The organism is Paenibacillus sp. FSL H8-0261 (assembly GCF_045040645.1).
Classification (GTDB): Bacteria; Bacillota; Bacilli; order Paenibacillales; family Paenibacillaceae; genus Paenibacillus_AQ.
Genome location: NZ_CP150297.1, coordinates 5824812 through 5882482, shown reverse-complemented (window position 1 = coordinate 5882482; position 57671 = coordinate 5824812). Strand labels below are relative to the sequence as shown.

The 57671-nt window shown below is 44.6% G+C and carries 55 protein-coding genes, 1 riboswitch and 1 other annotated feature (2 of these 57 cut by a window edge); of the genes, 33 read left to right on the top strand and 22 right to left on the bottom strand.

Annotated features, from left to right (window positions below; all coding sequences use genetic code 11):
* Nucleotides 1-505, top strand: the 3' portion of a protein-coding gene (locus MHI27_RS26165) for a hypothetical protein (RefSeq protein WP_405175003.1). Its footprint begins 698 nt before the window's first position; the window shows 505 of its 1203 coding nt (coding positions 699-1203); its start codon lies off the left edge, out of view; its stop codon occupies nt 503-505.
* Nucleotides 502-1233 (top strand): glycosyltransferase, encoded by a 732-nt coding sequence (locus tag MHI27_RS26160; RefSeq protein WP_076285275.1) that lies wholly within the window; start codon nt 502-504, stop codon nt 1231-1233. The genes MHI27_RS26165 and MHI27_RS26160 overlap by 4 nt, the downstream gene beginning before the upstream one ends.
* Nucleotides 1234-1259: 26 nt before the next feature.
* Here the strand turns inward: MHI27_RS26160 and MHI27_RS26155 are convergent, their stop codons facing one another.
* The 4 genes from MHI27_RS26155 to MHI27_RS26140 form a co-directional block, all read right to left on the bottom strand.
* The gene (locus MHI27_RS26155) at nt 1260-3209 is read right to left on the bottom strand and encodes a glycosyltransferase (protein ID WP_405175002.1); all 1950 of its coding nucleotides are present in this window, start codon (nt 3207-3209) and stop codon (nt 1260-1262) included.
* Between the two features lie 14 nt (nt 3210-3223).
* Nucleotides 3224-4645 carry a glycosyltransferase gene (locus MHI27_RS26150; RefSeq protein WP_405175001.1) on the bottom strand — a complete coding sequence of 474 codons (1422 nt, stop codon included), beginning with the start codon at nt 4643-4645 and terminating at the stop codon, nt 3224-3226.
* Entirely contained in the window at nt 4642-6684 is a 2043-nt protein-coding gene (locus MHI27_RS26145) for a glycosyltransferase (RefSeq protein ID WP_405175000.1), read from the bottom strand. The genes MHI27_RS26150 and MHI27_RS26145 overlap by 4 nt, the downstream gene beginning before the upstream one ends.
* A 153-nt stretch (nt 6685-6837) precedes the next feature.
* Nucleotides 6838-8295, bottom strand: coding sequence for a DUF6385 domain-containing protein (locus tag MHI27_RS26140; protein WP_405174999.1), 1458 nt, complete (start codon nt 8293-8295; stop codon nt 6838-6840).
* 481 nt (nt 8296-8776) lie between these two features.
* On the opposite strand from MHI27_RS26140, the gene MHI27_RS26135 reads away from it, so the two are divergent.
* The 4 genes from MHI27_RS26135 to MHI27_RS26120 all read left to right on the top strand — a co-directional run bounded on the left by MHI27_RS26135 (nt 8777) and on the right by MHI27_RS26120 (nt 13969).
* A complete protein-coding gene (locus MHI27_RS26135) occupies nt 8777-9313 on the top strand; it encodes a hypothetical protein (RefSeq protein ID WP_042191654.1) in 537 nt (178 codons plus the stop codon).
* Nucleotides 9314-9331: 18 nt separating this feature from the next.
* Nucleotides 9332-9913, top strand: a complete 582-nt coding sequence (locus tag MHI27_RS26130; protein WP_405174998.1) for a hypothetical protein — start codon at nt 9332-9334, stop codon at nt 9911-9913.
* Nucleotides 9914-10064: 151 nt separating this feature from the next.
* Entirely contained in the window at nt 10065-10730 is a 666-nt protein-coding gene (locus MHI27_RS26125; RefSeq protein WP_042191649.1) for a carboxylesterase, read from the top strand.
* A gap of 263 nt (nt 10731-10993) precedes the next feature.
* Entirely contained in the window at nt 10994-13969 is a 2976-nt protein-coding gene (locus MHI27_RS26120; RefSeq protein ID WP_405174997.1) for a carbohydrate binding domain-containing protein, read from the top strand.
* Nucleotides 13970-14093: 124 nt separating this feature from the next.
* On the opposite strand, the gene MHI27_RS26115 is transcribed toward MHI27_RS26120, so the two are convergent.
* Complete coding sequence (locus tag MHI27_RS26115) at nt 14094-15125, bottom strand: LacI family DNA-binding transcriptional regulator (RefSeq protein WP_076285269.1); 1032 nt, start codon at nt 15123-15125, stop codon at nt 14094-14096.
* Nucleotides 15126-15246: 121 nt separating this feature from the next.
* Here MHI27_RS26115 and MHI27_RS26110 point away from each other — a divergent pair, with 121 nt between their 5' ends.
* Entirely contained in the window at nt 15247-16947 is a 1701-nt protein-coding gene (locus MHI27_RS26110; RefSeq protein WP_405174996.1) for an alpha amylase N-terminal ig-like domain-containing protein, read from the top strand.
* Nucleotides 16948-17117: 170 nt separating this feature from the next.
* Here MHI27_RS26110 and MHI27_RS26105 read toward each other — a convergent pair whose 3' ends face one another.
* Nucleotides 17118-18191 (bottom strand): M23 family metallopeptidase, encoded by a 1074-nt coding sequence (locus tag MHI27_RS26105; protein ID WP_081383020.1) that lies wholly within the window; start codon nt 18189-18191, stop codon nt 17118-17120.
* 294 nt (nt 18192-18485) lie between these two features.
* Here MHI27_RS26105 and lipA point away from each other — a divergent pair, with 294 nt between their 5' ends.
* Both lipA and MHI27_RS26095 read left to right on the top strand, forming a co-directional pair.
* The gene (gene lipA / locus MHI27_RS26100) at nt 18486-19391 is read left to right on the top strand and encodes a lipoyl synthase (protein ID WP_042191639.1); all 906 of its coding nucleotides are present in this window, start codon (nt 18486-18488) and stop codon (nt 19389-19391) included.
* Nucleotides 19392-19701: 310 nt separating this feature from the next.
* Complete coding sequence (locus MHI27_RS26095) at nt 19702-20319, top strand: YutD family protein (RefSeq protein WP_081951311.1); 618 nt, start codon at nt 19702-19704, stop codon at nt 20317-20319.
* A gap of 126 nt (nt 20320-20445) precedes the next feature.
* Here MHI27_RS26095 and MHI27_RS26090 read toward each other — a convergent pair whose 3' ends face one another.
* The 4 genes from MHI27_RS26090 to ylbJ all read right to left on the bottom strand — a co-directional run bounded on the left by MHI27_RS26090 (nt 20446) and on the right by ylbJ (nt 25390).
* Nucleotides 20446-21885, bottom strand: a complete 1440-nt coding sequence (locus tag MHI27_RS26090) for a S41 family peptidase (RefSeq protein ID WP_405174995.1) — start codon at nt 21883-21885, stop codon at nt 20446-20448.
* A 20-nt stretch (nt 21886-21905) separates the two neighbouring features.
* Nucleotides 21906-23090, bottom strand: coding sequence for a stalk domain-containing protein (locus MHI27_RS26085; protein WP_339267067.1), 1185 nt, complete (start codon nt 23088-23090; stop codon nt 21906-21908).
* A gap of 157 nt (nt 23091-23247) precedes the next feature.
* Entirely contained in the window at nt 23248-24051 is an 804-nt protein-coding gene (locus MHI27_RS26080) for an NAD kinase (RefSeq protein WP_042191633.1), read from the bottom strand.
* A 76-nt stretch (nt 24052-24127) separates the two neighbouring features.
* Nucleotides 24128-25390, bottom strand: coding sequence for a sporulation integral membrane protein YlbJ (ylbJ, locus tag MHI27_RS26075; protein ID WP_341129136.1), 1263 nt, complete (start codon nt 25388-25390; stop codon nt 24128-24130).
* Between the two features lie 412 nt (nt 25391-25802).
* On the opposite strand from ylbJ, the gene MHI27_RS26070 reads away from it, so the two are divergent.
* A complete protein-coding gene (locus tag MHI27_RS26070) occupies nt 25803-26186 on the top strand; it encodes a globin (protein WP_042191628.1) in 384 nt (127 codons plus the stop codon).
* A 36-nt stretch (nt 26187-26222) separates the two neighbouring features.
* Nucleotides 26223-26933 carry a DUF2225 domain-containing protein gene (locus MHI27_RS26065; protein ID WP_341051791.1) on the top strand — a complete coding sequence of 237 codons (711 nt, stop codon included), beginning with the start codon at nt 26223-26225 and terminating at the stop codon, nt 26931-26933.
* A gap of 92 nt (nt 26934-27025) precedes the next feature.
* Here MHI27_RS26065 and MHI27_RS26060 read toward each other — a convergent pair whose 3' ends face one another.
* Nucleotides 27026-27256 carry a hypothetical protein gene (locus tag MHI27_RS26060; RefSeq protein ID WP_042130921.1) on the bottom strand — a complete coding sequence of 77 codons (231 nt, stop codon included), beginning with the start codon at nt 27254-27256 and terminating at the stop codon, nt 27026-27028.
* A complete protein-coding gene (locus tag MHI27_RS26055) occupies nt 27253-27444 on the bottom strand; it encodes a YycC family protein (RefSeq protein WP_149645011.1) in 192 nt (63 codons plus the stop codon). Before MHI27_RS26055 ends, MHI27_RS26060 begins: the two co-directional genes overlap by 4 nt.
* A 118-nt stretch (nt 27445-27562) precedes the next feature.
* Here MHI27_RS26055 and MHI27_RS26050 point away from each other — a divergent pair, with 118 nt between their 5' ends.
* Both MHI27_RS26050 and MHI27_RS26045 read left to right on the top strand, forming a co-directional pair.
* Entirely contained in the window at nt 27563-29362 is a 1800-nt protein-coding gene (locus MHI27_RS26050) for a M3 family oligoendopeptidase (RefSeq protein WP_405174994.1), read from the top strand.
* A 361-nt stretch (nt 29363-29723) separates the two neighbouring features.
* A complete protein-coding gene (locus MHI27_RS26045; protein WP_076285261.1) occupies nt 29724-30134 on the top strand; it encodes an O-methyltransferase in 411 nt (136 codons plus the stop codon).
* 149 nt (nt 30135-30283) lie between these two features.
* Here the strand turns inward: MHI27_RS26045 and MHI27_RS26040 are convergent, their stop codons facing one another.
* Nucleotides 30284-30514: an alpha/beta-type small acid-soluble spore protein gene (locus MHI27_RS26040; protein ID WP_042130917.1), complete on the bottom strand. Its 231-nt coding sequence runs from the start codon at nt 30512-30514 to the stop codon at nt 30284-30286.
* 203 nt (nt 30515-30717) lie between these two features.
* On the bottom strand, nt 30718-31692 hold the full coding sequence (locus MHI27_RS26035) for an aldose 1-epimerase (RefSeq protein WP_405174993.1): 975 nt from the start codon (nt 31690-31692) through the stop codon (nt 30718-30720).
* 134 nt (nt 31693-31826) lie between these two features.
* Nucleotides 31827-32066: a binding site (T-box leader), on the top strand.
* 62 nt (nt 32067-32128) lie between these two features.
* Between MHI27_RS26035 and trpS the strand changes: the two genes are divergently transcribed.
* Nucleotides 32129-33115: a tryptophan--tRNA ligase gene (gene trpS / locus MHI27_RS26030; protein ID WP_076285259.1), complete on the top strand. Its 987-nt coding sequence runs from the start codon at nt 32129-32131 to the stop codon at nt 33113-33115.
* 1 nt (nt 33116) lies between these two features.
* Here trpS and MHI27_RS26025 read toward each other — a convergent pair whose 3' ends face one another.
* Together MHI27_RS26025 and MHI27_RS26020 are read right to left on the bottom strand one after the other, a co-directional pair.
* Entirely contained in the window at nt 33117-33305 is a 189-nt protein-coding gene (locus MHI27_RS26025; protein WP_042130914.1) for a hypothetical protein, read from the bottom strand.
* Nucleotides 33306-33414: 109 nt separating this feature from the next.
* On the bottom strand, nt 33415-34416 hold the full coding sequence (locus tag MHI27_RS26020) for a metal-dependent hydrolase (protein WP_405174992.1): 1002 nt from the start codon (nt 34414-34416) through the stop codon (nt 33415-33417).
* 241 nt (nt 34417-34657) lie between these two features.
* Between MHI27_RS26020 and cyoE the strand changes: the two genes are divergently transcribed.
* Complete coding sequence (gene cyoE, locus MHI27_RS26015; protein WP_042191612.1) at nt 34658-35590, top strand: heme o synthase; 933 nt, start codon at nt 34658-34660, stop codon at nt 35588-35590.
* 17 nt (nt 35591-35607) lie between these two features.
* On the top strand, nt 35608-36231 hold the full coding sequence (locus tag MHI27_RS26010) for an SCO family protein (protein ID WP_305953490.1): 624 nt from the start codon (nt 35608-35610) through the stop codon (nt 36229-36231).
* Between the two features lie 124 nt (nt 36232-36355).
* Here the strand turns inward: MHI27_RS26010 and MHI27_RS26005 are convergent, their stop codons facing one another.
* A complete protein-coding gene (locus MHI27_RS26005) occupies nt 36356-36703 on the bottom strand; it encodes a DNA primase (protein WP_405174991.1) in 348 nt (115 codons plus the stop codon).
* A gap of 131 nt (nt 36704-36834) precedes the next feature.
* Entirely contained in the window at nt 36835-38022 is a 1188-nt protein-coding gene (locus MHI27_RS26000; RefSeq protein WP_076285256.1) for an MFS transporter, read from the bottom strand.
* Between the two features lie 270 nt (nt 38023-38292).
* Here MHI27_RS26000 and MHI27_RS25995 point away from each other — a divergent pair, with 270 nt between their 5' ends.
* The 13 genes from MHI27_RS25995 to MHI27_RS25935 all read left to right on the top strand — a co-directional run bounded on the left by MHI27_RS25995 (nt 38293) and on the right by MHI27_RS25935 (nt 52688).
* A complete protein-coding gene (locus tag MHI27_RS25995) occupies nt 38293-38730 on the top strand; it encodes a hypothetical protein (RefSeq protein ID WP_042191604.1) in 438 nt (145 codons plus the stop codon).
* A 61-nt stretch (nt 38731-38791) separates the two neighbouring features.
* On the top strand, nt 38792-39937 hold the full coding sequence (locus MHI27_RS25990) for a transglutaminase domain-containing protein (RefSeq protein WP_405174990.1): 1146 nt from the start codon (nt 38792-38794) through the stop codon (nt 39935-39937).
* Nucleotides 39938-40203: 266 nt separating this feature from the next.
* Nucleotides 40204-42279, top strand: coding sequence for a peptidoglycan D,D-transpeptidase FtsI family protein (locus MHI27_RS25985; RefSeq protein ID WP_405174989.1), 2076 nt, complete (start codon nt 40204-40206; stop codon nt 42277-42279).
* Nucleotides 42280-42305: 26 nt separating this feature from the next.
* A complete protein-coding gene (locus tag MHI27_RS25980) occupies nt 42306-44411 on the top strand; it encodes a peptidoglycan D,D-transpeptidase FtsI family protein (protein WP_405174988.1) in 2106 nt (701 codons plus the stop codon).
* Nucleotides 44412-44488: 77 nt separating this feature from the next.
* Nucleotides 44489-45244 carry a Cof-type HAD-IIB family hydrolase gene (locus MHI27_RS25975; protein ID WP_076285252.1) on the top strand — a complete coding sequence of 252 codons (756 nt, stop codon included), beginning with the start codon at nt 44489-44491 and terminating at the stop codon, nt 45242-45244.
* 36 nt (nt 45245-45280) lie between these two features.
* Nucleotides 45281-45766, top strand: a complete 486-nt coding sequence (locus tag MHI27_RS25970) for a DUF456 domain-containing protein (protein ID WP_076285251.1) — start codon at nt 45281-45283, stop codon at nt 45764-45766.
* Nucleotides 45767-45793: 27 nt separating this feature from the next.
* Nucleotides 45794-47422, top strand: coding sequence for a polysaccharide biosynthesis protein (locus MHI27_RS25965; RefSeq protein ID WP_042191597.1), 1629 nt, complete (start codon nt 45794-45796; stop codon nt 47420-47422).
* A 78-nt stretch (nt 47423-47500) separates the two neighbouring features.
* Entirely contained in the window at nt 47501-47845 is a 345-nt protein-coding gene (locus MHI27_RS25960; protein WP_042194485.1) for a thioredoxin family protein, read from the top strand.
* A gap of 89 nt (nt 47846-47934) precedes the next feature.
* Entirely contained in the window at nt 47935-48912 is a 978-nt protein-coding gene (locus tag MHI27_RS25955) for a heme A synthase (RefSeq protein WP_076285250.1), read from the top strand.
* 109 nt (nt 48913-49021) lie between these two features.
* Entirely contained in the window at nt 49022-49756 is a 735-nt protein-coding gene (locus tag MHI27_RS25950) for a Cthe_2314 family HEPN domain-containing protein (RefSeq protein WP_042191592.1), read from the top strand.
* Nucleotides 49757-49856: 100 nt separating this feature from the next.
* Nucleotides 49857-49996: riboswitch (SAM riboswitch) on the top strand.
* Nucleotides 49997-50096: 100 nt separating this feature from the next.
* The gene (locus MHI27_RS25945) at nt 50097-51113 is read left to right on the top strand and encodes a methionine ABC transporter ATP-binding protein (protein ID WP_339267032.1); all 1017 of its coding nucleotides are present in this window, start codon (nt 50097-50099) and stop codon (nt 51111-51113) included.
* A complete protein-coding gene (locus MHI27_RS25940; RefSeq protein ID WP_042191587.1) occupies nt 51113-51772 on the top strand; it encodes a methionine ABC transporter permease in 660 nt (219 codons plus the stop codon). The genes MHI27_RS25945 and MHI27_RS25940 overlap by 1 nt, the downstream gene beginning before the upstream one ends.
* Before the next feature lie 58 nt (nt 51773-51830).
* Nucleotides 51831-52688: a MetQ/NlpA family ABC transporter substrate-binding protein gene (locus MHI27_RS25935; RefSeq protein WP_341124094.1), complete on the top strand. Its 858-nt coding sequence runs from the start codon at nt 51831-51833 to the stop codon at nt 52686-52688.
* A 155-nt stretch (nt 52689-52843) separates the two neighbouring features.
* Here the strand turns inward: MHI27_RS25935 and MHI27_RS25930 are convergent, their stop codons facing one another.
* Nucleotides 52844-53092 carry a NifU family protein gene (locus MHI27_RS25930; protein ID WP_042130899.1) on the bottom strand — a complete coding sequence of 83 codons (249 nt, stop codon included), beginning with the start codon at nt 53090-53092 and terminating at the stop codon, nt 52844-52846.
* A gap of 81 nt (nt 53093-53173) precedes the next feature.
* On the opposite strand from MHI27_RS25930, the gene MHI27_RS25925 reads away from it, so the two are divergent.
* Nucleotides 53174-53428: a YuzB family protein gene (locus MHI27_RS25925; RefSeq protein WP_149645001.1), complete on the top strand. Its 255-nt coding sequence runs from the start codon at nt 53174-53176 to the stop codon at nt 53426-53428.
* Nucleotides 53429-53496: 68 nt separating this feature from the next.
* On the opposite strand, the gene MHI27_RS25920 is transcribed toward MHI27_RS25925, so the two are convergent.
* Nucleotides 53497-54558: an NAD(P)/FAD-dependent oxidoreductase gene (locus tag MHI27_RS25920; protein ID WP_405174987.1), complete on the bottom strand. Its 1062-nt coding sequence runs from the start codon at nt 54556-54558 to the stop codon at nt 53497-53499.
* 49 nt (nt 54559-54607) lie between these two features.
* Complete coding sequence (gene mqnE, locus MHI27_RS25915) at nt 54608-55714, bottom strand: aminofutalosine synthase MqnE (RefSeq protein ID WP_076285245.1); 1107 nt, start codon at nt 55712-55714, stop codon at nt 54608-54610.
* Between the two features lie 371 nt (nt 55715-56085).
* On the opposite strand from mqnE, the gene MHI27_RS25910 reads away from it, so the two are divergent.
* Nucleotides 56086-56445 (top strand): iron-sulfur cluster assembly accessory protein, encoded by a 360-nt coding sequence (locus MHI27_RS25910; protein ID WP_042191575.1) that lies wholly within the window; start codon nt 56086-56088, stop codon nt 56443-56445.
* 100 nt (nt 56446-56545) lie between these two features.
* On the top strand, nt 56546-56998 hold the full coding sequence (locus MHI27_RS25905; protein ID WP_076285244.1) for a GNAT family N-acetyltransferase: 453 nt from the start codon (nt 56546-56548) through the stop codon (nt 56996-56998).
* Between the two features lie 67 nt (nt 56999-57065).
* On the opposite strand, the gene MHI27_RS25900 is transcribed toward MHI27_RS25905, so the two are convergent.
* Nucleotides 57066-57275, bottom strand: a complete 210-nt coding sequence (locus tag MHI27_RS25900) for a hypothetical protein (protein WP_042191571.1) — start codon at nt 57273-57275, stop codon at nt 57066-57068.
* A gap of 330 nt (nt 57276-57605) precedes the next feature.
* On the opposite strand from MHI27_RS25900, the gene MHI27_RS25895 reads away from it, so the two are divergent.
* Nucleotides 57606-57671: the beginning of a YheC/YheD family protein gene (locus tag MHI27_RS25895; RefSeq protein WP_042191569.1), read on the top strand. Its footprint extends 597 nt past the window's final position; 66 of the gene's 663 nt are visible here — the first part of the coding sequence; it begins with the start codon at nt 57606-57608; its stop codon lies beyond the right edge, outside the window.

The window sequence follows — 57671 nt, the reverse complement described above, 5'->3', positions numbered from 1 at the left end:
TGAATATTTAGATTGCCTTCATTCACATTTTCGCTTTTTTTCGGCTATAGAGGGTAAGACTGGGGATTTGGAAACTGCTGTTCAACAATATACGATTACGGCATTTACAGCTGAGGAGAAGCGGGATGCGGAAATACAGCGGGGCTGGCTTCACTCCGGGCAGTACGAACTTGTCCGGGCAGAGCTGTTTCGTTTGAATGAGGATGAAGCTGCGGCAGTACGGATTCTGAGTTCGCTCACTACCTCAGAGGCAAAGATGTTATTGATTCAGAATTATATTCGGACCTTCCTATGGGAGAAAGCGCTAGAGCTTCAGCAAGATTTGGAGGGAAGTGTTGATGGGGTTATAGAAGGCACAATACACTTGCTACATGGCAGACGGCATGAGGCTATACGCAGCTTCTTGAATGCGGCAGGGCAAGACAATCAGGCGTGGCCGCTTTTATCAGAGATGGCAGATCTAGAAGAGGCGGTAAAACGATTGAAAAGGAGAGTGGAGGGATGAGTAGTCATAGATGGCCTCTCCGCAAAACAGCAGGTAACCGCTTGACCGCTATGATGCAGGTTCGAAACGAAGCTGGAAGGTATCTGGAGCAGGTACTTGAAGAACTGAGTGAGTTCGTGGATGACATTGTAGTTGTTGATGATGGAAGTACAGATCACACGGCACAGTTATGTCGTTCTTTTGCCAAGGTTACGAAGCTTGTGACACTAGAGACCTCCTTGTTTAATCGGGAGTGGGAGCTAAGGCGGATATTATGGGATTTGGCGGTATCTACGAATCCGGATTGGCTCCTGTCTGTAGACGCTGATGAGTTCTATGAAGAGGCAGCTAAACGGGAGATGAGACGGCTGATTGATCAGGATGTTTATGACTGGGTATCTTTCCGGCTATTTGATTTCTGGGGGGGCACCACCCATTATCGTGAAGATGAACATTGGAATATCCATACGAAGCATACTCGTACACTTGTCCGATATTTGCCGAATTTTCATTATTTCTTCCCGAAAATGGATCATCATGTTCCTAGGCTGCCGCTTTCTTACTCTGTATTGCCGGGTTTTCTTGCCGAACTGCGGGTGAAGCATTATGGATGGGCGGTTCCGCCGGAAGAGCTTCGACTTAAATATTCGCGTTATATGGAGCTTGATCCAGAGGGGCGCTGGGGGAGTCTGGAGCAGTACCAGTCCATTCTAGATGAGCGGCCCCATTTGATCGAATGGAAAGAATAGTTCTCAAATCCGAATCTGCCAGTCGGTTAGGTCTGACTGGCAGATCTAACGAGCAGCCCCCATAGGATTTGACCTGTGGAAATCCCATGGGGATAAGCTTTTGCCGCGAGTATGAGCTTGTAGTATGAGAGACCGACTGCAGCGGTAGTTCCCCCGATTCTGCCCAAAGCCATTTCATCTGATTGAGTGATCTTTGGAGTTTCCCCACAGGAGCAAGCTATTGCCACATATAATAGCCATTCGGCGCAGTCCGACGAGGCATTATAATGAGGGGTTTGACTGAGATAGATGGAACACCACTGTTTCTTTACGGGGGTAGGAGCCTCAAGCAATCCATAGTATAAGGGCTGCGGCAGCTTGCACCACTGGAATAAAGAGCCCTCTGATTGTCGATAAAGCGATAATACACTATCCCAAGCACCGACCTGAAGCAGTAATTGCATAGCGTAGCTCAGATCAGGAAGAACAGGCTTAATGTCAGAACGGCTTGTTATGATATGATGAATTGTTAGCATCCCCGGTCTGTATGGCGATATGGAGATAAGCCACTTCATGGCTGATTCAGTATCTCCAGCACGGCAAGACAAAGCCCAGAGATAACCGAGTATAGATGAACGTTCGGAAAGAACAGATGGATTATGAAGCAGCTGCTCAAGCGGTGCGAGAGTGTGTGCCCCCTCTTGCTGCTGAGTACAAGCAAGGAAAGCCTGCACAATGGTTTGAACGGCTAGCGGTAGCTGCGAAGCAAAAGAGAGAGTGACCAGCCATTCAAAGTCACGAGCATTGAGCGCCGCAGGCACAAGATAGCCTAAGGTAATTGGTGAAAGAGCGTGGATATGGCAGCGGGTCAATGCGATCAGACTTAACCTCTCTCCGGATAGCAGGCTTAGTGGGACAAGCTGTTTCCACGCATCCGTATAATCTGGTTTGAATTGTATAGCAGCCTCGTAGTGTTTCCGCGCGTTTGGATATAGAAATAACTTCTCGCATACTCTGCCCGCTAGTAGTTCTGTTCGATACGTTCCACTTCCCGAAGAAGATGGATATGGATGTGCTGTATCTCCGCTCTTCAGTGCTTGCTGCAAGAAGTGTCTAGCTTGTCTAAGCTGTCCTTGTTCGAGCAACAAAGCAGCATAGCCCTCTAATAAATCAGTGAAATCAGGAAACAATAAGCTCCCCGCATGAAAGACTTCCTCAGATTCCTGCTGCCTGTTACATCGTTGTAAGGCATAGGCAGTCTTTAGATAAATATCGGAGGCATACCCGGATTGGGTTGGAACATCAGCGAGTAATGGAAGAAGTACATCTGCCGCTGCATGATATTGTTCCTGTTGATAATGCTCTACCCCTAGTGCATAACGAAGGATTAGATGGTTCGGTTGAAGCTGCAGACCACTATTGATGAGAGCTAAATTGCGCTGGTATTTATTTTTGTGCTGTAGTTCATCCTCTAAATAACCGTAGTGATAAATACGCAATTCAGCGTAAGCAATTTCCCCCGCAGGAAGCTCCCAAATGCTGCTAGCCGTCTCCTCATGAATGATTCCACGAAAGATGATTCTTTCATCGTTTCTGAACAAGCGGCAGACATGATCGGTAACAAAATCCGCTTTAGGGGCGTCACCGATATAGTGGATAATGGGTAGCCAATATCCGTGAATATGCGATGCGTCCAGCAGGTGCTGGAGCTGCTCCCTCCTCCAATGATCTACAGCCTCATCGGCATCAAGTACTAGAATCCAAGAGGAAGTTGCATGCTTCAGACTTAGGTTTCGTGCTTTCGAGAAATCATTCTCCCAAGTCATATCGATGATCTTTGCACCGAACTTAGTTGCTATGTCTATGCTATTATCCTCAGACCCGGTATCCACAATGATGATTTCTGATACGATTCCTTGCACAGAGGACAGACATTTCTCCAAGTGTTTCGCCTCATTCTTAACGATCATACAAAGTGTGATATCGGGTGTGGTCATAGGAAACGTCCCTCCTATTCTGAAACTTTGGGAAGCGGAAGAGCTAGGCGTACTCTTTTGACCGCTGGTGAATAGGTAGCAGAAGAGGATAGTGAAGCAAGCAGACGATCCGCTAACACAATCTGTGAACGCCCCTGCTCAGATGCTTGATTAAATGCCACTTCTATAGAAATGGGCTGCTCTGTGGCATTTATCAGCTGTGCGGCTGCTTCATTACATCCCTCAGTCTGTAATAATTCTAGGAGAATCCTGTTATTAGTCACTGTGTAGTCTGGCAGATGAGCGTGGAACCAACCGTAAATCTCACTCTCACGACCTGCACATTTCAGGGCTCGTAGTAGCCGGGCAATGACGGGAGTAGGTTCGGGATGAAGCTGTGCGGTTTTGGTGTAACAAGCAATGGCTTCGGTCTCATCACCCATCTCTTCACATAATTGACCCAGCATATAATAGGTTAAAAATGAACCGAATCCAGCCTCAGTATGGTAGCCGGGAGGAGCAGCTCCGATGATCAGCGCTTGTAGCAACGCTACTTTGGCTTCTGCAAAGGCACCTAATTGTAAGAGTAGAGCCCCTTTGATATGAGCTAAGTCTGGGTAATCCGGATGTGAGCTAATCCCACGGTCACAAGCTGCAAGCGCCCCAGGGTAATCTTTTAATTCTGCAAGCGAGCGAATTTCATATTTATGCAGCAGGTGGATGTAGCTTGTATCAGGCGGTGCCTCTTCTAGTGATTGTTGGATATGTTTTAGAGCAGGTTGATACTCCCCCAAACGCATATACTCAACAGCCATATTAAAATGGTGGAAAGGATCTTTAGGATTTAACCTTAGCTGCTCTTTCAGCAGCTCGACATTTCGTTTGATTTTATCTTTCTTGACCACTACCCCTTCTGCGTAACCATAATGATGGATGACTACAGTGGTCAAATGCATCGGTGCCTGGGGTGTAGCTGTTATGATAGCCTCAGCGATCTGTTCGTGAATAATACCGCTAAACCGGTACTTAGGGCGATTACGAAACATCCGAATAATCGGATTGACGGTGATCGTCTGTGAAGCGGGGGTTAACCCTTTATGATTATGAATGCGTAGGAAAAATGCCTCGTACTCCATATGCTCGGCACATAGCAGTAATTCTCCCTTGCTCTCCTCACTTAATTCCTCATCTCCATCTAGAACAAGAATCCATTGTCCATGGGCCTGCTGGAGACCTGCGTTGCGGGCAGCAGCAAAGTCGCCGCTCCAAGGGTGTTGTATGATTTTGGCTCCGAAACTTAGGGCAATTTGAACTGAAGCGTCGGTCGATCCAGTATCCACTATAATGATCTCATCGACGACTCCCCGTACGCTTTTTAAACATTGGCTCAAGCTATCTCCTTCGTTCTTAACGATCATGCATAAGGAAATTAGTGGCTTTCTTCTTGAACGGTTCATAGGGATGACCTCTTTTCGTTCTGACGGAAGCTCCACTGAGTGTGCCAAGGTGTACGATTCAGCAAGGTAATGGATTTACGGATAGCTCCGATATCCTCCTGCAAGGGGCCATGAGCATGGGCATCCTTTAAACTTTGTAGAGCGTCTTCCATACTCAGCTTCGCTTGCTGAAGATAACAGAGGGATAAGCCGATCCTTGCGAATTCATGCTCAGGCTCTTGTTCCAGCGCTTGCTGAAACCATTCACTGGCTTCGGAATAATGCCCTTTGTCAAAGATCATCTCACCAATATAAAAAAGCACGCTTGCATCGGCGATCTTATCACGAACAAGTACAATAAATTCCTCTCCTGCGGCCTGCCAATTCCCTTCTTTATATAATGCTGTGGCAAATTCAGATCGATAAGCAGGGAACAGGTCCACTAAAGTATGACTAAGTGTGAGCTGATGCAGCTTTACGGATTGCCCGATGAGGTCGGAAAGGAATGAGGAATATATGTGATCTACCTCTATTTCTACCGGACATGCCACTTGTTGGCGTTGGGATCGCTCAATGTATTCCAGTCCAGAACGAAGTTCACCTGATATATGGTTGAGCAAGTCCTTTTTAAATTCTCCATATCGTTCCCATTGGCAAATGGCCCAAAGAGTATACCACTGCTTTTGATGCTCTAAACCAAGGTGATCTTGGGAAGCTAGTGAGGTCATCTGCCCTATAGCTGTACCCGCGTCTTCTAGCTTGCCGGTGATGATGAGTGATGAGATGATTCTATAAGCAGTATCCAATTCCAATGGAAAAATATCTCGGGATAAGGTAGCTATGGTCTCATAAGCATTTATCTCATATAAACTTTCAATGATCGCGGATCTACTGATTGAGGTAGTTGGGGGAACGAGTTGGATCAGTAAAGTGGCGATTTCCTCATCGGGTACAGCTAAGCGTTGAAAAGCAGCAGCAATCCCCTGCAAGGCGGGCGTATATAAAGAATGGTGTTGAAGTGCACGATGAAAAAATCTCGCAGCATCCTCAAGAAGACCAAGCCGCTGTGAGATTAAACCCATCCGGTATAGGGGGCGAAAGGTAGTCATTCCTTGTTCACATACATATTTTCCGCTAAGCACCTCATGCTCAGGAATGGACTCCGCATGTTGATAAGCTAATAGCGCACGTTCCAAAAGGCCTTGGCTCTCCAAAGATTGCCCTAACAAAAAATGCAAATCAGGATAGTCGCCATAACGCTCCAGTTCAATCATCAGCAAGGGGTCAATCGCATTCATTTTTCCTTGAGCATGATAAATTTTACAGAGATCCCTAATCATCGTAGGACGATAGGAAGCTTCGAGTACTACATGGTGAAGGCCTTGACGAAGCAACGTCTCAGCTTCCAGAAGACGACCGTCCTGACAGAAGTTTACTGCCAAATTATAGGAGTGGAAAGGATCATCCGGATATTCGGTTAAAGCGAGGAGCAGCAGGTGTCTATTTCGATTGATTTTATCTTTTCGTGTCATGATTTCAGGTAAATATCCAAAGTGTATAATCTCAAGTTGACTGTGCTCAATCGCCGAGAAGTTATGTTTGCTAAGGATTGAAGTGTCAATTCCCTCATGAATTCTTCCACTATATTGATAACCCTGTCCATTTCGGAATAAGCGGACTGCACTGTGTTTTACCTTATCTTCAGGTCGTACACCAACCCAATTATCAATGTTTACTGTAAAAGCCTGAGCTTGTGTGTTCTGCAGAAGGCTCCGGAGTTCTGTAAGTGGGGTCTGCAAGCACTCATCGGCATCAAGAATAAGAATCCAATTTGTTGAGGCATGAACGAGCCCTTCATTACGAGCTGCCGCGAAATCGTCTGTCCATTTCCGTTGGAAGACTCTAGCCCCGTGCGCTTCGGCAATAGCTATGGATTCGTCGGTAGAGCCCGTATCGATCATCACAATTTCGTCAGCACCAGCTACGCTTGCGAGACAGTGAGGCAGGAGATCAGCTTCATCTTTTACGATGAGGTGGACGCCAAGCGTAATATTATTCACGGTTGTTCCTCCTTGGAAAGCATTATGTGTTTGTTGCACATATGTATAGCTGCTGACACAAGCATAAACGCCTTCGGCGTCCTTATAGTTAAAGAAAAAGCACATGGATATCCATGTACTCTTTCTTGTTACAACATATGATGGTCATTTGGATTACGTGCCCTGAGCATTGAAACTTACATTGATCGTGGATGCAGAGCCTGAATTGGCTGATTGATAGGATAGGCGGGTATATTTCAGGAATCTGGCTGGCACTATGACATCGATAGAGCCTGCTGCTAAAGGATTATCCCCCGTGGTATCGACGAAATAGTTTGTTCCATCAGCACTGATTTCCACACGTGTGTTGACCGGATTTGCCCCAGTATTGTTAATGAAGAAGGAATACGTTCCCAGTACGCTCGTAGTAACGGCTGGTAGAGGTGTATAGGTGTTAGCAGTCGCAATACCTGTAGTGGTCTGTTCTATAAAGCTGCGTTGTGAAATAGAAGTGACACTACTAAGTGTACCAGCTGTGATTGTAGCTCCGAGCACACTAGTGATGGTGCCGTTAAGGATGTTGGTGACTGTACCTGCGGAAGATAGAGTACCAGCTGTGATGGTGGCACCGAGTACGCTGGTAATGGTGCCGTTTAAGATGTTGGTGACTGTACCTGCAGAAGACAAAGTACCGGCAGTAATCGTAGCTCCGAGTACGCTGGTGATAGTCCCGTTAAGGATGTTGGTGACTGTACCTGCGGAAGATAGAGTACCGGCAGTAATCGTAGCTCCGAGTACGCTGGTGATAGTCCCGTTAAGGATGTTGGTGACTGTACCTGCGGAAGACAGAGTACCAGCTGTGATGGTGGCACCGAGTACGCTGGTAATGGTGCCGTTTAAGATGTTGGTGACTGTACCTGCTGAGGACAAAGTACCCGCGGTGATGGTGGCTCCGAGCACGCTGGTAATGGTACCGTTTAAGATGTTGGTGACTGTACCTGCGGAAGATAGAGTACCAGCTGTGATGGTAGCTCCGAGCACGTTAGTGATGGTGCCGTTTAGGATGTTTGTAACTGTTCCGGCGGATGATAACGTACCTGCTGTTATGGTTGCCCCAAGCACACTAGTGATTGTACCGGCGGTAATGGTAGCTCCGAGCACGCTGGTAATGGTGCCCTCAAGGATGTTAGTAATAGTACCTGCGGAGGACAAGGTACCGGCAGTAATCGTAGCGCCGAGCACGCTAGTAATGGTGCCGTTAAGGATGTTTGTAACTGTTCCGGCGGAGGACAAAGTACCCGCGGTGATCGTAGCACCAAGCACGCTAGTAATGGTGCCGTTAAGGATGTTTGTAACTGTACCTGCGGAGGACAAGGTACCCGCAGTAATCGTAGCACCAAGCACGCTAGTAATGGTGCCGTTAAGGATGTTGGTAACTGTACCTGCGGAGGACAAAGTACCCGCGGTGATCGTAGCGCCGAGCACGCTGGAAATGGTGCCGTCAAGGATAATCGTTGTTAGATTTCCGCTTGGATCTGTAGTGAGTGGATGATCAATCAGCGAGGCATCCCGGCCGAATATAAGCGTTCTTAGATTATCAGGATTCGCTTGAAAAGAGCTATAGTTAGGCAAAGTTCCTCGTCCTTTCCTTATAAATGATTGAGTTATACCAAAAGACTGGGCTTGGACGTATACACAATCTTGCTTGCCAATACCTTTTGAATATAGCGTGGAGGCGGAGACTAACAGGGTGATCTCCCTGATTCTTAATTGTGTAAGAGATCATCGTTTTAGCTCCGCTTTTTTTTGTTTTATTTTGCTGCGCTTTTTAAGCTCCAGGTCGTTATGGATTTCATTCACTTCCTACGGGCTTTCTGGAACTCAATCCATGAAAAGGCCCAAACCGTCGTTTGAGCCCTGAGCCTAAATAAACCGCAGTCCAATAAGCTGCAAACCGATAGGGACAATCCTTAGCCATTCGAATGGTGTGATATTAATATATGGTGGGAAATAGGGGGTGATTGGGCAGAGAAAGCAATATACGCACATTCCCACAACCTGTTACTGAGTGTGGCATAAAATAGAATAAGCTTAAGTAAGGGGGGGATAACTCATGCCGAACGACTCAGTATTCAATCAGAGTAGCCAGCCACTTTTTACAGAACAAGTCAATACGTATGTTGCACCTGGTATAGATTCAGCTCCTGAGGGGGGAGCAGCTAAGGCGGGGTTATTGTTTGGAATCCCATTTACTTCTACGGTAACGACGGCTGCCCCGTTAGTTATTCAGATTAGTAATCCGGGAGGAAGCGGACGTACCTTATATGTATCCCGTGTTACTGCCAGTTCAGCGACGGCGGCGGTTACTTTATCACTACTTCGGAACGCTACGGTCACCGGAACCACCGTTACACCGATTAATTATAATTTTGGCAGTGCGTTAACCAGTGTTATGACGGCAAGAACCTCTACGGCTGCGCCTACTGGAGGTCCGGCTACTCTAGTATCTCTATTGCTGGCGGTCGGTCCGGTCATTGTTGATTTTACTGGACAAATTGTTGTTCCTCCCGGAAATTCCATCACTACCTCCGTAACGATTGCATCGGGGTCATCAGCGGCGACAACGTCTATCAGCTGGTGGGAATATTAGAAACAGGAGGGGATAAATATGCCTAATCAATTTGTATTTAACGACAACGATCAACCGCTTTATGTGGATATGGTGAACACCTTCCAAGCGCCAGATATTAGCGCGCCGCCTGAAATAAGCGCTTCGCAGGCTGCAGTCTTGTATTCAACTAACATATCCGCGTCTAGTTTGGTCGTACTTAGTCTAATCTCCGCAATCGCTTCTATTCGGATTAGTAATGCTTCAGGCAGTGGGAAAACTGTTTATATCTCACGTATAAGCGGCAGTATTGGCGGTTCTTCTCTACTATCCGCAATGTCGGGTAGCTTTACAATTGTAAAAGGAGGGACGGTAACTTCACCAGCAATCTTAACGCCAACGAATAATAATTTGGGCAGCTCGGCGACGAGTGCGATGACCGTTCAGTCTTCCACAGCAGCCATTAGCGGGGGAACGATGCTTTTCAATTATCAATTGGCACCGGGGGCTTTCACACAGAACTTTACGGGCAGCATCATTGTCCCGCCTGGGACTGCTATTTGTGCTAACGTAACCTCATCCAGCTCCGCCGTAGGTTTAACGATTACCTCAGCGTTGGGTCTTCTTTGGTGGGAACATTAGCGTTCTTGCTGCGAACCATTCACAGAGCTGAACCTTGACATCACTTGGGTTGAGGTTTTACATAAAAGGGTGGAATGTATAGAAAATAAAGGGGATTGGCATTATACAATAAAGTTGCATGTCAGATTGGAATGTGAAAAGAGGGACAATTATGGAAAGTTGTTTATTTATTCATGGCTTTACCGGAGGTGAGCATGAGATCTCTCCCTTGTCCCAGTTTATGGAGCAGCATAATTACCGTTCCAGAACGTTTACCCTGAAAGGGCATGGGGGGAGCAGGAATGATTTATTGCATTCGGATCGACATGATTGGCAACAGAGTGCTGAAGATGAATTGACAGAGCTGTTAAAGACGGATGAAGGTGTTCATCTGATCGGCTTTTCTACCGGTGCCCTTATTGCTTCACATCTTTCTGTACGGTATAAACCCTGGATCAAATCCCTTACTTTATTGTCCACTCCCGTATTTCCGCTGAATCCTGTGGAGATTCTTAAGACTCTTGGGAGCTTTTCCATGCTAAAAACGTATATTAATAAATTCACTTCAACGCCCCCAAGGGCGACGAGAGAGTTTCAACGATTGGTCCGGGAGAGTTTTTCAATCTATCCGCATATTGAGACTCCAACCTTGATCGTGCAGGGTAAGCGAGATCATTTGGTTAAGACTCGAAGCGCTGACTTCCTGCAGCATACGATTCCTACAGCCCAAAAACAGGTGATAATGGTGGATAACAGTGGTCATATGGTTTGTCATTGTGAAGATAAGGACCGGATTATGAATGAAGTACTGCATTTTATTCAGAGTGTAGGAAGCTAAGCATATAAGGTGAATAATGAACCCCAAAGAGCCCCCAATAAGGAGGCTCTTTTTCTTTGAAATTTTAAATTTTATATCTTGACAACGCATTCACAATCATGGTAATTTTTAGTTGGGAAACCGGTTTCCCTAAAATTATTTGTTTTTTGTGTTAAAGACGTTAAAAACATTAGAGACATCACTGGGCGGGCTTGGTTTTTAATCAAGGAAGTAGGCTTTAGAGTGTTATGAATACGCTTTAATAAGAGAGGGAGATGCACGCAATGAAACGTAGGTTATGGTATGTACCCGTTCTAATTACATCTATTCTTCTTTCTACCGTGATTAATTTGTTTGTCTTAACACCGCAAAAAGCTGAAGCGGCAAGCATCGGCACGATTAATGAGAACGACACTATTTATCAGATTATGGTTGACCGATTTAATGATGGAGATACTTCCAACAATGCTACTGGTGCGGCAATTCGCTATGGAGAAAACTCTGAGGAAGATTTCCGTTATATGAAAGGCGGAGACTGGCAGGGGATTATCGATAAGCTATCATATATTAAAAATATGGGCTATACCGCGATTTGGATTTCCCCAGTGGCTGAGCCACAAATGACTAACCGGGAAAACAACGGTACCGGTAAAAATACAGCCTATCACGGATACAACGTTAAGAACCCTAACGCTGCCAATCCATACTTCGGAACGAAGGAGAAGCTGAAAGAGCTTGTGGATTCCGCACATGCGCTTGGCATCAAAGTAGTGATTGACGTTGTGCCAAACCACGTCGGTGATTATATGCTAGGTTCCCAAGCCTATTATGATATCCCATCATTACAGCCAGTGGCTCCGTTCAATAATCCAGCATGGTACCACCATAATGGAGATATTAACTGGTCTCTAGCGGATGGAAGATATGATCAGTGGGCGCAGGATTACTTAGAGAATCATGATTTGGGCGGGCTAGATGACATTGATTTCGATGTTCCTGCGGCTAAGCAGGCGATATTCGATTCCATCAAAGGCTGGTTTGATTATACAGGCGCTGACGGTGCGCGTGTGGATGCTGCCAAGCTGATGAAGCCAACAGATATTGGTGAACTACAAAATTATCTGGGCGTTAATACATTTGGCGAGAATTTCGACGGAAATGCTGAATTTGTCTCACGTTGGGTCGGAAACAATAAGGAATGGGGCATGCTCGATTTCCCAATGTTCTTCTCCGTACTTAACAGCTTTGCTTATGGGCAGTCTTTTGAGTCCAATATCAAAAGCACCTTGGCACAGGATTCCTACTACAACGGGAATGCCAATCACATGGTTACCTTTATCGACAATCATGACCGCAACCGTTTTCTAACGGAAGCCGGGGGAAGCGTTGATAAGCTGCAGAATGCTTTAACCTTTATTTTTACAGTTCGTGGAACACCGGTTGTCTTCCAAGGAACAGAGCAGAACAAAGGCAATGGCAACAGTCAGATCATGACAGGCGGTATTGCGGATACTTGGAACCGTTGGTCTATGGTGAAACGGGATGCAAGCGGAAACGTGATTGAGAACTATTTTAATGAAAATGCCAGCACCTACAAGCACGTAGCCAAACTTAATGAAATTCGTAAAAATAACCCAGCACTACGTACAGGTACTCAACGTGAAATGTGGGCTGCACAGAACTTATATGCCTTCTCACGTCGTATCGACACTGGAACTAATCAAGGTCAAGAAGCTATCTCTGTATTTAGTAATCAATCTAATGGTTCGCAAACGGTAACTATCCCGCTACGTGCCGAGAGTAGTTTGACCGCAGGAACAGTTTTGTATAATCAGCTGAATACTGCAGATACAGTGACTGTACAATCAGGCGGAGTAACTGGAAAGCAAATTACTGTAACTGTAGGTGCGAATTCAGCCAAAATCTATGCGAAACAACAACAACCATCAGAAACAGTTCCTCCAACTACTCCGACTAATGTAACGGCAACTGTTCAGAATGCATCTAGCGCTTTGATCAGCTGGACGGCTTCTACCGACAACGTAGGCGTAACTGGATATGAAGTTTATCGTAATGGTGTCAAGGTAGGCACAACGGCGACTACTTCCTATACGGACAATGGTTTATCCGCTAGCACTACCTATAACTACACGGTAAAAGCATTTGATGCCGCAGGCAATCTATCTCTTCTTAGTGCGATTGCGTCTATTACAACACCAGCAGGGAACAGTGTCACGATTTACTATAAGCAAGGTTATACCTCGCCTTATATTCATTATCGCCCAGTAGGAGGTACATGGACGACATCTCCGGGTGTGGCTATACCTGTATCTGATGTAGCCGGGTACAACAAAATAACAATTAATATCGGCTCCGCCAGCCAGCTTGAAGCATGCTTTAACAACGGCAGTGGCACATGGGACAGTAACGGGGGAAGCAACTATCTATTCGGTACTGGAACCTGGACTTATACGCCAACAGGAAGTATTACATCGGGTGGACCAGTGACACCAACGCCAACACCAACAGTAACACCGACACCGACACCGACACCGACACCGACACCAACACCAACGGTAACACCGACACCAACGCCGACAGTAACCCCAACACCAACGCCAACGCCAACGGTAACCCCAACACCAACGACTACACCGACTGGCAACACTGCAACGATCTATTATAAGAATACGGCTTACAGCAGCTCTTACATTCATTACAAGCTGGATGGGGCGATAGTCTGGACGACGGCTCCTGGTGAACAGCTTCAAGCTTCTTCTTTCCCAGGATATAAGTCGATTACAATTCAGCTGGGCACTGCATCCGGACTGACCGCAGCCTTTAATAATGGCAGTGGTACGTGGGATAACAACGGCAGCAGTAATTACCATTTTGATGCTGGAACCTGGAGCCTGGTGAACGGAAGTATCAGTGCAGGGGAACCTCAAGCAGACAGTGTGACGTTTCGTGTAAATGTTCCAGCGTCTACTCCGGTGAGCGGACCTGTGTATCTTACCGGTACCTTCAACAGCTGGAATGCAGCGGATCCAGCCTATCAACTTACTAAAGGTAGTGATGGGGTGTATTCCATCACACTGAGCTTACCAGCAGGAACAGCGGTGCAATATAAAGTTACGCGGGGCACTTGGACTAATGTGGAGGTAAACTCGAACGGATCGGACATTTCCAATCGAACGCTTACTCCAGCAGGCGGCGCACAAACAGTGAACCTGACCGTTCAGCGATGGAAAGATCTATAAGTTACTATAAGAGTGGTTCAAAATACCTTTCACATGCCAAGGAGCGGCCCCCGTGTGGGGCCGCTCCTTGGTAAGTAGTACGAAGCTTATTCATTGTAGAAGATACAATAGAAAAGTAGTCCAATTATGAAGTTGCTCCAGAGAATTTAGCTCTCATCGTGGATTCACGAGGAATTAGTTCTGGCTCTAATAGCAAATGCTTGTGGGGTGCATCATTGCCACGAATGCGCTCCATCAGCAGCTGCCCTGAAGATACACCCAGCTTAAACGTATCGATATTAAGCGAAGTTAAAGGAGGTGTTGTATAACGGGACAGCGGATATTCATCGAAAGCGGCGATGCCGAGTTCAGATGGAACATCAATTCCGAGTGCTTTTGCGGCTTGAAGCACCCCAAAGGCTACATAACTGTTCATACACACCACAGAGTCTGGCCGTTCTTCACGCTGCAAAAGCTCAAGTGCAGCATGATAGCTATCATGTTCATCAGCCTTGCAGTTAATGATCCATTGCTGAGGAACGGTAAGATCCGCCTGCTGTAATGCGCTTAAGTATCCACCTAGGCGATGTGTATAAATTTTTTCCTGCTGCTGCCCGCCTATGAAGGCTATCTTTGAATAACCTTGTTCGATGAGATGCTCGGTCAGCATGTTGCCGCCTGCTTCATTATCGAAATCAACCCAACTTCCGGGGGTCATAATCTCTCCAATGGAGATGTAAGGAAACTCCAGTTGATTCAGTTCTTCAGATAGCTCTTCAGTCAGCACCGAGTTGTTGGCAATAATACCGTCGACACGTTTGCTAAACACAAGCCTATTTAGAAAATGGCCTTCTGGACTGCTATGTTGCACATTGGAAATGGTCAGCTCGTATTTTAAAGGTGCAATTACGCTCTCGATTCCACCAATAATGTTGTAGAAGAATTGGTTCAGAAACTCACTTTCTTTAGACATATCGACCAGTAAGCCAATATTGCAGCTGCTTTGTCTAGCTAACCCAGTAGCAATACTGCTTGGCGTGTAGTTCATTTGCTTCATAATCTCTCGAACCTTTTGTTTCGTTTCCTGTGATATTTTTGGGGAATCATTTAGTACTTTAGATACAGTAGATTTAGCCACATTGGCTGCTTTAGCAATATCAGAAATCGTTACTTTCATCGTCGTCCCTCATAACTTGAAAACGGTATTTGTAACCATAATAACACAAATTTAGCAGTCTCTCTAATGATGTATGAACAGATAGATAGAACGATAAAAGTATAGAAGGAGTCCATAAGTTATGCCTCAATCATGGTTTGTATATCATACAAGTGAAGATCCATTTGCCTATTCTGTAGGTACAGGGACCCTGAAGCTCAGATTATTTACACAAGCTGGACAGCAATTATCCTGTACCGTAATCCACTCGGATCGTTATGATTCTCCGGGGCAAGAAGTTCCTTTGCAGATGGAGCGGATTGGGTCGGCCGGTATTTATGAGATTCATGAAGCAATTATTCAGACCAGCACTAGAAGAAGCAGATATCTATTCCATATAGCGAATGCTGCGGGGCAGTATATCTGGTATGGAGAGAGGGGCGCGTCGGAGAATCGGGAGCGTGCAGGTTCTTTTCAATATGCATATCTTCACCATTCTGAGGCTTTGAAGTTACCGTTATGGAGCCAGGATGCGGTGACCTATCAAATTTATCCTAGCAGCTACAATGGTGGAACTCTAAAAGGCATTACGGACAAAATACCTTATCTACAGCAGCTTGGTGTGAACACTATTTACATGACGCCTGTATTTGAGTCTCCTTCCGAGCATAAATATAACACCTCCGATTATTATAAGATCGACCCTGCATTTGGCGATGTAGATGGATTGAAGACGCTAGTCAGTGAGGCACATCGCCATGGAATTAGGGTCATTTTGGATGCCGTGTTTAATCATTCGGGAGATCAATTCTTTGCTTTTAAAGATGTGATGGAAAAAGGCGAGCAGTCTCCATATAAAGATTGGTTCTTTATTCGTTCTTTTCCCGTAACACAGACGCCTGCCCCGAATTATGAGACATTCGCTAAAGCTGAAGCGCATATGCCTAAGCTGAATATGGATCATCCCGAGACGGCAGATTATATGATTGGAGTTGCCAAGTATTGGATTCGTGAAACAGAAATAGACGGCTGGCGTCTTGATGTAGCGAATGAGGTCAACCCGGCTTTTTGGTCCCGGTTTCGGCAAGAGCTAAAGTCTGAATTTCCTGAAATTCTACTCATTGGAGAGATAATGCATGCATCTGGGCCTTGGCTTAGAGGGGATCAATTCGATGGTGGCATGAATTATGTGCTTCGGGATGCCGTGCTGGAATTCTTTGCAGAGCAGTCAACAGGGCCAGATCGCTTTATGGAGCAAGTACTCCATCAGGAGGCGTTGTATAATGAACAGGCGAATTCGGCTATGTTTCAATTGATTGGCAGTCATGATACGTTGCGTTTTCTTACAGCGTGTAAGGAGGGGGGGCGTGGCTGGGACCGCGAGAGTACGGCAATACAGCGCATGAGGTTGGCAGTTTTTTTTCAGATGACTTATATCGGTATTCCGATGATCTATTATGGGGATGAGGTTGGGATGGAAGGAGCTACGGACCCTCACTGTAGAAAAGCTATGGTATGGCAAGAGCAAGCTCAAAATACAGCGCTGCTGAAGTGGTATCAAGAGCTAATTTTCCTAAGAAAAAGCTGTGATATTCTACGAAAAGGTAAGTTTCGTCCTTGGTTCACGGATGAAGTCCGTAATGTCTTCGGTTATACACGGGGAATGGATCAAGAGAAGATAGGTTTAATTATCAATAATTCTCCGAACGCGTACGAGCTTGAGCTTAATGTATATCGTTCGGATAAGAATTTGCTTACCGATTTACTGTCAGGAGCTACTTTTAAAAATAATAACAAGCTTATAGTGAGCATTAAACCGTTTGGATGTTTAATGTTGTACTAAAATAGTATAAGGCCTCTCTTCAAAAGAAGGGGCCTTATTCATCAAGAAACGGGTGTCATCTCCAAAGGATGGCGAAGCCGTTTCTTTTTTTAAATATAAGAAAGTATAAGTTTCACGCTATACATTATCCTTATATTTCTCGCATAAACGCTGACCGTCCTTTAGGGACGCTAAAGGCGTTTTTCCTTGTTTGTAGCACTTTTTTTATTTTTGTTCTTTAAGTCTCTATACTCCTGATTCTCCCATTGTTTTAGCAACGGAAAAGGGTCAAAAGCCCATTCAGTAATCCCTCGGTCACGGTAGATGCCAAAATGTAGATGTGGCGGGAATTTCCCTTGTGTTCCTGGATTTCCGTAACCTGAGCTGCCAACCCAGCCAATGATTTCACCTGGTGAGACGATATCTCCACGAGAAATGGATTTGTTATACCCGGATAAATGGGCGTAATAATGGTAACGGTTCTCGATATCACGAATTCCAATTCTCCAGCCACCGTAGCGGTTCCAGCCTTTAGTTTCCACTAAGCCAAAGCAGGTGCTGCGTACCGGCATACCTTGCGGTGCAAAGAGGTCAGTCCCTTCGTGAATACGTGCCCCACCCCAGCTTCTGCCGGTTCCCCAAGTGCTACGATAAGAATAAGAATTACTTAAGGGAAGTGGAAAAGCATTACCTGACAGGTCAAGCCGACCAAAATGTTCATATAGCTTAGCGAACTGAGCTATGCGCTGAGAGGCACGACCATTGTGATAATACTCCCAAATGCCAATGCTGAAATCATTAGGTGAATCACCATATTTCTGCAAGTGTCTAGCCATACTATATAGAACATCAGCATCATTCTCTGGATCGGCGATTCCATCACCTGAGCCATCACGGCCGAAGCCGTTAAAGAAAGTGATGGATTCAGGAGAAGTATCCTCCTGATCCGGGTTGAGTGGACCGGACCATACGGGTGCTGGAATCATGATTCCAGTAAGACGGTTGGTGACGGGTTTGTCTGAGGAACCTTTTTTGGCGATGGTGCGTTCATATTGATCAATGGCTGCGAATCTAAACCAAGGGATTCCAGTGGCTGCACTCAGTTGATCATAAATCCCCCTACGGGCAGACCATATGGATTCTTTGCTAGCATTAACAGAATTGCCGCTGCTTTCCACCGGTTGGACTGTAGCCTGTACTGCAGCTGCTGGAACGGGAAGGCCTAAACCACCCCAAAGGATAGCGGCCGCGGACAGACATAACATAGTTCTCCGGTTATTAGTATTCTTAAATAGGGCCAGCAAGATAACAGCCTCCTTTTGTCCGGGCGTAGAATTGAATGTAGGCACTTCGGATAAAGCTTTTATTATAGATTGAAGCAAAAGGCTACTTTTTATCCGTTCTTGTCTAAAGGTACCAGTAAATTCTTCGCCGGAATCGAAGTTGAGATGCCCTGCATATTTCACAAAAACAGGCAATTGTAAAGCGCACATGGTATAATATGAGGCAGCATCTTTCATCTGCAGCATCACATTCAGGAGGAAGCGGGGTTTATTATTTTGACGAATAAAACAGCAAAGCAGCCTAAGCCGGATTGGATTAGAATCAAGCTAACTACCGGTGATAACTATCAGGAAATCAAGAGCATGATGCGTTCTAAAACTTTACATACCGTATGTGAAGAAGCTAGGTGTCCGAATATTTATGAATGCTGGGCAAATCGAACGGCTACCTTTATGATTCTTGGTGATATATGTACTCGCGCATGCCGTTTCTGCGCTGTGAATACAGGGTTGCCGACAGAGCTGGACCTGCAGGAGCCTGAACGTGTAGCAGAAGCTGCAGAGGGAATGAACCTTCGCCATTGCGTGGTGACCAGTGTGGCCCGTGATGATCTTGCGGATGGTGGCGCCCAGATTTTTGCTGAGACGGTAGCGGCAATTCGTAAACGCCTTCCGTTATGTAGTGTTGAAGTATTGATTCCAGATTTCCTGGGAGAACGGAATAGTCTAGAGATTGTTATGAACAGTAATCCAGACATTCTTAACCATAATATTGAGACGGTGGAACGGATGTCAGACCGTGTTCGGGCTAAAGCGAAGTATCGCCGTTCGATGGAACTGCTGCGCAGAGCTAAGGAAATGAAGCCGGATATTCCTACCAAATCAAGCATTATGCTTGGAGTCGGTGAAGAGTGGGATGAGATTTTACAAGCAATGGATGATTTACGAGCCGTAAATTGTGATATATTGACTTTAGGACAATACTTGCAGCCTTCTCCAAAGCATTTGAATGTGGAGAAATATTATCCACCAGAGGAATTTGCACTGCTTAAGGAAGAGGGATTGAAGCGTGGCTTTAGCCATGTGGAATCAGCTCCGCTTGTTCGCAGCTCTTATCGTGCGCATGAGCAGGTGAAATCTGCCGCTCAAGCTCGTGAGGAGCGCACGGTTTCTTCTAGTTAATTTTTGATTTTTCAAGGTAGCAGGGGGCTGAAGGAGCGAAGCGATCTGAGTCTCCCACCCCTAGGTTACACATAAAAAAACGTTGATTTGAGTCATTGGAGAGAAATGTTGGAGCTGTAGGAGCGTTAGCGTTCGCCTTTGTTGATTAATTTCACCGCTGAATGCGGTTCAAATAAAAGAAATTAATCAACAACAGCGACCGAAAGCCCAATATTTCTCGGAAATGACGGCATAATCAACGAAAATACTTTCCTTCGAAAGGCAGGCGACAAAAGGTTTGATCGTTATAGGCGGAAAAGGCTACGAACTAATGTTAGATCATAAGGATGGTTGGAATCCGGAGGCGTTTCGCGGAAGATATAGCGAAGTGCTGGAAAGATACGACTACATTATTGGTGACTGGGGTTACAGTCAGCTGCGTTTGAAAGGTTTTTATCGGGACAACCACCCAAAGGTGAATCGGGATACAGCGATTTCTGGCATGGTCGATTATATTAATGAATATTGCAATTTTGGCTGCGCATATTTTGTGTTGCATAAGTTAAAAGAGGTACCACAAGAAGGTTTGTTCAAGGATATTCTGATCAAAGAAATACCAGAGCCGAGTGAGGAAGAAGATTCGGAGCTAGAAGCTGAAGATAATGATGGAGCGGCTATAGATAAGGAGCTCTCCTCTAAAGAAACATCATCTAAGCAAGGTTCGAATTCATCTGCTGCATTTAAAGAGATGACTTCTGCTAAGGATAGACCTTTGAGAGAACATCAAAGCCGAAATCACCGGGGTAAAGATTCGCAAGGGAAGAAATCCAAAAAGGAATTTCAAAGCAGACCACCACAAGGTCAATCCCAAAAACCCCAAAACACACAAAAGCCTCAAAATAATCAAAACACACAAAACACACAAAACATAGAAAATCCACAATCTTAACGATGAAAGCTGACCATAAGTAGAGTCCTTCTACGAATGAGACAGCTTTTTTCTTTTGAATAGATATGTACAAATAATAAAGGCAGCAAACCCCATCTCTGGAGAATTTCTGCCTTTTCTTATGGATTATTTTATAGATAATTTCAATTGCTTTTGTGTAGCATTGTAACTCCATACGAGTGCCGGAAACTTCTTCTTAAAGGCATTTAATTCAATGTAGGTCTCACCATTCTGAGATAGCGCCTCTTTGGAGGAAAGCGTAAAGCCGGTAGATGTGCCTGTTCCGCTCTTTACGATGATCTTCTTGTTCTTGGCATCCCAGGTGATCTCGCCCTCGACAAGCGCAGCCAGCACCAGCGATGAAGCATAAGTTTTATCGCCCTGCTTAACAAGACCAACATTACCAGCAAAAGGAACCCCGTTGATATTTAAGATATGATGATCTCCGGTGACTTCTAAAGTCTTCATTCCAGCAATCTGCAGGGCGGTAATCAACTGTGCAGTTTTCCCTTTTACCTCAATATCCGGTGCGAGACCAATATGATTAAAGTCTTCTTTTTTAGGTGTTAGATATTTCTGCGTGGTCAATTTCAGCATGTCGCCATTAGACACTGGAAGTAGGCTTTGAATACGCGCTTTGCCGTAAGAACGAGTGCCTACAACAGTAGCCAGCTTGTTGTCGCGCAGGGCGCCCGTAAGAGCTTCTGACGCACTTGCAGTGTATTCGTTGGTTAGAATTACGACGGGCACACCGATTTTGCTGCCACTAGTAATCGTTACAGGAGTTAACGCGCCACTTTGATCAGAGGTATACATCATGATGCCTTTATCCATAAAACTAGAGGCAATGTTGTATGCCGAATCCATGTATCCACCCAAGTTATCACGTAAATCAAGCACCATGGATTTCATTCCCGCTGTACGCATCTTCTTCAGCATAGCGGCGAATTCTTCATCAGAATTCTGTGTGAAACCACTTAGCGAAATATAGGCAATTTTCGGACCAATGAGGGTTCCAAAAACGGAAGTCGAGTTCAGTTCATTTCGGGTGACAACATAAGATTTTGTGACACCATTTCTGAGGATCAGCAGGGTGACCTTAGTGCCCGCGGCTCCACTTAGTTCCGAATCATCCGTTTCGTCAACAGGTATTCCGTTGATTTTGAGAATCGTATCGCCGCGTTTCAAGCCTGCCTTTTCAGAAGGAGAACCTGGAGAGATTTCTTCGATGTAGAGCTCTGTTGGCGTATATTGAAGTTTAACACCGATGCCAACGTATTCGAGATCAACCGCATGTTCAAATTGCGCCGCTTCCTCGGAATTGAAGTATTGGCTGTATGGATCATCCAGTGTGTTCACCATGCCGTCAATTGCTCCGCGAATCAAAATATCTTTATCTACATCTGAAAGATTATAGTTCTCTAATAGCTTCATTACTTCATTAATAAGATCACTGTTGTCTGTGGAAGCTTTAGCGGCATCTGCAGCGGAAGCCAGTGGAGCAAATGTAATAGATAAAGCTAGACAGCTGGTTAACAGTGCACTTATTATTTTTTTTGATTTCATGGAATCAAACACCCTTTTTATTAGGATTTCACAAGTTTATTGTAGATGCTATATGTGTCATCGATTGTCCATACACCAGTATCCGACTTGGATAGAATATAGATGAGGCCTTGCTCATAAGTCTCCTCTTCACTAGCTTCCTTGTCTTTGCTTTCTACATATATAGCAGCTTCTTTGGCACTGTAATAATAAATATTTGAAATGCCTGGAGTATAGGTAATATCATACGAAGCAAAGAAATCATCCAAATCTGCCTTGAGAGAGGAATCATATTCTTCTCCATATGAAGTCATCGTGGAAAGAACTGCTGTAGGATTCTGTTCGTTCATTGCTTGATAATACTTGCTAATAGTACCTTTGATGGCATCCGCATCGTTTTGAGGGATGTTGGCTGCTGGTTTTATACCTTGTTCATGAGTAAGGAGAACGGTCGAGCTTTGGGATTCCACGGATGAAATCTTCCAGCTTCCGTTCTTGCGGACCAGGGTATATACGTATTCATTCTCTGTATCTGGAGTATAAGTCCCACCTATTCTGCGTGAACTTTCAAGCGTATACACAGTGGCTTCGTCAGCTGTAATGTCGAGGATTTCCAAGCTATCAATAGTATTCTTTATGTCAAAAGCTTTAAAAGATTCATTGAGTTCGGCCACTGATTCCGTGTAAGAGTACTCCGGATCCATAAGGGAGTAGAAGCTAGTCGCTTTTTCTTCATTGAAATATTGATTAGACAAACGGATTAATGCTGTAATGGCTGCTTCGTCCTTACCTTTGGAGACAGGAGTAGTAATTTGTACACTTCTACTGGTAGAATTCCAGACAGCTGTGCCCCCGGTTGCCTCTGCGATAAAACGCAAAGGGATGTATGTAGTGCCGGCTGAGGAAACTGGTGCAGTGGTTAGTTTTTTAACGGTTCCGTTAACAGTAGCGCGGTTACTGCCAATTTTGAGGGTAATCGCAAGATTTGAACTTTTTCCTGTTACCGTTCCAGTTTTGGCATCCCAGAGAACTTGAAGTCCAAGCTTCTCAAAGACAACCCGGAAAGGTACAAGTACAGAATTGTTCGCTAAGTATGGGGATCCAGCGGTGAAGGAAACCTTACTTCCGTTAATATAAACATCAATTGGTTTCGATGCTGCAAAAGCCGGGACCGCAAGTATGAGGGCCAGTAGACTTATGCTTAAGAGGGATAAAAATCTTTTCAACAGTACTCTCTCCTTTTATGTAACTCTTTGTAAAATAGCCTCATTATACCATTTGGCTTCTCTCTCAGTCTATCAGTTGGTGTTAGTTTTGTCACACAAAAAAGCCGGAGAAATGGATATCTCCAGCCACTGAAAATCGTTGGATCGAAGGTTAATCTTAAACTAAAAAAGCTTCACGTACACGGTTCCAGAACGGAAAAGGACGGTACCTGGCGAAACTGACCTTCTTGTCCGATACTTGGCAGCGTACTGAAATCAGATCATCTACTGGGATATTGTTATGATCTATCGTGAGTAGTAAGCGCTGATCCTTACATGAAAGAATATCGCAATGGTGATGCTTCGGCAGTAGTAATGGCGACCCCATTGTTCGAAATACGCGGTTGTTAATTGAGGCGATTTCGGCAATCTGCAGCGCTTCTATAGATGGGTGAACCATGGCTCCCCCAAGGCTTTTGTTATAGGCCGTGCTACCAGAAGGAGTAGAAATACAAAGCCCATCACCCCGGAACATTTCGAAGGTAACATCATTGATGTCAACTTGAATCATTATAGTTCCATCTACCCCTTTAAGGGTAAATTCATTTAGGGCAATGTGGGACGAAGAACCGGATTTCTTGTGAATTTCCAGCTCAAGCAACGGATATTTCACGATACGAGGTTTCTGAGGCTCAGAATCCTCGGTTCCGCACATGTAGTCGATTAAGGTGGGTAGCTCTTCCGCTTGCCAGTCCGCATAGAAGCCTAAGTGTCCTGTGTGCACACCTACGAAGGCTAGATTGGGGATTTGATCGATAAAGGTATGAAAAGCGTGCAGCATTGTGCCGTCTCCGCCAATAGAGATGACGATTTCGGGAGACTCGGCATCCAGTTGCAGGTCCCGCTCCGCCGCCAGCTTGTGAAACTGCTCGGCAAGTTTGATTGATAGTTCATCACCGCGGTCCAGAACATAATATCTCAAGATGTACAGGCTCCTTTTGTATAATTCAGTCATACACCGATCATAATCAATCTTGACCCGGAACACAATATGTTAATCAACTTCGCCGTACCCATCGAATCATTGTCATGAATACAGGGATAAGCAGTGAGACTAGAATTGCAGCAGTTAATAATAGGCTCAGCAGGGCGAGGCTTGCCGTGATCCCTGAGGCAGAAGGAGTAAAGGCAGCAGAGACTGGTAATGATACCCATGCGGTAGACAGCCCTGTTTTCATCACAGGGTTCCAGAGCAGCAAGACCAATCCTGATGCGAGTATGGCGTGAATTAGCCGTGCAGTCAAAAATGGCAGATACCGCAGCCCGGTACCGTTCAGAATACTTGCCACCTGGGCATGTACAGATAATCCGCCCCAAGAGAGAATGAAGGCAGCTGCCGCTACCTTGAACTGAAGCGGGATGGAAGCTGCGGCTTCACCTGCTGAACGGGCACCGATTGTCACCTCAAAGAATCCGCTAATGAGAGCCTGAGCTAGTTCTGGAGGACCACCTACAAGGGACACAAGATGTCCGGTCATGTTAAAGAGGGAGGATAGGATACCGGCACGGGCTAGCAGTTCCATTAGCACATTGAAGAATACAACCAAACCGCCTACGACAATAATAAGCTTTAGCGAGGACTGGATTGCTCCCTTTAATAGCTCCCCAAAGCTCCGTCCATCTTTGCGCCGAGCCTCCTCCATGGCAAGAAGTGCTGCATGGATTCTTCCAAAACCTTTTTTGGCTGGAACAGAGGGGGCAGTAGAACTAGTTATGGATGGGTCTTGGGAGGGGGAGCTCTGTTCTTTGCGTCCATGGAACGACATTAGCAAGCCAACAATCAAACCGCTCCCATAGTGGGCGAGGGCTAGGATGAGCCCCAACGATGCGTCTCGAAAGAAACCAACGGATACTGCACCTAACAGAAAGATTGGGTCAGAGGAGGTTGTGAAAGCGACTAATCGTTCGCCCTCTACTCTGCTAATCAGATTCTGTTCCCGCAGCTTAGCGGTTAATTTAGCGCCAACAGGATATCCTGATACATATCCCATCGCAGCGACAAACCCGCCGCTACCTGGTATACCAAAAAGAGGGCGCATCAATGGATCGAGCAGTGCACCGAAGAGATGAACGATCCCTAGGCCTAGCATGATTTCGGATATGACGAAGAATGGAAATAGGGAGGGGAATAACACATCCCACCAGATGGCCAGGCCTCGTAAGGCTGCGCCAAGGGATGCCTCCGGATGAAGCAACATCAGCAGCATACAGCCTGCCAATGTTATTCCCAGCAGTGGGCCGCCAATCTTTTTAAAAGTCATAATTAACGCCTCCTGATCTATGGTTAGATGTATGCGAAAAGAAGGACAAACAGCACAAAAAAAATAAAGGAAGCGGTTACATAAATCGGTGCTTTTTCGTTCGAAATATGATATTATGTAAATAAGAAATGCACCCTCTGTTACAAGAATAAATGGGATGGAGTGATGGCGATGAGCGTTGTAGCCGGAGTTCTCGTTTGTGCTTTTGTATATGTGATCCGGGTCTCTCTCGTCCCTTCAGGTGATGAAGAATTTCGGACCTACTGACAATAACCTCCAGGCGCTAAACTATAGTTTAGCGTCTTTTTTCTGCCGTTTAGGGGCACTTTCGACGGATATCCGAGCCGTGCTTTTTTTTGGTATAATAAAGTAAGAAACGTTTCATTAATATGGAAGAGAGCTGGTAACCTCAATGAATCCAAATGAGAGTATATATGAGAACCTAGGAGGAGCTGAGGCGCTACATCGATTGGTGGAAGTGTTCTATGCCAAAGTGCAGCTTCATCCGCAGCTGGGTCCGTTATTTCCTGAAGACATTTCTCCTGTTCTGGAGAAGCAGTATCAATTCCTGACACAGTTTTTTGGCGGTGGCCCATTGTATTCAGAACTGCATGGACATCCCATGATGAGAGCAAGGCATATGCATATTCCCATTACTCCAGAACGTGCTGAAGAATGGTTGCAGTGTATGAAAGAGGCGCTTGAGGAGACCGGCGTAGAAGAGCCGCTACGTTCGTTCGTGCTCAGCCGTCTTGCAGGTCCCGCACATCATTTTGTTAACATGCCCCAGGAATAATAAGGGACAGGTTGATCCTGAAAGGAATGAGAGTACTTGCCAGAGTTAATACCCCTATATTCTATTAAGGTCAAATGTTGCAATTGTGAACATGAATTTTCAACCTCTCGCGTACGCCCTAGCCTAAAAAAGGCTATCCGCCGCGATGCTGATTTTTGCGCATATTACAAAAACGAGAATCCGGATTATTATGTTGTACGTGTCTGCCCGAGTTGTGGGTTTGCCTCTACAGAAAATTCAGCGGACAAGCTGACGGATCTGCAGCGAAAAACATTTAATGAACAGGTAGGAAAACGATGGAAGAGCCGTGACTTTGGGGATAAACGAAGCTGGGAAACTGCACTTGAGACCTATAAACTGGCGCTTTTATGCGCTCAAAGTATTAACGATAAGGATCGAATTATTGCAAGTCTGCTTCATCACATTGCCTGGTTGTATCGGTATCAAGGGAATACGGAACAGGAACAACGCTTTTTGCGCTATTCATTAGCTGAATATGTGAAGGTATACGAAAAAGACGGAATAGCTGGCAATGATGCCCGGCTCATGTATCTTATCGGCGAACTTAACCGGCGCATCGGAGAGTTCTCTGTGGCTGTAATGTGGTTCTCCCGCCTGATTAATGATCAGAAGATTATGGATGCTGCGATGATTCGAGCTGCAAGGGAGCAGTGGGTTGTGCTAAGAGAGCAAATGCGCGGCGAAGCTGTAGATATTGATGCCGATGGATTGCCTTCAGGTTCTTAAAGCTTCACGAACAACAAAAAGCGCAGAAGAGAGTAATGCTCTCGTCTGCGCTTTATAAAAATGGTAAGATTGGGATTTAGATGACCTTCTATTTATCGGACTGCCCGATCGAATAGGAGGTAATCTCCGTCGTTATCTACAACTGTGGGACTGGCGCTGCAACATGGGAAGACAAGTAGTTTTTTCTTGCCGTCACGAACGATTTGCAATTCTTTTGGCTTCATAGGGAGAAGAACATTCTCCGAGTTGCAGAAAGGGCAATACTGCACATACATATCGCCTAAAATAATGTCATAAGGCCAGGTATGACTAAAAGGAATCATTGTGAACCCTTCCCAGAAGGAGACTCTTCATTTCCATCCTCAGCTTGCGGTGAATTCTGCTTTTTGGATAGCTCAGCTATTTTTTGTAGCAAAATATGTTGGGGCATATGCATCAAGTGTTCCAGTGGAACGCCTAGTTGCTTGGATAACGTTATGGCTGTTTCCGGTGAAATTTGTAGTGGCTTCATATGGATGCCCTCCTAAAGTTTATCGGCTATGAATGTTCCGGTATCGTTATTCACTTTACCATGGTGTTAAGTCAATTACAAAGAAAACCAAATGAGAGCAAAGGAATGGTGAGAAGACATGAAACAACCATTATCACTGACTTGGGAACTTGATTCCATATTTCCTGGAGGATCGTCCTCTACTGAGTTAGAAAGCTTTTTAAAGAATCTTGAACAAGATATTGCAGCCTTACAGGGTCTGGTGAAGAATGCTGTAGCTCCAACGGATGTTGAGTCTACAAAGGCGCTGGACGAGGTTATAGAACTGCTTCAGAGCTGTTCAGGAAGACTTGTGGAGGTCTCTTCCTTCGCAGACTGTCTGGGCGCTCAGAATCAAATGGACAAAGGTGCGGTAAGACTGGCGGCTCGAGTGACAAGTATGCGTGCCGGATTCGAAGGCATTAGCTCACAATTCAGTAACGTGCTTCGTCAGACTACAGACAAGGTATGGGCAGAGTGGATGGCACGTCCGGAGATTGCTCCATTAACGTTCGTGCTGAGCGAGAGCCGTGACTTGGCCCGTGAGAAGATGAGCCCAGAGTTGGAAAGCTTAGCGCTTGAACTAGCCGTTGACGGATATCATGGATGGAGCGGGCACTATGATACGATTGTAAGCTCGATTAAGATCCCATTTGAGGATGAAGAAGGAACAAAGCTGCTCTCCGCAGGTCAAGCTTTTAACAAGCTGGATGATCCAGATCCGAAAGTACGTCAATCCATGTTCCATAAATGGGAAGAAGCATGGACCGAAGCAGCAGATAACTGTGCGGATACCTTGAATCACTTAGCAGGCTTCCGTCTGAAGCTCTATAAAGGAAGAGGTTGGGAAGATATTCTGAAAGATCCGCTGAGCATCAATCGTATGTCACAAGATACTTTGAATGCGATGTGGGACGTGATTACGAATAGCAAGCCTGCACTCGTGACCTATCTTCAGCGTAAAGCTAAGCTGCTTGGACTGGATGCTCTTTCCTGGGTAGATGTCGAAGCGCCAGTGGGTAAATCTTCAGGAAAAATCCCATATGATCAGGCCGCTAAAGATATCGTTACCCAGTTCCGCAAATTTAGTCCGAAGATGGCAGAGTTTGCAGAGCGTGCTTTTGATAATAACTGGATTGAGGTTGAGGATCGTCCGGGAAAACGTCCTGGAGGTTTCTGTACATCCTTCCCTGAGAGTAAGGAATCGCGGATTTTCATGACTTATAGCGGTACTACTTCCAATGTTTCAACCTTGGCACATGAGCTGGGACATGCTTATCATTCTTACTTGCTGGATGATCAACCTGTATTTAATCAGAACTACGCTATGAACGTTGCAGAGACTGCTTCAACCTTCGCAGAGGTCATTGTATCTGACGCTCAGGTTAAAGCCACTAGCAACGCTGAAGAGAAACTGGCGTTGCTTGAAACGAAAATTCAAAACAGCGTAGCCTTCTTTATGAACATTCACGCTCGGTTCTTATTCGAGACTCGTTTTTATGAGAAACGTAAGGAAGGCCTTGTAAATGCTGAGGAGCTGTCTGAATTGATGGTGGAAGCACAGAAGGAAGCCTTCTGTGGGGTGCTTTCGGAATACCATCCTCATTTCTGGGCTTCTAAACTGCATTTTTATATCACAGATGTGCCGTTCTATAACTTCCCTTACACCGTTGGCTACATGTTCAGCACAGGCTTGTATCGACTGGCTCTGCAAGAAGGAGCGTCCTTTGCAGACAAATATGATAGCTTGTTGCAAGATACTGGTGTGATGACTTTAGAGGATTTGGTACTTAAGCATCTGGGTGTGGATCTTACGAAGCCGGACTTCTGGCAAGGCGCTACAGATCTGATTGTAGCTGACATTAATGAGTTCTTGGAGATGACGGAGCAATTAGTTTGAAAAAGTCTAAACTAAGACAAATTTAGCGGTAGAAAAAACAACAATTTTTCAGCATGAACACGCAAAAGCCCCTGATACAAGGGCTTTTTTTAATGATAAAATGTCGAAAAATCACGATTTATAAAAAGAAATATGCGATTAATCTATGGATTTCGCGCATATATAGGGATAATAACCCAATTTTGCCGAATAATGTTGTTTGCCATTTGTTAGTAACCTATAATGAGTCTTAAGCCTTATATAAGGCACGCTAGAGTACCACTTGGCTAAACTCACAAAAATAAGCAAGCGCTTACGAAGTCAGTTCTGCGAAGTGCACTCAAATCAAGCTATGCTCACAAAACTTTTAGGAGGAGAAGTAATGCTTAAGACGGAACAACTATCATTAGCGAGACAGATGGATATGGTGTTTAAGGAGCTGCAGGAAGAATTATCGGGATTAACTTCTGGTACGGTTTTTGTGCAAATACGAAATAACATGATCGGAAAATTCGGGATACGACATAATCCTCTTTCTGGGCGAAGCGGGGGATTCACTGATGCAAAAGAAGGGATGACAGATGGACAACAGTCTTCTTTTCGACTAATGGCGCTGGAAAGCCTGAAATACAAGCGGCGTTGGACGCATGGTGAGATTTCTTATGAATTCGCCATTAGACAGGGAATGGTGATTGTAGATGCTACGTTGGAGTCCAATTATAATATGGCGAATCTAATGATTCGATCGCCTCGTAATGCCTTTGCTGAAAGTTCCGAACAGTTTTTTGGTTAAGCGTTGTTTACATAAAATTTCAATAATTGTGAAAATCAAAAACCCTCCCACAGCTTCGGAAAGAAGTGTGAGAGGGCTCAAAAGCTACTCGGCTTTAGGCTTTATGCTTGATATCGCCCTAGCCGGATAAAACACTTAAGATAACGTTGTTACTGACGACCAGACAGTTGTTGTTCTGCCAGTTGTACTAGACGTTTAGTGATGTAACCGCCCAGAGAACCAGTTTCACGAGAAGTGTAGTTCCCGTAATAACCGTCAGCTGGGATCGTTACTCCAAGCTCCTGTGCTGCTTCATATTTCAACTGTTGCAATGCCGCAGTTGCTTGAGGAACGACCAGGTTATTGGAACGGCTGCTACGACCTTGACCTGCTTGACCCATGTGTGTCACCTCCTTCGCCCGTTGTGAAGATAGTATGAGCGCTAAGAGGTTAATTCATGCATCACTTCGAAAGGTTTTAAGGATGGTAATTATTAGTGAAATAAAAGTGAGGATAGAAATCCTTTATTACTAGGGATTACACAAAAAAAATCGGTCTTCCCTTACGTAATCGCAAGGCAAGACCGATATAATGTATATCTGCTTTAAATCTCAGGATAGATCATTTCCAGCACGGTGGATAGATTCTGACTCTGACCGGGTTCTACCGTTAAAAGACCTGTGAAGGAAGTATCCTCGGATACATTCGGTGCATTCGCGAGCCATGTATAGGGCTCAACACACAGAAATTGATCAGCCGGTCCTTTGGTATATAGCACCCAGTGACGGAATAGATTCTCGTCAGCAGTATAACGAAGGCCATAACCATCATCGCGTAATAATAAGGCTTCTACAGGCTGTTTTTCTCCAATACGTAGAGCAGTATCAAAATTAGTTCCCTGCATGTTCATTCCGGTGTTCAAGGCTTCCAGATCACCAAGTGGAATCAGATTGCCGCTAGGGAGCAATTCATCGTTCAGTTCATAAATACTATTTACTGGGAGCTTAAGATTCCAGCGCTCAGGTTCTCCATCAATCATAAACCAGGTGTGATAACCGATCCCAAAAGGAATTCGATGATCTCCAAGATTTGTAACCTTTAAAGTTTGGGTAAATCGGGCTTCCTGAAGCCTAAACGTCATTTCGAATTTAAGTGGGATAGGGAATTGCTCCATCCAGTGAGGATCATCTTCCGTTCGGAATTCAGTAGTGACCGCGCAACCATCCTCATCTTCTTCAATATCGCTGACACACCAAGCCTGAGTTCGGTGTAGACCATGAATATGATTGTCATTAGCGGTATTCTGGTCAAATTGATAACTTGTACCCTCGAACTGAAATTGGCCCTTGCGAATTCTTCCGGGTGGAATTAATAGCGGCATGCCAAAATGGTAAGGTTTTTGCATAAAGAAAGCTTGATCGCTTTCATCAGGCCGCCGTAGAATTTCCCGTTGTTTCTTTACATCAAACAATGAAATCACGTTATTTCCTAGTCGCGGCAAAAGCGTGACTTCCAGTTCACGGCTGTGCAAAATATAAGTATCATAACCGCCCCACTGCCCTTTGGTCACCTGTTTCATGAGATATGCTCCTTTATCGTAACTGTAATCGAATAGAACATGGATAACCTTATCATAACAGATTTATACGGTAGTGGTTAAGTGATTTGACAACTTCTCTTTATGGTTCTATGATGAAGGCATTAATTCATGATGATAATGTGATGACGGGGACAAGTAGGCAGGTATTGCACCTTCAGAAAGCCGGTGGTTGATGCGAACCGGTAGGACAAACCTGATGAATGGACCCCTGAGCGCCGAGCTTGAACGGGAGCTAAATGCCCTAGTAGACCGGCCGGATCTTCCCCGTTAACGGAAGACTAAGGCTGTTTTCTTCTTGTCTAAACAAGATTAAGCAGCGAATAAGGGTGGCACCACGGTCTCACGTCCCTTGCGGATGGGGCTTTTTTTTGCGTTCTCGGAAACTTAGAAATGACATCAAACGGAGGTCTATATTATGAAAAAAGTAATGTCAGGCATTCAGCCAAGCGGTTCACTTACACTGGGGAACTACATTGGAGCACTGAAAAATTTTGTGAAGCTGCAAGATGATCATCAATGTTTCTTTATGGTTGTCGATATGCATGCAATCACTGTAGCACAAGATCCTGCGGCACTTCGTGAGCAGTCAGAGTCCGTAGCGGCCCTCTTTATTGCAGCAGGAATTGATCCTGCACGTTCTAATGTCTATATGCAGTCGCACGTGCCACAACACGCTGAACTGGGCTGGATCATGACGACACTTACAGCAATGGGCGAGCTGGAGCGTATGACCCAGTTTAAAGATAAATCATCAGGTAAAGATTCTGTTGGCGCTGGTTTATTCGTCTATCCTTCCTTGATGGCAGCAGATATTCTTGTTTATAATGCAGATCTTGTGCCAGTTGGAGAAGATCAGAAACAACATTTGGAGCTGACTCGTGATTTAGCTGGTCGCTTCAATAATCGTTTTGGCGAATTCTTTACCATTCCGGAGCCGTACATTCCAGAGGTGGGTGCACGTATTATGTCTCTGGATGATGGCACCAAAAAAATGAGCAAGAGCAGTCCAAACGCAGGCAGCTACATTGCTCTGTTAGATTCACCGGACGTAATCCGTAAAAAAATCAGCCGTGCAACGACTGATTCAGGACGTGAAGTAATTTTTGATCCAGCTAATAAGCCAGAGATCAGTAATTTGATGAGTATTTATTCCGAATGTTCTGGAATGACACTGGGGCAAATTGCCGATCGTTATGAAGGGCAAATGTATGGCGGCTTTAAGAAAGATCTTGCTGAAGTGGTTGTAGCTACGCTTGAGCCTTTACAACAAAGATACAATGAAATTCGTAGCTCGGGTGCGATCACAGATATTCTTGCAGAAGGTGCTGATCGTGCGCGCATTGTTGCAACAGAGACGCTGAATGGAGTTAAAGAGCGAATGGGATTTCTGCCAGCTCGTTAATCTAATCAGCGCTTAGGCTTTCCTGTTTGCGTCTGATCTTGGCCTTGAGGATAAATCCCCAGCCAATATTCATAACACAGAGAAATCCGAGCAGAAGTGCCAACCAAAAGCTATAACTGATCGCGATTGAAGCGGCAGTAAGAATAAGAATAGAAGAACAAGCGAACCAAAGTGAAAGTCCTTTACCCATTAAGAGAGCCTTCCTTTCTATGTCTGCTAAAATGAATCCCGGAGTATGATAATAATACTCCGGGATTTTTTTGTGATTATAGAATAGATCTCTGCGTAAGTCTACAGTTTCATCGTAAAGAACCAGGGTCAATGGAAAATCGTTTGTCGAGCTTCTCGCTGCTAAGCCAACCTACATAAGTATTTAAAGGTCGATATTGATTGTCCATCACTAATACAGCCACAAATGGGTATTGTTTGCGATGTAAATAACGTACGTCCCCCCAGCGAACCATATATCCTGAAGGAAGTTCCTCGACTTCGGCTACTGCATAAGAGGTGAAGTATAGAAAGGACTGAATATCAGGGTGCGACTTGGATATCTCCACAGCGGGATGAGTCGAGCATACAGCATGTTTGAACCATTCCAGTCGGTTATTGACTAACTGCCCAACATCATAGCTGCCATCTTTTTTCACTTTTACTACGTTCCAGCGCTTTAGTGAAATTGTAGGGATTACAATATAACGTTCGCCGGCATTATGATGTAAATCCTTGAGTTTGATATTACGCGTAAGGCGTGCGTGAACGACGGTTCTCCAAATATAATAAAGAATAGTACAGGCATACAGCGTAATAAATAAAGGTTGCGGTGGAATGATCCCGGTGATCCAGAGAAGGATGGCTGCGATATGGCTACCAAATATAAATGGATCAAAAATGTGGATGATGTTCCATGCAATCCATTTCTCCGTGAATGGACGTGCAGCCTGAGTGCCATAGGTATTAAATAGATCAGAAAATACGTGAACACCTACACCAATGAAGCTCCAGAGCGCAATATGGCTTAGAGCTTGTAAATCAGTAAAACCAAATAAGGGCCCTAACACGAAGGAAATCAGCGCGGGCCACAGAATTAGAAAGGGTAGAGAATGTGTGATTCCTCGGTGATTTCGAATATACATTGCATTGTCCTTCAGTCGTAGCGCAGTATCGGCATCAGGAGCCTGAGAGGCGAGCACTGTTGCCAGCATAACAGCCCCGGCCAGTTTCGGATCAGAAGCAACGATGGCATCAACGAAGGAAAGCCCAGCTAAGCCTAGGCCCATAACTAAATGTGTAGCAGTATCCATTGGTCAGTTCTCCTTTGTTGTTCGGAAGTTCTCTATTTAATAATTACCCAAATACAGCTCTGGTTATTAAGGGGATTGAAATAAATACAAAATAAATATTGTCACGTAATTGTCGAATTCATGAACTTACTGTTCCATGACTGTCAAAGTCTTCACGGGTTTGTTATGATAAAGTTAACAGCGAAGTTAAAAAACTTCGGTTAGAACGTTACATGTTCGTTTAGAAGGAGGATCATTAGGTGTGGACAATCATATAACATTTCAAGCTTCTTCCGACTCTGCAGCCATGTCTGCAAAATCTCCACCGGAAGGTGCTAGCTGGCGTGATTTCATTGCTGTAACAAAACCCGGTATTATCCGATCTAACCTTATTGCCGCCTTTGCGGGATATTGGTTGGCCTCGGGTTGGGATGTTCATTACGGCAGATTAGTTCTGACTCTGCTCGGTACAATGCTGGTTATGGCTTCGGCCTGCGTTTTTAATAACTATTTCGACCGGGATCTGGACATGAAGATGGAAAGAACCCGAGAACGGGGGCTTCCTACAGGACGACTAAAACCAAACACTGTGTTATTATACGCCATTGGGCTTGGTATTGCAGGTTTGATCGTGCTGTTTGCTTTTTCAGGTATGCTTGCCGGTCTGTTTGGAATTGTTGGTATGTTCGTTTACGTAGTAGTATACACGCTTTGGTTGAAGCGGACATCAACATGGAGCACCTCCGTAGGTGCGATTTCTGGAGCAATGCCCCCAGTAATTGGTTATGTTGCGGTTTCAGGAACGGTTGATCTAGGCGCTTGGCTGATCTTTGCCATGTTGTTTCTATGGCAACCCCCTCACTTCTGGGCGTTGGGCATTAGACGTAAAGAAGAATATAGAGCGGCAGGATTTCCATTGTTACCTGTAGTTAAAGGGACGCGACGTACGAAATTTCAGATGATTCCTTATGTAGCCCTTTTGCTGCCTATTCCAGTGTTAATGTACGCCTACGATTACGCAGGCATATTTTTTCTAATCATTTCATCAGCGTTGTCCTTGGCTTGGTTAGTATTGACCTTGATGGGCTTTAAGGCTAAAGATGATGAAGTCTGGGCGAAGAAGAATTTCCTCTTCTCCATTAACTACCTGACAGTTAGTTTGATCGTACTTGTATTGAATACGATTCACGGTTAAGAAGAGGGAGGGTATACGTGTCCGTGCAAACCTTTAAGCGTTATAAATGGACTTGGCTTCTGCTAATACTTGCTTTGATTATGGCTGGTTATCTGGCAATTAACTCTTTGAATTTAGGAAAAGAGAAATTGCCAGTAATCGGAGAAGTGCAGGACTTTTCTCTTGAAAATGTGAATGGAGACCAGGTTACTCTGGCTGATACACAAGGTAAAGCACGGCTGGTATACTTCTTTTTTACACAGTGTCCGGATGTATGTCCTATAACTACGTTTTTGTTATCTCAGACACAGAAGATTCTGGTCGAGGATGGCAGTTTTGGTAAAGATACGGGTTTTGTTTCTATCTCTTTTGATCCGAAGAATGATACTCGGGAAGCTATTAAGGCTTTTGCAGACCGGTTTCAGGCGAATTATGATGGATGGTATTTCTTGCGGGGGGATCAGGAAGAAGTTCGTAAGTTAGCGACGGATTCTTTTAAAGTACTAATCGCAGGGAATTCCAAAGAAAATTTCGTACATGCCAACCGTATAGCGTTAGTTGACCGAGACAATCAACTTCGTGCATTGTATGATGCAGGAGATACGGAGAACGTAACTCCTGAATTTCTTGCCGATCAGCTGACGAAATTGGCTCGGGAATAGAACATAAACATTAAAAACGCCTTTTTCGAATCCCTCTTTATTGAGCGGATAACGAAAAAGGCGTTTTTTTAAATATACGATAGTATAAGTTTTATGCTATACATTATCCTTATACTTGTTTCAGCTAAAATGGAAGTGGTTCAGGGTAGATGATGAAATCTTCTAATCCGGCTTTTTCGAGCTGAGTGATGTTGTATTCATCAGGCGTACCCTCCACACCAGCATATCCGCGACGAGTATAAATATGATCGGCATCAGGGAAGGCATCCCGGAGCACACTGCGTATTTTTTTGCCAGAGCTATCGTTATCCAAATAAAGGTATATTTCTCCATCTCCTACTTGTTGCCGGAGGGATTCTAATTTTAGTGTATTTAATGTACCAAAGGTACATAGGATTTCTACTTCCGGTACCAGCACGCGGCGTAATCTGCTGCGATCGTTCTTACCTTCGACAATAATCGTTATGGACATTAGCTGACAATCACCTCCGGGAATGTGTCCAAGCTTCAGGCTCATTATAGTTTACCGAAGGATCGTCATTTTTAACAACTGTTTCTGCAAGAAAGTCTTCATTCCCCGGGAAATGTCGTAAAAGCAAAGAATCATGCGGCTCGCCCGTTCCATTTGGAAGTGAGGTTCGATAGTTTACCAGTGTTTTTAGGTGGAAGAAGAAGCAATGCTACCATTAGTAGTAGAAAGGCTATGAAGTAAGGAGAAACGAAGGACCTTAGCTGTCCAGCAGCCACGGGCCCAGCGAATGCACCAAGTGACATGGCTATCGACTGCATGGAGAAAGTCCGACCCATTCGCCCAGGGCCACCGAGACTAATAAAGAGTGATGCCATTGCAGGAAACAACACTCCTTTGGCTGCGCCGAGCATAAAAAGAATCGCAGCAGTCGGAATCCTGTGAAATGAGGCGAGTGCAAAGAAGCTGATGGCCATTCCCAGTAATGCTGCTGCTATTCTTCCACCCGGAGAAAGACGGTTCAGGAAGAGCATGCTGAGTGTTACCAAAGCACCTAAACTGAGGAGTGACAGTAGTATACCAGTGGAAAGAATACTGTTGCTCCCTGTTTGAGATAGTGGGAGCTCAAAAAAGAGAACGCCTTGTGAACAGGAAACGAAAAAAGGTAAAAGGTAATACCGTTTGGATACCAGATCATCATCTTTCGTTGGTATAGAAGGTTTATCTGGAACTTTTAATGCTGATGGCGCTGAGCTTAGCGGCTTTAATATATGTCTCGAAGGCGCAGGTACACTAAAAAAAGCCATGATTCCTGTTGCGATAAGGAGCCATCCAAGTGTGGTGAAGGTGCCAGAGTAGCCGGCTTTTGCTACGATAAAAGCTCCCGCAGCAGGCGATACAACTGAAGCTAACGTATGAACGATACCATGTCCGGACATATATTTACCCTGCTCTGTGGCATCGGATGACAAAGAAGCGAGTAACGTCATACAGGCTGGAGAGAGGAAAGCGAGCACGAATCCACTTGCTGCTCTTAGCATTAGCAGATGCCATGGAAGCTGTACATGAGCTTGCAGCAGTAGGATAGCTCCCGCTGCGACAAGGCTGAAGACGATGTAGCGACGGGAGCCATTACGATCGACGAGTACCCCTGCAAGCAGATTGCCGGGAAGGTGGGTCAACGAGTACATGCCCATCATCCAGCCAATAAAGGTGGGTCCCGCACCAAGAGAGATGGCAAAGGGCGTAAGGACGGGATACTGAGCATGTAAATCGAAGAACGCCAAAAAGAGAAATAAGTATAGCCACAGCGCAGTTTTCACAGGGAAACACCTCCGAGAGCCACCTACAGCACAAGTGAATGCAGGACGGCGTAATAATGAAGAACCAATTCTTAAGCACTACTTGTACTTTACGTGGGACAGAGAGGGCTTATACCGCTTTTTTAATTCCGCTAGTAGGTATACCTTTTACGGAGGGTGGAACCATGAATTATGATGGGTATTCATGTATAATAATTAATATTGGCGTTATGTCTATGGGAAGAGAGAATCCTTGGGACGAAACTAGGCGATAGGGGTGTTGTGAGATTGATGGATCCAGAGGTATGGTCACAGTTTATAAGGGAAAATTGGCTAGTTATTGTAATTGCGCTTGTCCTGCTGTTTGCGGTTGTTAATTTGGTTAAAACCGTTCTGAAATGGGCGATTGTCATCGTGATCGTTGTAGGTTTGTTCATCTATAGTGGTGTTACAATGGACCAAATTGGTAACGCTGTGAATAAGGTGGCAGATGGAACGGTAAGCACGCTGAAGAAGGAAGCGCAAGAGGTTATGCTTAAAGAAGCGCAGGATGCGAAGTACACTTCAAATGGAGACGGGACCTTTACGATTACAACGCCGAATATTGAAGTGAAGGGCGCAGCGGGTGAAGATAAAGTAGAGGTTACTTTCCGTGGTGTGAGTCTTGGAAAGTGGAGTGTTACAGATACGACAAAAACATTTATCGAGGAAGCCCGAAAACATCAATAACAGGCTTGGACTCAAAAATATAACAAGCGAGCAAGAACGCGACTGAAAGGAGAGAGCGGATATGATAAACGGATGGATGACTAGTGTGAGTGATGCTAATATCATCTCCATCGCCCTCCTGCTGGTTGTAGTCTTCTCTCTATTGCAAGGCTGGAGCAGAGGTTTCTCAAGCGCTACCGGAAGATTATTTGGGCTGCTGGGAACAGGATTATTTACTATAGCATCTTTGGTATTAGCTATCCCAGCTGCGGCCTACCTCAATCCCTATGTAGAGACTTGGGCATCGGGGATTAGTCTTCCTGATACGAAGCTTACACAGTGGCAGCAAATTTATTATACGGCGGTGTCTGTGTTATCAGAATCACCGCTAGTTCGATTTCTATTGTTACTCCTGATTTCTTATCTGTTAATTCGTATGCTCTTAGGACTGTTATCCATGTTGCTTCCTTTTCCACAATTGCGGCGTACTAAGAAGTTTAAAGACAGAAAGATTACGCAGGTAAGCCGTATGGGAGGAGCAATGGTTGGATTAATTATCGGCTTAATGCGTAGTCTGGTAATTGTTCTCGCTCTTTTCATCTGTGTTGGATTAAATCCGGAGAGTGGATTTAGTCGTTATGTGGAGTCCTCTCCAATCTATAGTCAGAGCGCTGCTGCTGTATTTGAACCTATTGTTGGTGAGACTGTGCAGAAGAAACTTCCTATTCTGACGAAGACCGTTGCAGCAGAGATGAATGATATCCTTCGCAGAAAATATGAGGTTATCGATCATGAAATTCCTCAGGATATTATAGGAGCAGCAGAAGACATTGTTGGACAAGCGCAAGATGAAGAGAAAAAAGCGAGACTTCTCTATGATTGGGTAGGTACACGCGTGACTTACGATTATGCTAAAGCTGACAATTATTTGCAAAAAAGGGTCTGGCATGAACAGACACCACAGGATACATTCGACACTCGGCAAGGGGTGTGTATAGACTATGCCCGACTGTACGCTGTGATGGCTCGTTCACAGGGCTTGCAGGTAAGGGTTGTAACAGGTCAGGGTTATGATGGGCGTGGCGGTTATGGTGCACATGCTTGGAATGAAGTATATATAAGTGATCGGCAAGCTTGGATTCCGTTGGATCCGACTTGGGCTAGCAGTGGAGATTGGTTCAATCCGAAGGATTTTGATGAAACGCATATTAGGGAGAACGCCCTCTGAGTGAGGGCGCTGAACTCCTGGGGTGTGGTACAATAAACTCAAGTAACGTCAGTTCTAACTTAAATGCGAGAGCATGCTCACAATAAGCAGCTAAGAACTCACCTTCATCATAAGAGTAATGTCTCAGGCAAAGGGTTGTCAGACATTTTTTTGAAATATAAGAAAGTATAAGCACTATACTTTATGTCTTATATTTCTCGCTTAAACACTTACCTTCCTTATAAGGACGGTCAAGGCGTTTATGCTTGTAGAAGGGGAGAAAGCTGGTGAGTTTGTTTGGTAAGCAGCTCCCGCCTAAGGACGGGATATCTTCAAGAAATTCTGTGGGTTTGAGACTGAATATTTTTTTCTTTGGCACTTTTTTTATTTTTTGTATTATTATCGTACGTCTTGCAGGTTTACAGTTTACTGAGGGAGCTCTGTTGAGTGAAGAAGAAACGAGCCGGGAAACGAAAATTGTTCCGCTCGCAGCGATGCGTGGGATTATTTTTGCTGCCGAAGGAGAGCAGATTGCCTATTCAACACCTACGGAGTCGCTTTACCTTACATTAACTAAAGATTATACAGCTAGAACGACAGATAAAGTAACGGGTGAGACCTCACTTACGGAGAAGGCGAAGTACAACTCCGATATGCTTGCAGCAAGGCTTGCAGCTGATTTTGCTAAATATGGAGATCCGAATGCACCGAAGCTGACGCAGCAAGATATCTTGGATTCATTAGATTTAGATTTCAAAAAGTATTTAGGTTATGTGCCGCGACGGATCAAGACTGGATTAATTCCAGAGGAAATAGCCTATTTCATGGAGCATAAAGACAATTATCCGGGGCTAACGATCGTGGAGGAGAGTGTTCGTCACTACGATAAAGATACGGTAGCGGTGCAGACAGTCGGCTTTGGAAAGCCGTTTAAATCGACTGAAGATATAGCGATGTATAAGAATGTCCGTAGTGAAATGAAAAAAGATTCTCCCCCTGGACTTATGTATAAAGCAGAAGAATATGTGGGGTTTGATGGTCTGGAAATGCAGTATCAACGAGAGCTACGAGGAGAAAATGGTTATCAGGTCATTTCGGTGACTCCTCAGAATATGGCTGAGAAGGTTGAACAGAACGTTGCTCCTGTAAAAGGTAATAATATCTGGATGACCATTAATAAGAAGATTCAGATGAAGACAGAACAGGCCATATTGGATCAGATTAAATGGCTGCATACCAATGCTGTTCAAGGTGAGACGCATCCAGATGCTTTAACCGGATACGCCGTAGCAATGGAAGTGGAGACTGGAAATATTGTCGCCATGGCAAGCATGCCGGATTACGATTCAAATATATGGACTAAAGACTCCTTACCAACACCTGTTTGGAATAAAATTATGAATAATCATCTAAACGGTACGATTACTTCGAATTCATCTGGTAGATCAGGTCATGATTTTAGTTCACTTGTATTTATGGGATCTACGATCAAACCATTAAGTGTGTTAATTGGTTTAAAGGAAGGTTTCTTTAATACCTCAACAACCTATTCAGATGTGGGCATTACTTATTTCGGTAAGGATAATAAATCATCCGTAAGAAATTCATCGGGTCACGTATATGGTTCACTAGATCCGGCCAAGGCGATTATGAACTCCTCTAATGTATTTATGATTGATATGGTGGGTAAGCAGCTTTACAAGAAATATCCGGGGGATAAAGGCATTGAGGTATGGGACAGATATATGAAAGAGTTCGGGCTGGGTGTATCTACGAAAAGTGGTCTCCCAGGTGAATCAGCGGGCCAGATTAACTATACTGATCTTAAGGCCGCAGGCAGCTCGCAGGCCGCACTTATCTATGCTTCTTTTGGCCAACAGGGCAGTTATACTACATTGCAGCTTGCCCAGTATGCTTCTACTCTTGCAAATGAAGGAGTGCGTATTAAGCCTCAACTCGTTAGCAAGATCACGGATGCGCAAGGTAAGGCGGTTAAGGAATTTCAAAGAGAAGTGCTTAATACGGTAACGTTTGACAAATCCTACTGGAAAGAGATCAAACAGGGGATGAGCAGTGAAGTTAGTGCCTTTGATGATTTTCCTTATGATTTTGCACGTAAGACAGGTACCTCTGAAAAAACAGACAGAAAAAATATAAACCGTGATAATGGGGTATTTATTGCCTTTGCTCCGCGAGAAAATCCGAAGCTAGCCGTAGCGGTTGTTATACCAGAAGGGGGCTTTGGCTCCAAAAGCGCTGCGCCGGTGGCTCGTAAAATTTTTGATGCCTATGATTGGGAGTACGGGCTCGATGGTGTGCCGAAAAAGAATGTCACTCCTGCGTCAGGCCCCGTTCAAGAATAATTAGAGAAAAAGGAGAGAAATAAACTGTGAGTTTTTTCCGTAAGCAGGCCTCACCTCCAGATGAGACCAACAGTAAAAGTTCCATAGGCCTGCGACTCAACGTGTTTTTCTTTAGCACGTTTGTTATATTTTGCGTAATTATTATACGCCTGGCTGTGTTGCAATTCGTGGAAGGACCCACTTTAACTGAAGTGGAGACAAGCAGAGATACCAAAAATGTACCGCTAGCTTCCATGAGAGGTGTAATTTATGCTGCTGAAGGTGAGAAGTTAGCGTACTCTACACCGGTTCAATCGCTGTATATTACGCTCAATAAGGAGTATACCGCTAAGCAAACAGATAAAATGACCGGTAAAACTACCCTAACTCCAGAAGCTAAAGCCAAGTCAGATGCATTGGCAGCCAAGCTGGTAGCTGATTTCAATAAATATGGTGATCCAAAAGCTGAGAAGATGACAGAAGCAGATGTTATTGACGCACTGGATTTATATTTCCGGAAATCACTTGGCTTTATGGCACGGCGAATTAAGGCGGACCTGACTACTCAGGAAGTGGCCTATTTCATGGAACATAAGGGAGAATACCCAGGCCTTGAAATTGTCGAGGAAAGCATTCGTCATTACGATAAAGATACGGTTGCCGTACAGACGATAGGTTATATCAAGCCTTTTAAATCAGCAAACAGCCTTAATATTTATAAGAATATCTTAAATGCTATGAAGAACAATCCGGAGCCAGGACTAACGTACAAGGACGACGAATTTGTCGGATTTGACGGCCTGGAGCTGCAGTATCAGAGAGAGCTTCGGGGACAAAACGGCTATCAGGAAATCTCCGTCAATCCACAGAACATGGCAGAGAAAGTCGAACGTGTAGTCCCTCCTGTCAAAGGCAATGACGTCTGGACAACTATTAATAAGAACATTCAGATGAAGACAGAGCAGGCGATTATGGATCAGATTAAGTGGTTGCATTCCAATACTGTACAGGGTAAAACGCATCCTAATGCTTTAACTGGTTACGCTGTAGCGATGGAAGTCGATACGGGGAATATCGTCAGTATGGCAAGTATGCCGGACTACGATACGAATATTTGGACATCGGGATCCTTATCCACAGATGTCTGGAACAGTATCATGGATAACTACCAGAACGGTACCATTAATCCGATTTCTTCAGGGACGTCAGGTAATGGACTTAGGTCTGTACTGCTACTAGGTTCAACAATTAAACCTTTGAGCGTACTCGTGGGTCTGAATGAAGGTCTCTTTACAACCTCAACCTACTATCCGGATAGAGGTTTCGCGACTTTTGGTAAAACAGGTCATGAAACTAAGGTAAGAAACTCCGGAGGACATGTGTACGGTTCTATGGACCCTGCAAGAGCGATTGAGAAATCGTCGAATGCGTTCATGGTGGACATGATCGGTAAACGATTGTATGACAAATACAAAAGCAAAGGCGTAGATGTCTGGGATAAGTATATGAAAGAGTTTGGACTTGGTGTATCCACGGGAAGTGGTCTGCCAAATGAATTCTTAGGACAGATTAACTATACCAATATAGAGGCTGCGGGTAGCGCCCAAGCGGCACTTGTATATGCTTCTTTCGGCCAACAAGGTAGTTATACGGTGTTGCAGCTTGCCCAATACGTAGCTACACTTGCTAATGAAGGACAGCGGATCAAACCTCAGCTAGTTAGCAAGATTACAGATGCTGACGGAAAAGTAGTCAAGGAGTTCGGTCGTGAGGTAATAGATGAAGTAACAGCCTTCGATAAATCCTACTGGAAAGAAATTCAACAGGGTATGCGAAGTGAAGTTAGTGCTTTTTCTGATTTCCCTTATGATTTTGCTCGTAAGACGGGAACATCTCAACAAGTAGCAAAGGGTCAAATTCGTGATAACGGTGTATTTATTGCTTATGCCCCACGAAATAACCCTAAGCTGGCAGTAGCCGTAGTTATTCCAGAAGGAGGCTTTGGTTCCCAGAGTGCCGCGCCGGTCGCACGTAAAATTTTTGATGCTTATGATTGGGAATATGGACTTGATGGCGTTCCGAAGAAGAGTCTACAGTCAGGTAATAATACAAATGATCCTGCGAATGAAGGAACGACTACAGGTACTCAGTAACTTTGACTCTAAGGTGAATAATGATTAAAAAATAAACAGCTGCTCTATTGAGAGCATAAAAGAATGGAGGGGTGGCAATGACTGCCAAATACCGCCTGCTTGCTTTGGATATGGATGGAACCCTACTGAATGATGAACAGATTATTACACCTACAACGGTGAAATGGCTTCAAAAGGCGGTCGACGCAGGCGTTCATGTCTGTCTGTCGACAGGCCGAGCTTTTACAAGTGCATTTCCATATGCTGAGCAGCTTGGACTAGAAACACCTATGATTACGGTGAACGGTAGTGAGATATGGCGAGCACCACATGAAATTTATCGGCGATCATTGATGGATCCTATGCTGGTACAACAAATGTATGAACTTGCTAAAGAAGATGACATCTGGTTCTGGGCCTATTCTACGGAAAAAGTCCACAAACAGGATAACTGGGATGGGGATGTAACGGGCAGAGAATGGCTTAAATTCGGTTATCACACCGAAGATGATGAGCTTCGTCATAAACTGCTGCTTCGTCTTCAAGATATGGGTGGATTGGAGATTACGAACTCCTCTCCACATAACCTGGAGATTAACCCTCTAGGAGTGAATAAAGCAGCCGGAATCATGGAAGTCTGTAAGCTGCTAGGACTAGACATGTCCCAAGTTATAGCGGTTGGTGACAGCCTCAATGACCTTGCAGCGATTCAGCAGTCAGGGCTTGGGGTTGCCATGGGCAACGCTCAGGAGACGGTTAAAGAAGAGGCTGACGTTGTGGTGGCTTCTAATAATAATGATGGAATTGCAGAAGTCATTCAAAAATATATTTTTAATGAAGCTATTGCGAAGTGAATCCATAGAGCATATTTGCTATTAGGAGGTTAAGTGTTGACGATCCTGGGTTGGATTCTTATTATTGCTTTATTTGCCGTAGGGCTAGCGGGGGCTGTGTACCCTATACTGCCTGGTGCGCTTGCGATTTATCTTGCCTTTTTCGTATATGGCTGGTTCTTTTCTTTCGAGCCTTTTGGTGTCTGGTTCTGGATCATTCAAACGCTGATCGTTGTAGTTTTATTTATTGCTGATTACGTTGTAGGGGCGTGGGGCGTTAAGAAATTTGGCGGCTCACGTTCATCGATTATCGGGAGTACGATTGGGCTAATCATTGGTCCTTTTGTAATCCCAGCCTTTGGACTTATTATTGGTCCGTTTCTGGGTGCCTTTATAGGAGAATTGATCGTAGGTTCTTCACCAGCTAAAGCTGCCAAAGTAAGTGTAGGATCAATACTTGGGTTGTTTAGTAGTACTGTTGTCAAAATTGTGCTACAAATTATTATGGTCGTCCTCTTTTTTATATGGGTCGTCCGGTTTTAATTTTAACAGTGAAGAAGGGGAAATGGTTTGTCCAAGAAAGAGTCTTTCGTAAAAGGCACGCTTATCCTTGCTGCTGCAGCTTTGGTGGCAAGGGTACTCGGGCTTGTTCAGCGGGTGCCGCTGGATCATATTTTTGATGATGTGGGGAGAGCATCATTTGGGGTATCGAACAATATCTATTTAATGCTGCTCACCGTGGCTACAGCAGGTATTCCAAGTACGCTCAGTAAAATGGTCTCCGAGCGGTACGCTCTGAATCGTCCTGAAGAGGCGAGACAAGTGTATCATGCAGCATTGCTGTTTTCAGTAGCAGCAGGGGTAATCATGACGGCCTTGCTGTACATAGGCGCTCCGTTCTATGCGACACATATTGCTGATGTACCTGAATCAGCGATGGCAGTTAGGGCTATTGCACCTGCGCTTTTACTTTTTCCGGCAATTGCCATGATGCGTGGATATTTTCAAGGGCGCAACAATATGATGGCTGGTGGTATTTCACAGATTGTAGAGCAGTTCGCTCGCGTACTAGTCGCTATTTTACTAGCTTATATTCTATTACAGCAGGGGTATAACAATACAACTATAGCTGCGGGAGCATCCTTCGGTAGCGTAATTGGTAGTATTGCAGCATTTGGTGTCATGATTTATTTTGCAATCAAGCTGCGCCGAGAGGATAAACAGCAAGGATTAAATTACAATACCACTCAAAAATTGCCGATTTGGGGAATTTACAAAGATATTTTCACACTATCAATTCCGATCGTGCTCTCTTCACTTACGATTCCCGTAGTGAATGTAATTGATACTTCTTTGGCTGTTCCACTGCTTATCGATCAGATGGGTAGAGAGAGTGCAACAGCAGCTTTGGGTATACTAACCACGCGTGCTCAAAGTGTGGCCGGAATTCCACCGGTACTAGCCATTGCACTAGGAACCTCGCTGATTCCGATCATTTCAGCTGCTTATGCCCGTCGGGATGAGGGACACTTGAAGAAGCAAATTACACTTGCTTTGCGGATTTCTATCCTGACAGGGATGCCAATTGTGTTGGCACTTGTGGCAGCAGCTTATTCTGTAAACGGGTTATTGTTCAGCAGCTTGGACGGAAGCGGAATTGTGGCGATGCTTACGATTGGAACGATCTTTCAGATCACCATGATGACAACGAACTCCATCTTGCTCGGTATGGGCAAATCACGCATTTCAATGTATTATGTGCTAGTGGGTATTATTGTTAAATTAGTCGCAAGCTTCTTGCTAAGTAAGATATTTGGGATCTACGGGATTATCGGCGCAACAGCACTTTGTTTCGTAGTTATTACTATTCTTAACTTACGGATGCTGAAATCCATTGTACCTTTCGAAATTATGGGTAAACGGTGGGGCGGCTTCGCAATTGCGGTTCTGGTGTCCGGTGGTATTGGTTTTGGACTTAACCAAGCTGGAATTCTGTTAACAGATCTAATGCCTGCACGTCTGGCATTTCTGATCACTTGTCTTGTTGTAGGGGCCGCAGTTGTTGTTATTTATCTGGTCATGCTAATTGTACTGGGTGTGCTTACTAAACAGGAAATCTCCAGTTATCCGCGTGCATTGCAAAAATTGCTCCATCCGCTGATGAAATTGCAGCCTGCGCGTGTTCGTATGAGAGAATAAGTTTGACTTCTGCATGACATTTTGCTTCACTTAAAGAATATAAATTTGACAGATATGGAAGAAAGGACTGAACAAGCTATGGATAAAATTAGTTCTCCTGCTGAATTTCAGGTAGCCATTCAATCTCCTCGATTAACTGTAGCCATCTTCAAGGCGGACTGGTGCTCGGATTGTAAATTTATCGATCCTTTTATTCCTGAGGTAGAGCAAGCCTATGCAGATCGTCTAACGCTGGTTGAGGTTGACGTTGATGCTGTGGGTGACGTTAGTCAGGAACAAAATATTATGGGTATTCCAAGCTTTGTCGCGTATTCCGATGGGCGTGAATTGGTTAGATTCGTTAATAAATTACGTAAATCCCGCGAGGAAATTGAGAATTTCCTGGATAAAGCGGTTCAAGTGCATCAAAGCCTTCAACAGTAATTCCGGAAAACCACCGCTTTCGCCTGTTCGAGCAAAAGCGGTGGTTTTTTAAGATGCTTCTTCATTACTAAAAACTGCGGGTGATATTTTTGTCGACAAATCAGTTGAAATGGCTTAGTTATCTTACTTGCCTTATCATGTTCCTCGCTGTACTAGGGGGAGCGGTTGTAACGAAGACTGGATCGGGATTGGAATGCGGAAATGAATGGCCGCTCTGTCATGGGAAATTGATTCCGGCCTATACTGTAGGTTCGATGATTGAATACACCCATCGCTTGTTTAGCGGATTGGCAGGGTTATTGTCACTTGCCTCGATGATTGCCTTTTGGCGTTATGCTCGAAATCGGCGGGACTTGTTAGTATATGCATTTATGACGTTGCTGTTTGTAATTGTTCAAGGTGGTATGGGAGCGCTTGCAGTGATTAAATCCCAATCTGCTGCTGTAATGGCACTGCATATGGGCTTTTCCTTGATTGCTTTTTCAAGTTCTCTAATGCTGGCTCTAGGAACTAAAAGGCGACATGAAGCAGGTGAGTACGATCCTAAGATGGAGCTTCAGAAGAAACCCGTCAGTAAGGCTTTCCGCAATTTAACCTGCTTCACGGCCTTATATTCCTATGTTGTTGTTTATATTGGAGCCTTTGTTAGTCATACGGATTCGCGCGGTGGATGTTCTGGCTGGCCGCTCTGTAACGGTGAATGGGTTCCCGAGCTTTCCGGGGGAGTAGGTATTGTTTTTACGCACCGGATTGCGGCTTTGATCTTATTCATTCTTACTGCGGTGCTTGGACATTTAGCTTTTTGGAAACATAAGGATTACCCAGAGCTAAGAGCTCTTGGCGTAGCGGCTGTTCTGCTGTGCTTGATGCAGGTATTTAGTGGTGCTGCTGTTGTTTACACACTTGATAATGAAAGATTGTACATATTTGCCGCTTTGGCTCATATTTTGTTGATCGCTAGTTTGTTTGGTGTCTTATGTTATATGAGTGTAAGAGTCTGGCAGCTGAATCGTGCGAGAAATGTCGTTGTTGAAAAAAATCCAACGAATCCAATGACACCGTTGTAACACCCTTGGTAGAAAGTTCCCACCGTGGATAGAGTCGCTTTACCTGCGGAATAATAAAGTGGAAATCGGTATATCGTGGTGCTGGACAAAACTTTAGGAGGACTGGGATATGCTGCGGGTTATACTTGGAGAGCCGCCTCGAAAGAACAGCGGTGTATTGGCTGACGCGATGGAGAACATGGCCACATTTGCAGCCTTACTGCGCAAGGAAATGAACGCTCATGAGGATAATGACCATGAATACCGCAAGCTGGAGATTTGGACACGTGGACTGATCTCCTCATTGGATGAATTGGAGCAAAGCTGGTTCGCAGCTGCTTTTTACCGGAAATCGGTAATCGCTGGTTATATGGACGATATGTCACCAGTGGAACAAGGCGATTATGCGCGGTATGTTTATTTTTATAAAGATGGATTTATTCGTGTGTTCTCTCTTCTGGACAAGCTTGGAACGGTACTGAATCATTTTTATGACCTCAAAACCTCCAAATTAAAAACGCACTTTTCTTATTTTACAGTACTGCGTCAACTTCAGTTATTGAATGTGCATCCTGCATTAGCGGATCAACTGGAACAGATCAAGAACTCTTATCGTGATCCACTGGAGAATCTACGCAAGCGCAGAAATGCTGAAATTCATTATATGAATTCCGAAATGCAGGATGATTTATGGCAGCGGCATCAAGGCTTGCATGACAAAATTCAGCTTGAGGATTTAGATAGCCATCTTGAGGATTTAAAGCAGTCCCTTGAAATGAACTGTAAAACATTAATCGCGGCATTCAGCTACAGCAATGAACAGCTGCGTAAGGAAATAAGCAAGGCAAAGCGTGTACAATCCTAAGCGTTCAAGATATTTCCTTTTGACAAAAAACAAGAAACTTACTATACTTATGCTTGCATTAAAGTCTGTACGAATTCAAACATAAAATTTCATACTCTATATCTTATCGAGAGTGGCGGAGGGATAGGCCCGATGAAGCCCGGCAACCGATTTGTATACAGCGCGATTAGCGTTATGTACAAATGTCATGGTGCTAATTCCTACAATGACGCAAGGTTTGTGGTCGTTGGCAGATGAGAAGGCATTGTCTAAATAAACACACAGAGCCTCTTGCGATCTGCATCGATCGTCGGAGGTTTTTTTGTATGGAATAAGTGAATTATAAAGGGGGCGACGAGCGTTGATTAATCTAAAAGGAATAACAAAGGTATATGGAAAAGGCAGCCATGCGGCTACAGCACTTTCCGGATTGAATTTGTCTATCGAAAAAGGTGAAATATTCGGAGTTATTGGCCATTCTGGAGCGGGGAAAAGTACATTGATCCGTTGCATTAATCTGTTGGAGCGTCCGACAGAAGGGGAAGTATGGGTAGATGGCATTGAACTAACCAAGCTTACCCAAGGCCAGCTGCAGGAGCAGCGGCGCAAGATAGGAATGATTTTTCAACATTTCAATCTGCTATCTTCTGCGACTGTATATGATAATATTGCTTTTCCTCTACGACTCACAGGTACCTCGAGAGCAGATATTGATGCAAAAGTGAAAGAACTGCTTGCTCTAGTTGGGCTTGAAGAACACCAGGATAAGTATCCGTCTCAATTATCAGGAGGACAAAAGCAACGAGTCGGCATCGCTCGGGCACTTGCCAGCGACCCTGATGTGCTGCTGTGTGACGAGGCAACCTCTGCGCTTGATCCACAAACGACAGACTCTATTCTTAAGCTATTGCTCGATATTAATAAACGGTTCCATCTGACTATTGTGCTGATCACTCACGAAATGCACGTGATTCAGAGCATTTGCGACCGTGTTGCGGTCATTCATGGTGGTGGTATCGTTGAGCAAGGTAAAGTCACGGAGGTATTCCTGAAGCCGCAGCATGAGGTCACTCGCGATTTCATTCGCAGTGAATCACAGAATGAGGGACCCCTTCGTACGGCGCTTGACGCTGCTGCTGGGGACAACTCTCAGGCCGTCAAAATTACTTTTTTCGGAGAGAAGACCTACGGCTCTGCACTTTCCAATGTAGTACGTGAGACAGGTGTTAGCTTCGCCATTCTGCATGGTACCATCTCAACGATAAAAGACGTACCTTATGGACAAATGATTGTTCGGTTCGAAGGTCCAGCTGAAGCGATCGCTGTGACGATAGCCGAACTAACCGCTCAAGGCCTTGAAGTGGAGGTGATTTCGTAATGAATTTCGCAGACTTAAACTGGCAAGAAATGATGGATGCTACAGTTGCTACCTTGCAAATGTTAATATTCTCTGGATTGTTCACAATTATTCTTGGTTTACCACTCGGAATTCTATTGTATTTATGGGGAAGATCGAATAGTATAGTAATCAGAGTAATTTACTCGGTCTTATCATTCTTTGTAAACATCTTGCGTTCCGTACCGTTTATCATTTTGATGGTGGCTTTAATTCCTTTTAGCAAAACCATCGTTGGAACCTCCATTGGAGTACTTGGTACGATTCCACCGCTCGTGATTGGTGCAGCTCCATTCTTTGCTCGCTTGGTGGAAACGGCATTAAGAGAAGTGGATCGTGGAGTAATCGAAGCGGCGCAAGGGATGGGAGCATCCACGAATCAGATCGTTATGCGTGTTCTTTTGCCAGAGGCTCGTCCAGGTCTGCTCGCTGGGGTTACGATCACACTGGTTACACTGGTCTCCTATACGGCAATGTCCGGGATGGTAGGCGGCGGCGGGCTAGGGGATCTAGCGATTCGTTACGGATATTACCGATATGAGAAGGAAGTTATGATTATCTCTGTAGTCTTGATGGTCATACTGGTGCAACTGCTACAAATGGCCGGTGATCGACTAGTACGACATTTCACACGGAAATAAGGTACGTCCATATATAGCCTTATTCATACAAATACCAAGGATAAGAGGGGGATTTAAAATGAAAAAATTACTACTTACTTTTTTTAGTCTGACACTGGTTGTGGTGCTGGCTGCTTGCGGCAATAACAATAATGCTTCTAACTCGGCTGCTACTAATGCACCAAAAGATGGTGCTGCAACTGAGTCATCTGCAGAACCTGTAAAATTGGTGGTTGGTGCTTCACCTGTTCCACACGCTGAGATCCTAAAAGCTATTGCTCCATTGCTTGAAGCGCAAGGAATTAAATTAGAAATCAAAGAATTCACTGACTATGTTCAACCAAACGTTCAGCTTTCAGAGAAGAATCTGGATGCTAACTTCTTCCAACATCAACCTTACCTGGATGACCAGAATCAAAAGAACGGTTCGGATCTAGTTTCTGTTACAGCCGTTCACGTTGAACCTTTTGGTGCTTATTCCAAAAAAATCAAATCCATCGACGAGCTGGCTGATGGTGCGAAAGTAGCCATCCCGAATGATGCTACAAACGGTGGTCGTGCACTGATCTTGCTTGCCAAAAATGGACTGATTTCTTTGAAAGATGATACCAACATCACATCTACCCAAGCAGATATCACTGAAAATAAGAAAAACCTTAAAATCATCGAGCTAGATGCAGCAATGTTAGGTCGTCAATTGGATGAAGTAGATCTTGCCTTGATTAACACTAACTATGCTTTGGAAGCTAACCTAGTTCCTACTAAAGATGCTTTGTTCATTGAGGGTACGGATTCCCCTTACGCTAACATCCTGGTAGCTCGTCCTGACAATAAAGATTCTGATGCAATCAAAAAGCTTGTCGCTGCACTGAATTCTCCAGAAGCTAAAGCTTTTATTGAAGAGCAGTACAAAGGCTCGATCATTCCAGCATTTTAAGACAGAAAGCTAACTTAATCTCTAATACAGCATAAAACCCGCTGCCTAACGGCAAGCGGGTTTTATGCTGTATGTTGTAGGGGAAGTGTAAATCCTCTATAATAAGAAAATCCCGATCTCCTGAAGAGGAGGATCGGGAATGATATTGAATGGGATTAGAATACTTGCATAACTTCTTGTACGCCTTCTACTTCCTCAAGAAGGGCGCGTTCAATCCCGGCTTTCAAGGTGATCGTGGAGCTTGGGCAGCTGCCGCAGGCACCCATAAGTTTCAACTTAACGATGCCGTCTTCTACATCGACCAGTTCAACGTCGCCGCCATCGCGTTGCAGGAACGGACGAAGCTTATCCAGCACTTCCAATACTTCATCATACATTTCGGTGCTTTGTGCATTCTCACTCATTTCTCAATCACTCCTTTCATAAGTTCATTATAGTACAAAAAGTTAAAAAATAAAATGGTTAGGCGGAATAGGGAGATCATCATGAGACCAATTATTGAATTTTGTGCCAGTAACATGGGTCACGGAACAGACAAGCTAATGCATAAGCTGGAGGAAAATCCAGATTACGATGTGATCGAATACGGATGCCTGAACAATTGTGGGGAATGTTATTTAACTCCCTTTGCCATGGTTGAAGGTGACATCGTTGCTGCAGATACGGTTGCCGAGCTAGAAGAGAAAATTGATGCTAAAATCAAAGAGCTAGAGGCTTGGTTCAACATGGATCTTGACTAAATGCTTTTTGTGGAAAATAAAGGGCTGCTCTTTTCCGTTATAAATACGGAAAAGAGCAGCCCTTAGGTTTATCCTAAAGTGCGTTTTGACATCCAGAGCACCCCGCTCTTAAGGATACGGGGAACCCGTCCTTTGACGGAGCGTTGGCCCATCAGACCAAATCCAGCTTTCTTGCCTAGTGAGCCTAAGGTACCCTTTAGACGAATAGGATGAAGCTTAGGGGTCTCGCCGCGCCACATGGCTTGAATAACCTGAGCAACCTGCTCACCCTGCGCTCCTGCGGCTTGTGCGCTTGGAGCGAACGGCAGGCTGGCACAGTCGCCAATTACATACACTTCTGGATAATCAGGTACACGATAATATTCATCCAAAATGATTCGTCCTCCGCGATCCTTCGGGACTGTTAATTCCTGAACAACCTTCACAGGTTGGATCCCTGCGGTCCATACTGTAACATCTGAAAGAATTTCCTCTGTACCGTTAAAAAGCGCATCTTTCTCTACATGGGATACGGAGACACGTCCAAGTGTCTGTACTTGATGGTGGTGAAACCATTCCTCCACGTACTGTGACAGCTTCGCAGGGAAGGCAGATAAGACACGTTCACCGCGATCCAGAATAGCAATATTAAGATCTGGTCGGCTCTCCCGAAGCTCTGCCGCCAATTCCACTCCACTTAGTCCTCCGCCTACAATGTTTATAGTTCCATAAGGCTTCACATCGTTTAAACGTTGGTAAGTTTCGCGTGTCCCTGCAAAGGTCTGGATACTGCAAGTATATTGATCAGCTCCAGGGATGTTATGGTAATTGTCGGTACAACCTAGTGCAATGGCAAGTATGTCATAAGACACAGTCTCGTCAGGCTCCATTGTAACGATTCTACTCTCCAAATCAATGGAACTCACCTCACAGTAACGGATAGTGAGACGGGGATGAACCGGAAACTGGATCCGCAAGTGATAGTCAGTTACTGTACCTGCGGCAAGCGCATAATATTCCGTTTTGATTCCTTGATAAGGCATTCGGTCAATTAAGATAATTTCAATATCCTGTGGAAGGTGATTATTGAGCAATTCTTGAATTAGGGCCAAGCCGCCATAGCCGCCGCCCAGAACGAGTAGTGTTCTCATGCTGACCGAACTTCCTTTCCAATATAGGATAACGGATCTAGGTAGTCTTTTATTCGTATACCTTTATCGCATTGTAGAACGTGTCGCGTTCTACTGGAATTCGTCCAGCACCTTTTACTAACCAGATCAATTCATCGCGAGTGAGGCCTTCAGGTGTTAAGGCACCAGCCGCATGGCTAATGCGTTCTTTAAGAATAGTACCATGTACGTCAGAAGCACCGAAGTTCAGTGCAACCTGTGTAAGCTGAGGACCGATATTAATAAAGTAAGCTTTGATGTGATCGAAATTATCCAGCATCAATCGGCTGATCGCAATCGTCTTCAGATCCTCATAAGCGGAGTTGCGGCGCATAATTCCTGCATTCTTGTTCTTAGGCTGCATAGATAATGGAATGAATACCATAAAGCCATTGGTTTCATCCTGTAGATCACGAATCTGCATCATATGCCGGATACGATCCTCATGAGATTCAATCGAGCCGTAGAGCATAGTCGTATGGGTCTTCATGCCAAGCTGATGTGCTGTCCGGTGAACTTCTAGGTATTCTTCCACATTAGCCTTATCTACACGCATTTTTTTACGGTATTGATCGGATAATATTTCTGCGCCACCACCGGTAAGCGTCTTAAGTCCAGCAGCACGCAGCTGTTCCAGCACCTCACGAATACTCAACCCGCTAATTCGGGTAAAAAAATCGATTTCGGCTGCAGTGTATGCTTTTAAGGTTACCTCAGGAAAACGTTCATTCAAGGCTTTTAAAGAATCCACGTAATACTGGAAAGGAACCTTGTCATTATGACCGCCGACGATATGAAATTCGCGCACACCTGGATGAATATGCTGTTCGACATATTGCACCATTTCCTGACCGGAAAGGGTATAAGCTCCCTCTTCTCCATCATCTTTGCGGAAATTGCAGAATGCACAGTGAGATTCGCAAACATTGGTGAAATATAGACTCATGTTTTCGATAAAATATACCCTGTTGTTGTTCTTTGCGAGATTGACTTCATTTGCTAACTGGCCAATCGTAAGTAGGTCGTTACTTTGATATAAATAAACGCCATCTTCTAAATTCAATCTTTCGCCGCCACGAACTTTTTCAATAATGTTCATCATTCGGGCGTCTGTTTGGGGGGTGAAAAGAGTAGACATATAATAAATTCCTCCTGAAAGTTTTACGGGGTCCATTGCCCGCAGATAATTCCCAGACTTACCCAGACGGTAGCTGTTCATTCATGAAAATAAATCGGAGGTTTAGCCTCCGTGACAAATTTCCGAATTTTTACTTATGTTTGCCTTCCTTATTATAAACCTCTCTTATAAGGGGATCAACAGCTGGATATGGATGGTTTATTTTGGTGCGGCAGGTCAGGCATAAGGCAGTTGTGACTTGAGGGTAATGGAATAGTCGGTTATACTGAGTTTATTAAGTATATATTTTTAAGAAAGTAATTTTTGACCGGAAGGTCCCTTAAACATAAGTTTTTCTGTTGAAGTAAGTTAATTTATAGGAGGATATGATCATGATTAATATTAGCGAAAAGGCAGCAGAACAATTAAAGGCGATGCTTGCTGAACAAGAAGTGCCGAACATGTTCCTCCGTATTGGAGTAACGCCCGGCGGTTGCAGTGGATTCTCTTACGCTATGGGCTTTGATGATAATGAAACCGATCAGGACGTATATATGGACATCCAAGAAATGAAGGTTGTCGTGGAGAAAGAAAATCTTCGTTACCTTGATGGTCTCGAAATTGATTTTGAAGAATCCGGCATGACAGGTGGCTTCACTATTAATAACCCGAACGCTACTGCAACCTGTGGCTGTGGCTCAAGCTTCCGTACAGCTACGGATGCAGGAAAACCGAACGAAGAGCCTTGCTAATCGCGACGTTACGCCTTCAAGCCCCATGTTGAGTTCTACAACACGGGCTTGGAGGCTTTTTTATTCTCAATGACAAAAGTCATCACAAGGAGCTCTAAGCATGCTAATTAGGAAATTAAACGCAGAAGAACAACCACCCTTACATTTGTTGTTATTAGCCGATCCTTCCCTAAGTCTTGTTGAAGCGTATTTAAAAAGAGGGCAATGTTTTGTAGCTGAAGTGGAGAATTGCATTATAGGTGTCTATGTTTTGCTACAAACGAGACCTGAGACAGTGGAGCTAGTGAATATAGCCGTTGATGAGAATCAGCAAAGTAAAGGGATAGGAAAACAGTTGGTGTATCATGCGATTCAGAATGCGAGATTACTTGGTGCGAAGACGATTGAAGTGGGTACGGGAAATTCTAGTGTAGGACAACTGGCTCTTTATCAGAAATGTGGATTTAGGATTACCGGAATCGATAGAGATTTTTTTATCAGACATTATAGTGAAGAGATTGTTGAAAATGGGATCAAGGTAGTGGATATGATCCGTCTTACGCTAGATATATGAGTGACATACAAACAAAAGCCCTCCGATGGAATTCCTCGAGAGGGCTTTTGTTTGTTCCTGCGTACAATTAGGCTGGAATAATAAACTTGTAGTTAATCATAAACACGATGAGCCCTGCGGCTCCAAGGGAAAAGGCAATACAGCCAGCACCCAGTGCTCTGCGTCTGTCTTTAATGAATTTAAAGCCAATAGCGCAGATCAGTATAGTCGTTCCAGCCAATACGATGGACATCCCAAGCATGGCCACCCAATATAATACCTCGAAAAACTGAGCCATTCCGAGCCCTCCCCGCGCTGTTTTTTAGCGAGCCTCTAATTCATTATTATATAGTAGGAATTGAAAATGTAACCGCTATTAATAATACAACGATTTTGAAGATTATTCTAGTTATAGTGAACTCATCCATTGCGATTTAGATGTCGAATGTTCAGAAATGAGGTTCTACAAAATCTGCAATCTAACCTGCGAGGTTGAGAATGTTGTCGATACAAGCTCTAAGCCCTTTTTGCTAAGAGCTTCCTCCTACACGGACAATCATACAAGAGGGTGGGGCCTTTTCTGAGTAATGTATAGGGTAGGCTGGAATGTGAAAGGAGGGAAAGGACGATGTCGGGAAGACAATTGGCTAGCAAATGGTTGAAGACAGAAGCATTGCTCAGTGACGCGAGGGTT

Coding starts and splice junctions, on each gene's coding strand:
- MHI27_RS26035 (WP_405174993.1), bottom strand. CDS start 31,692: ATGAAACAGGTGACCAAAGGGCAGTGGGGCGGTTATGATACTTATATT.
- MHI27_RS26060 (WP_042130921.1), bottom strand. CDS start 27,256: ATGATTCCTTTTAGTCATACCTGGCCTTATGACATTATTTTAGGCGAT.
- MHI27_RS26160 (WP_076285275.1), top strand. CDS start 502: ATGAGTAGTCATAGATGGCCTCTCCGCAAAACAGCAGGTAACCGCTTG.
- MHI27_RS25990 (WP_405174990.1), top strand. CDS start 38,792: ATGATAAACGGATGGATGACTAGTGTGAGTGATGCTAATATCATCTCC.
- MHI27_RS26105 (WP_081383020.1), bottom strand. CDS start 18,191: ATGTTATGTCTGTCCGCGGCCGCTATCCTTTGGGGTGGTTTAGGCCTT.
- MHI27_RS26055 (WP_149645011.1), bottom strand. CDS start 27,444: ATGAAGCCACTACAAATTTCACCGGAAACAGCCATAACGTTATCCAAG.
- MHI27_RS25930 (WP_042130899.1), bottom strand. CDS start 53,092: ATGAGTGAGAATGCACAAAGCACCGAAATGTATGATGAAGTATTGGAA.
- MHI27_RS26130 (WP_405174998.1), top strand. CDS start 9,332: ATGCCTAATCAATTTGTATTTAACGACAACGATCAACCGCTTTATGTG.
- MHI27_RS25935 (WP_341124094.1), top strand. CDS start 51,831: ATGAAAAAATTACTACTTACTTTTTTTAGTCTGACACTGGTTGTGGTG.
- MHI27_RS26150 (WP_405175001.1), bottom strand. CDS start 4,645: ATGAACCGTTCAAGAAGAAAGCCACTAATTTCCTTATGCATGATCGTT.
- MHI27_RS26125 (WP_042191649.1), top strand. CDS start 10,065: ATGGAAAGTTGTTTATTTATTCATGGCTTTACCGGAGGTGAGCATGAG.
- MHI27_RS26020 (WP_405174992.1), bottom strand. CDS start 34,416: ATGGATACTGCTACACATTTAGTTATGGGCCTAGGCTTAGCTGGGCTT.
- MHI27_RS25995 (WP_042191604.1), top strand. CDS start 38,293: ATGGATCCAGAGGTATGGTCACAGTTTATAAGGGAAAATTGGCTAGTT.
- MHI27_RS25910 (WP_042191575.1), top strand. CDS start 56,086: ATGATTAATATTAGCGAAAAGGCAGCAGAACAATTAAAGGCGATGCTT.
- MHI27_RS26120 (WP_405174997.1), top strand. CDS start 10,994: ATGAAACGTAGGTTATGGTATGTACCCGTTCTAATTACATCTATTCTT.
- MHI27_RS25950 (WP_042191592.1), top strand. CDS start 49,022: ATGCTGCGGGTTATACTTGGAGAGCCGCCTCGAAAGAACAGCGGTGTA.
- MHI27_RS26005 (WP_405174991.1), bottom strand. CDS start 36,703: ATGTCCATAACGATTATTGTCGAAGGTAAGAACGATCGCAGCAGATTA.
- MHI27_RS25900 (WP_042191571.1), bottom strand. CDS start 57,275: ATGGCTCAGTTTTTCGAGGTATTATATTGGGTGGCCATGCTTGGGATG.
- MHI27_RS26110 (WP_405174996.1), top strand. CDS start 15,247: ATGCCTCAATCATGGTTTGTATATCATACAAGTGAAGATCCATTTGCC.
- ylbJ (WP_341129136.1), bottom strand. CDS start 25,390: ATGACTTTTAAAAAGATTGGCGGCCCACTGCTGGGAATAACATTGGCA.
- MHI27_RS26135 (WP_042191654.1), top strand. CDS start 8,777: ATGCCGAACGACTCAGTATTCAATCAGAGTAGCCAGCCACTTTTTACA.
- MHI27_RS25920 (WP_405174987.1), bottom strand. CDS start 54,558: ATGAGAACACTACTCGTTCTGGGCGGCGGCTATGGCGGCTTGGCCCTA.
- MHI27_RS25975 (WP_076285252.1), top strand. CDS start 44,489: ATGACTGCCAAATACCGCCTGCTTGCTTTGGATATGGATGGAACCCTA.
- MHI27_RS26050 (WP_405174994.1), top strand. CDS start 27,563: ATGAAACAACCATTATCACTGACTTGGGAACTTGATTCCATATTTCCT.
- MHI27_RS25905 (WP_076285244.1), top strand. CDS start 56,546: ATGCTAATTAGGAAATTAAACGCAGAAGAACAACCACCCTTACATTTG.
- MHI27_RS26090 (WP_405174995.1), bottom strand. CDS start 21,885: ATGAAATCAAAAAAAATAATAAGTGCACTGTTAACCAGCTGTCTAGCT.
- MHI27_RS26095 (WP_081951311.1), top strand. CDS start 19,702: ATGTTAGATCATAAGGATGGTTGGAATCCGGAGGCGTTTCGCGGAAGA.
- mqnE (WP_076285245.1), bottom strand. CDS start 55,714: ATGTCTACTCTTTTCACCCCCCAAACAGACGCCCGAATGATGAACATT.
- MHI27_RS26155 (WP_405175002.1), bottom strand. CDS start 3,209: ATGACCACACCCGATATCACACTTTGTATGATCGTTAAGAATGAGGCG.
- MHI27_RS26070 (WP_042191628.1), top strand. CDS start 25,803: ATGAATCCAAATGAGAGTATATATGAGAACCTAGGAGGAGCTGAGGCG.
- MHI27_RS26045 (WP_076285261.1), top strand. CDS start 29,724: ATGCTTAAGACGGAACAACTATCATTAGCGAGACAGATGGATATGGTG.
- MHI27_RS26040 (WP_042130917.1), bottom strand. CDS start 30,514: ATGGGTCAAGCAGGTCAAGGTCGTAGCAGCCGTTCCAATAACCTGGTC.
- MHI27_RS25940 (WP_042191587.1), top strand. CDS start 51,113: ATGAATTTCGCAGACTTAAACTGGCAAGAAATGATGGATGCTACAGTT.
- MHI27_RS25925 (WP_149645001.1), top strand. CDS start 53,174: ATGAGACCAATTATTGAATTTTGTGCCAGTAACATGGGTCACGGAACA.
- MHI27_RS26025 (WP_042130914.1), bottom strand. CDS start 33,305: ATGGGTAAAGGACTTTCACTTTGGTTCGCTTGTTCTTCTATTCTTATT.
- trpS (WP_076285259.1), top strand. CDS start 32,129: ATGAAAAAAGTAATGTCAGGCATTCAGCCAAGCGGTTCACTTACACTG.
- MHI27_RS26115 (WP_076285269.1), bottom strand. CDS start 15,125: ATGAAAGTAACGATTTCTGATATTGCTAAAGCAGCCAATGTGGCTAAA.
- MHI27_RS25960 (WP_042194485.1), top strand. CDS start 47,501: ATGGATAAAATTAGTTCTCCTGCTGAATTTCAGGTAGCCATTCAATCT.